The sequence below is a fragment of the Wenzhouxiangella sp. XN201 genome, from assembly GCF_011008905.1.
Classification (GTDB): Bacteria; Pseudomonadota; Gammaproteobacteria; order Xanthomonadales; family Wenzhouxiangellaceae; genus Wenzhouxiangella.
In genome coordinates this window covers 862,110-917,890 of the sequence record NZ_JAAIVI010000017.1, presented here as the reverse complement: position 1 = coordinate 917,890, position 55,781 = coordinate 862,110, and the positions used below count along the sequence as shown (strand labels likewise).

General features: G+C 62.9%; 56 protein-coding genes (2 of these 56 cut by a window edge). 20 read left to right on the top strand and 36 right to left on the bottom strand.

All coding sequences use genetic code 11. The features are described from left to right. A protein-coding gene (locus G4Y73_RS14165; protein ID WP_346426824.1) for a pilin crosses the window boundary here: on the bottom strand, positions 1-409 show its 5' portion. It extends 14 nt beyond the left edge of the window; only the first 409 of its 423 coding nucleotides appear in the window; it begins with the start codon at positions 407-409; its stop codon lies beyond the left edge, outside the window. A 428-nt stretch (positions 410-837) separates the two neighbouring features. On the opposite strand from G4Y73_RS14165, the gene pilB reads away from it, so the two are divergent. The 4 genes from pilB (at position 838) to G4Y73_RS04580 (ending at position 5,513) form a co-directional block, all read left to right on the top strand. Continuing rightward, positions 838-2,559: a type IV-A pilus assembly ATPase PilB gene (pilB, locus tag G4Y73_RS04595; RefSeq protein WP_164229924.1), complete on the top strand. Its 1,722-nt coding sequence runs from the start codon at positions 838-840 to the stop codon at positions 2,557-2,559. 47 nt (positions 2,560-2,606) lie between these two features. After that, positions 2,607-3,146, top strand: a complete 540-nt coding sequence (locus tag G4Y73_RS04590) for an ankyrin repeat domain-containing protein (RefSeq protein ID WP_164229921.1) — start codon at positions 2,607-2,609, stop codon at positions 3,144-3,146. 135 nt (positions 3,147-3,281) lie between these two features. Next, on the top strand, positions 3,282-4,502 hold the full coding sequence (locus G4Y73_RS04585; RefSeq protein ID WP_205596474.1) for a type II secretion system F family protein: 1,221 nt from the start codon (positions 3,282-3,284) through the stop codon (positions 4,500-4,502). Between the two features lie 153 nt (positions 4,503-4,655). Continuing rightward, positions 4,656-5,513, top strand: coding sequence for an A24 family peptidase (locus G4Y73_RS04580; protein ID WP_346426842.1), 858 nt, complete (start codon positions 4,656-4,658; stop codon positions 5,511-5,513). Positions 5,514-5,719: 206 nt separating this feature from the next. On the opposite strand, the gene G4Y73_RS04575 is transcribed toward G4Y73_RS04580, so the two are convergent. The 5 genes from G4Y73_RS04575 to G4Y73_RS04555 all read right to left on the bottom strand — a co-directional run bounded on the left by G4Y73_RS04575 (position 5,720) and on the right by G4Y73_RS04555 (position 9,540). Further along, positions 5,720-6,031 carry a HigA family addiction module antitoxin gene (locus G4Y73_RS04575; protein ID WP_164231202.1) on the bottom strand — a complete coding sequence of 104 codons (312 nt, stop codon included), beginning with the start codon at positions 6,029-6,031 and terminating at the stop codon, positions 5,720-5,722. A 276-nt stretch (positions 6,032-6,307) separates the two neighbouring features. Next, positions 6,308-7,399 carry a redox-regulated ATPase YchF gene (ychF, locus tag G4Y73_RS04570; RefSeq protein WP_164229917.1) on the bottom strand — a complete coding sequence of 364 codons (1,092 nt, stop codon included), beginning with the start codon at positions 7,397-7,399 and terminating at the stop codon, positions 6,308-6,310. 185 nt (positions 7,400-7,584) lie between these two features. Continuing rightward, positions 7,585-8,187 (bottom strand): aminoacyl-tRNA hydrolase, encoded by a 603-nt coding sequence (gene pth / locus G4Y73_RS04565; protein WP_164229915.1) that lies wholly within the window; start codon positions 8,185-8,187, stop codon positions 7,585-7,587. 8 nt (positions 8,188-8,195) lie between these two features. Then, a complete protein-coding gene (locus tag G4Y73_RS04560) occupies positions 8,196-8,984 on the bottom strand; it encodes a 50S ribosomal protein L25/general stress protein Ctc (protein WP_164229913.1) in 789 nt (262 codons plus the stop codon). Positions 8,985-9,174: 190 nt separating this feature from the next. Further along, complete coding sequence (locus G4Y73_RS04555) at positions 9,175-9,540, bottom strand: four helix bundle protein (protein WP_164229910.1); 366 nt, start codon at positions 9,538-9,540, stop codon at positions 9,175-9,177. 243 nt (positions 9,541-9,783) lie between these two features. On the opposite strand from G4Y73_RS04555, the gene G4Y73_RS04550 reads away from it, so the two are divergent. Next, the gene (locus G4Y73_RS04550) at positions 9,784-10,416 is read left to right on the top strand and encodes a Bax inhibitor-1/YccA family protein (protein ID WP_346426841.1); all 633 of its coding nucleotides are present in this window, start codon (positions 9,784-9,786) and stop codon (positions 10,414-10,416) included. 285 nt (positions 10,417-10,701) lie between these two features. On the opposite strand, the gene G4Y73_RS04545 is transcribed toward G4Y73_RS04550, so the two are convergent. From G4Y73_RS04545 to G4Y73_RS04525, 5 genes are all read right to left on the bottom strand, one after another. After that, positions 10,702-11,106: a PIN domain-containing protein gene (locus G4Y73_RS04545; RefSeq protein WP_164229906.1), complete on the bottom strand. Its 405-nt coding sequence runs from the start codon at positions 11,104-11,106 to the stop codon at positions 10,702-10,704. A gap of 2 nt (positions 11,107-11,108) precedes the next feature. Further along, positions 11,109-11,339 (bottom strand): type II toxin-antitoxin system prevent-host-death family antitoxin, encoded by a 231-nt coding sequence (locus G4Y73_RS04540; protein WP_164229904.1) that lies wholly within the window; start codon positions 11,337-11,339, stop codon positions 11,109-11,111. 199 nt (positions 11,340-11,538) lie between these two features. Then, the gene (gene lspA, locus G4Y73_RS04535) at positions 11,539-12,027 is read right to left on the bottom strand and encodes a signal peptidase II (RefSeq protein WP_164229902.1); all 489 of its coding nucleotides are present in this window, start codon (positions 12,025-12,027) and stop codon (positions 11,539-11,541) included. A 13-nt stretch (positions 12,028-12,040) separates the two neighbouring features. Then, positions 12,041-14,800 carry an isoleucine--tRNA ligase gene (ileS, locus tag G4Y73_RS04530; RefSeq protein ID WP_205596547.1) on the bottom strand — a complete coding sequence of 920 codons (2,760 nt, stop codon included), beginning with the start codon at positions 14,798-14,800 and terminating at the stop codon, positions 12,041-12,043. 219 nt (positions 14,801-15,019) lie between these two features. After that, complete coding sequence (locus G4Y73_RS04525; protein ID WP_164229898.1) at positions 15,020-15,940, bottom strand: bifunctional riboflavin kinase/FAD synthetase; 921 nt, start codon at positions 15,938-15,940, stop codon at positions 15,020-15,022. A gap of 125 nt (positions 15,941-16,065) precedes the next feature. On the opposite strand from G4Y73_RS04525, the gene G4Y73_RS04520 reads away from it, so the two are divergent. The 3 genes from G4Y73_RS04520 to G4Y73_RS04510 are packed head-to-tail and all read left to right on the top strand — an operon-like array spanning position 16,066 to position 18,937. Continuing rightward, the gene (locus tag G4Y73_RS04520) at positions 16,066-17,745 is read left to right on the top strand and encodes a carbon starvation protein A (protein WP_164229896.1); all 1,680 of its coding nucleotides are present in this window, start codon (positions 16,066-16,068) and stop codon (positions 17,743-17,745) included. Further along, entirely contained in the window at positions 17,742-17,999 is a 258-nt protein-coding gene (locus G4Y73_RS04515; RefSeq protein WP_164229894.1) for a cory-CC-star protein, read from the top strand. Before G4Y73_RS04520 ends, G4Y73_RS04515 begins: the two co-directional genes overlap by 4 nt. Further along, entirely contained in the window at positions 17,990-18,937 is a 948-nt protein-coding gene (locus tag G4Y73_RS04510; RefSeq protein WP_164229892.1) for an ArsA family ATPase, read from the top strand. The genes G4Y73_RS04515 and G4Y73_RS04510 overlap by 10 nt, the downstream gene beginning before the upstream one ends. On the opposite strand, the gene murJ is transcribed toward G4Y73_RS04510, so the two are convergent. Then, complete coding sequence (gene murJ, locus G4Y73_RS04505) at positions 18,934-20,541, bottom strand: murein biosynthesis integral membrane protein MurJ (RefSeq protein WP_164229890.1); 1,608 nt, start codon at positions 20,539-20,541, stop codon at positions 18,934-18,936. The genes G4Y73_RS04510 and murJ overlap by 4 nt on opposite strands. Before the next feature lie 131 nt (positions 20,542-20,672). On the opposite strand from murJ, the gene rpsT reads away from it, so the two are divergent. Further along, positions 20,673-20,936 (top strand): 30S ribosomal protein S20, encoded by a 264-nt coding sequence (rpsT, locus tag G4Y73_RS04500; RefSeq protein WP_164229888.1) that lies wholly within the window; start codon positions 20,673-20,675, stop codon positions 20,934-20,936. Between the two features lie 80 nt (positions 20,937-21,016). Here the strand turns inward: rpsT and G4Y73_RS04495 are convergent, their stop codons facing one another. Genes G4Y73_RS04495 through G4Y73_RS04485 form a run of 3 tightly spaced genes read right to left on the bottom strand, consistent with a single transcriptional unit; the run spans position 21,017 to position 27,137 of the window. Further along, positions 21,017-21,877: a DUF4434 domain-containing protein gene (locus tag G4Y73_RS04495; RefSeq protein WP_164229886.1), complete on the bottom strand. Its 861-nt coding sequence runs from the start codon at positions 21,875-21,877 to the stop codon at positions 21,017-21,019. After that, positions 21,871-24,942, bottom strand: a complete 3,072-nt coding sequence (locus G4Y73_RS04490; RefSeq protein ID WP_164229884.1) for a tetratricopeptide repeat protein — start codon at positions 24,940-24,942, stop codon at positions 21,871-21,873. Before G4Y73_RS04490 ends, G4Y73_RS04495 begins: the two co-directional genes overlap by 7 nt. Continuing rightward, positions 24,939-27,137 carry a glycosyl transferase family protein gene (locus G4Y73_RS04485; protein WP_164229882.1) on the bottom strand — a complete coding sequence of 733 codons (2,199 nt, stop codon included), beginning with the start codon at positions 27,135-27,137 and terminating at the stop codon, positions 24,939-24,941. The genes G4Y73_RS04490 and G4Y73_RS04485 overlap by 4 nt, the downstream gene beginning before the upstream one ends. On the opposite strand from G4Y73_RS04485, the gene wecB reads away from it, so the two are divergent. Further along, positions 27,113-28,549: a UDP-N-acetylglucosamine 2-epimerase (non-hydrolyzing) gene (wecB, locus tag G4Y73_RS04480; RefSeq protein ID WP_240451129.1), complete on the top strand. Its 1,437-nt coding sequence runs from the start codon at positions 27,113-27,115 to the stop codon at positions 28,547-28,549. The genes G4Y73_RS04485 and wecB overlap by 25 nt on opposite strands. Positions 28,550-28,562: 13 nt before the next feature. On the opposite strand, the gene G4Y73_RS04475 is transcribed toward wecB, so the two are convergent. The 4 genes from G4Y73_RS04475 to rplU form a co-directional block, all read right to left on the bottom strand. Further along, positions 28,563-30,155, bottom strand: a complete 1,593-nt coding sequence (locus G4Y73_RS04475) for a DUF4139 domain-containing protein (RefSeq protein WP_164229880.1) — start codon at positions 30,153-30,155, stop codon at positions 28,563-28,565. Between the two features lie 53 nt (positions 30,156-30,208). Beyond that, on the bottom strand, positions 30,209-31,258 hold the full coding sequence (gene cgtA / locus G4Y73_RS04470) for an Obg family GTPase CgtA (protein WP_164229878.1): 1,050 nt from the start codon (positions 31,256-31,258) through the stop codon (positions 30,209-30,211). A 309-nt stretch (positions 31,259-31,567) separates the two neighbouring features. Continuing rightward, a complete protein-coding gene (gene rpmA, locus G4Y73_RS04465; protein WP_164229876.1) occupies positions 31,568-31,828 on the bottom strand; it encodes a 50S ribosomal protein L27 in 261 nt (86 codons plus the stop codon). A gap of 3 nt (positions 31,829-31,831) precedes the next feature. Further along, positions 31,832-32,143, bottom strand: a complete 312-nt coding sequence (gene rplU / locus G4Y73_RS04460; RefSeq protein WP_164229873.1) for a 50S ribosomal protein L21 — start codon at positions 32,141-32,143, stop codon at positions 31,832-31,834. Between the two features lie 370 nt (positions 32,144-32,513). On the opposite strand from rplU, the gene uvrA reads away from it, so the two are divergent. Both uvrA and G4Y73_RS04450 read left to right on the top strand, forming a co-directional pair. Further along, complete coding sequence (gene uvrA, locus G4Y73_RS04455; RefSeq protein WP_164229871.1) at positions 32,514-35,390, top strand: excinuclease ABC subunit UvrA; 2,877 nt, start codon at positions 32,514-32,516, stop codon at positions 35,388-35,390. Positions 35,391-35,644: 254 nt separating this feature from the next. Continuing rightward, on the top strand, positions 35,645-36,043 hold the full coding sequence (locus G4Y73_RS04450; RefSeq protein WP_164229869.1) for a thioesterase family protein: 399 nt from the start codon (positions 35,645-35,647) through the stop codon (positions 36,041-36,043). Positions 36,044-36,058: 15 nt separating this feature from the next. Here G4Y73_RS04450 and G4Y73_RS04445 read toward each other — a convergent pair whose 3' ends face one another. After that, a complete protein-coding gene (locus G4Y73_RS04445; RefSeq protein ID WP_164229867.1) occupies positions 36,059-36,373 on the bottom strand; it encodes a hypothetical protein in 315 nt (104 codons plus the stop codon). A 76-nt stretch (positions 36,374-36,449) separates the two neighbouring features. Beyond that, a complete protein-coding gene (locus G4Y73_RS04440; RefSeq protein ID WP_164229864.1) occupies positions 36,450-37,205 on the bottom strand; it encodes an enoyl-CoA hydratase/isomerase family protein in 756 nt (251 codons plus the stop codon). A gap of 118 nt (positions 37,206-37,323) precedes the next feature. Here G4Y73_RS04440 and G4Y73_RS04435 point away from each other — a divergent pair, with 118 nt between their 5' ends. Continuing rightward, complete coding sequence (locus tag G4Y73_RS04435) at positions 37,324-37,752, top strand: copper chaperone PCu(A)C (RefSeq protein ID WP_164229860.1); 429 nt, start codon at positions 37,324-37,326, stop codon at positions 37,750-37,752. A gap of 55 nt (positions 37,753-37,807) precedes the next feature. Here the strand turns inward: G4Y73_RS04435 and G4Y73_RS04430 are convergent, their stop codons facing one another. The 3 genes from G4Y73_RS04430 to G4Y73_RS04420 are packed head-to-tail and all read right to left on the bottom strand — an operon-like array spanning position 37,808 to position 39,334. Further along, positions 37,808-38,410 carry a CoA pyrophosphatase gene (locus G4Y73_RS04430; protein WP_164229857.1) on the bottom strand — a complete coding sequence of 201 codons (603 nt, stop codon included), beginning with the start codon at positions 38,408-38,410 and terminating at the stop codon, positions 37,808-37,810. Beyond that, positions 38,400-38,600 (bottom strand): DUF1289 domain-containing protein, encoded by a 201-nt coding sequence (locus G4Y73_RS04425; protein WP_164229854.1) that lies wholly within the window; start codon positions 38,598-38,600, stop codon positions 38,400-38,402. Before G4Y73_RS04425 ends, G4Y73_RS04430 begins: the two co-directional genes overlap by 11 nt. A gap of 5 nt (positions 38,601-38,605) precedes the next feature. Further along, entirely contained in the window at positions 38,606-39,334 is a 729-nt protein-coding gene (locus tag G4Y73_RS04420; RefSeq protein ID WP_164229852.1) for an FKBP-type peptidyl-prolyl cis-trans isomerase, read from the bottom strand. A gap of 317 nt (positions 39,335-39,651) precedes the next feature. On the opposite strand from G4Y73_RS04420, the gene pspA reads away from it, so the two are divergent. From pspA to G4Y73_RS04395, 5 genes are all read left to right on the top strand, one after another. Further along, entirely contained in the window at positions 39,652-40,317 is a 666-nt protein-coding gene (pspA, locus tag G4Y73_RS04415; RefSeq protein ID WP_164229849.1) for a phage shock protein PspA, read from the top strand. Between the two features lie 6 nt (positions 40,318-40,323). Continuing rightward, positions 40,324-40,551, top strand: a complete 228-nt coding sequence (gene pspB, locus G4Y73_RS04410; protein WP_164229846.1) for an envelope stress response membrane protein PspB — start codon at positions 40,324-40,326, stop codon at positions 40,549-40,551. Then, a complete protein-coding gene (gene pspC / locus G4Y73_RS04405; protein WP_164229844.1) occupies positions 40,548-40,943 on the top strand; it encodes an envelope stress response membrane protein PspC in 396 nt (131 codons plus the stop codon). The genes pspB and pspC overlap by 4 nt, the downstream gene beginning before the upstream one ends. 30 nt (positions 40,944-40,973) lie before the next feature. Next, positions 40,974-41,216: a hypothetical protein gene (locus tag G4Y73_RS04400; protein WP_164229841.1), complete on the top strand. Its 243-nt coding sequence runs from the start codon at positions 40,974-40,976 to the stop codon at positions 41,214-41,216. A 233-nt stretch (positions 41,217-41,449) separates the two neighbouring features. Beyond that, positions 41,450-42,232, top strand: coding sequence for an enoyl-CoA hydratase-related protein (locus G4Y73_RS04395; RefSeq protein ID WP_164229838.1), 783 nt, complete (start codon positions 41,450-41,452; stop codon positions 42,230-42,232). A 184-nt stretch (positions 42,233-42,416) separates the two neighbouring features. Here G4Y73_RS04395 and G4Y73_RS04390 read toward each other — a convergent pair whose 3' ends face one another. The 8 genes from G4Y73_RS04390 to ssb all read right to left on the bottom strand — a co-directional run bounded on the left by G4Y73_RS04390 (position 42,417) and on the right by ssb (position 49,201). Continuing rightward, the gene (locus tag G4Y73_RS04390; protein ID WP_164229835.1) at positions 42,417-43,367 is read right to left on the bottom strand and encodes a DUF1684 domain-containing protein; all 951 of its coding nucleotides are present in this window, start codon (positions 43,365-43,367) and stop codon (positions 42,417-42,419) included. Between the two features lie 97 nt (positions 43,368-43,464). Continuing rightward, positions 43,465-44,880: a mannose-1-phosphate guanylyltransferase/mannose-6-phosphate isomerase gene (locus G4Y73_RS04385; RefSeq protein ID WP_164229831.1), complete on the bottom strand. Its 1,416-nt coding sequence runs from the start codon at positions 44,878-44,880 to the stop codon at positions 43,465-43,467. Next, positions 44,874-45,758 (bottom strand): dTDP-4-dehydrorhamnose reductase, encoded by an 885-nt coding sequence (gene rfbD / locus G4Y73_RS04380; RefSeq protein WP_164229828.1) that lies wholly within the window; start codon positions 45,756-45,758, stop codon positions 44,874-44,876. The genes G4Y73_RS04385 and rfbD overlap by 7 nt, the downstream gene beginning before the upstream one ends. Then, complete coding sequence (rfbC, locus tag G4Y73_RS04375) at positions 45,755-46,303, bottom strand: dTDP-4-dehydrorhamnose 3,5-epimerase (RefSeq protein WP_164229825.1); 549 nt, start codon at positions 46,301-46,303, stop codon at positions 45,755-45,757. Before rfbC ends, rfbD begins: the two co-directional genes overlap by 4 nt. Continuing rightward, entirely contained in the window at positions 46,300-47,184 is an 885-nt protein-coding gene (rfbA, locus tag G4Y73_RS04370; protein ID WP_164229822.1) for a glucose-1-phosphate thymidylyltransferase RfbA, read from the bottom strand. Before rfbA ends, rfbC begins: the two co-directional genes overlap by 4 nt. 67 nt (positions 47,185-47,251) lie before the next feature. Further along, positions 47,252-47,434, bottom strand: coding sequence for a GxxExxY protein (locus tag G4Y73_RS04365; RefSeq protein ID WP_240451198.1), 183 nt, complete (start codon positions 47,432-47,434; stop codon positions 47,252-47,254). Positions 47,435-47,489: 55 nt separating this feature from the next. Further along, on the bottom strand, positions 47,490-48,539 hold the full coding sequence (gene rfbB / locus G4Y73_RS04360) for a dTDP-glucose 4,6-dehydratase (protein ID WP_164229815.1): 1,050 nt from the start codon (positions 48,537-48,539) through the stop codon (positions 47,490-47,492). 224 nt (positions 48,540-48,763) lie between these two features. Next, positions 48,764-49,201, bottom strand: coding sequence for a single-stranded DNA-binding protein (gene ssb, locus G4Y73_RS04355; RefSeq protein ID WP_205596473.1), 438 nt, complete (start codon positions 49,199-49,201; stop codon positions 48,764-48,766). 122 nt (positions 49,202-49,323) lie between these two features. Between ssb and G4Y73_RS04350 the strand changes: the two genes are divergently transcribed. Then, positions 49,324-50,322 (top strand): polyprenyl synthetase family protein, encoded by a 999-nt coding sequence (locus G4Y73_RS04350; RefSeq protein ID WP_164229811.1) that lies wholly within the window; start codon positions 49,324-49,326, stop codon positions 50,320-50,322. Here the strand turns inward: G4Y73_RS04350 and murD are convergent, their stop codons facing one another. The 4 genes from murD to G4Y73_RS04330 all read right to left on the bottom strand — a co-directional run bounded on the left by murD (position 50,323) and on the right by G4Y73_RS04330 (position 55,474). After that, positions 50,323-51,657 (bottom strand): UDP-N-acetylmuramoyl-L-alanine--D-glutamate ligase, encoded by a 1,335-nt coding sequence (murD, locus tag G4Y73_RS04345; RefSeq protein WP_164229808.1) that lies wholly within the window; start codon positions 51,655-51,657, stop codon positions 50,323-50,325. After that, positions 51,635-52,987, bottom strand: coding sequence for an endonuclease domain-containing protein (locus G4Y73_RS04340; protein ID WP_164229805.1), 1,353 nt, complete (start codon positions 52,985-52,987; stop codon positions 51,635-51,637). The genes murD and G4Y73_RS04340 overlap by 23 nt, the downstream gene beginning before the upstream one ends. Beyond that, the gene (locus G4Y73_RS04335) at positions 52,974-54,149 is read right to left on the bottom strand and encodes an AI-2E family transporter (protein ID WP_164229803.1); all 1,176 of its coding nucleotides are present in this window, start codon (positions 54,147-54,149) and stop codon (positions 52,974-52,976) included. The genes G4Y73_RS04340 and G4Y73_RS04335 overlap by 14 nt, the downstream gene beginning before the upstream one ends. Before the next feature lie 137 nt (positions 54,150-54,286). Then, positions 54,287-55,474: a hypothetical protein gene (locus G4Y73_RS04330; RefSeq protein WP_164229801.1), complete on the bottom strand. Its 1,188-nt coding sequence runs from the start codon at positions 55,472-55,474 to the stop codon at positions 54,287-54,289. Between the two features lie 140 nt (positions 55,475-55,614). Between G4Y73_RS04330 and thiD the strand changes: the two genes are divergently transcribed. Continuing rightward, positions 55,615-55,781, top strand: the beginning of a protein-coding gene (gene thiD, locus G4Y73_RS04325; protein ID WP_164229799.1) for a bifunctional hydroxymethylpyrimidine kinase/phosphomethylpyrimidine kinase. 640 nt of this gene lie beyond the right edge of the window; the window shows 167 of its 807 coding nt (coding positions 1-167); the start codon lies at positions 55,615-55,617; the stop codon falls past the right edge of the window.

Genomic DNA, 55,781 nt, shown 5'->3' with positions numbered 1-55,781 from the left:
CGGGGATATGCTTGTCTTCACCAGCAGTGGCAGCACAATCCCAATCAATTCGACCCGCGCCCGTTTCAGGCGTAAAAGTGAGCACTGGATCAGTGCTAGCACCGGTGTTCTGCGTCGTCACGGTAATTACGCCAGTAGAGGGCGCAATCGTAGAGCTTGCAACATAGTCAGAGGCAGCGAAGTCCCAGCCATACGAAGCCTGGGCAGTCGCAAAACGACCAAGTGACTGGTAGGTTTCAGCAACGGCCAGCTTGGCGCCCCCAGTCACGCTGACGGCCTCAGAAACCTTGGTGCGAATCGAGTAGTCCTGGTACGCGGGCACGGCAATCGCCATGAGGATCGCGATGATAGCAATCACGATCATCAGTTCGATGAGCGTGAAACCGGATTGTTTGCGCATGGTGTTCATAGAATCACTCCTGAAGTTTTACCTGCAAATACACAAGCCAACCCATCAATTGCAGGTTGGACCTGCTGCACTTTAAAGCCAACTGGCTCCACTGTCTACATGCATAAAGTGTTCCAACCCCGAGTTAACCTCGAATCGGTCCGATTCTCAGTGATTTAGGGGATCAGCGTAGCACTCCTTGGGTTGGGAACTGAACGGAACCACGAGCTAAAGATGTGACTATTTTTGTCACTATCTGACAGAATGAGTCATAGATTCTGTCGGAGAATGCGGTCAAAGTCTGACTCGCATCAAGAAACTCGACGCTGTGAACAATTGGTAACGTCTTCTGACCCAGGCCGCCAGACCCGGGTTATCCCGTCAAAAAGCATTGTAAAATCAGGCCCTGCCAGCTAGGATTTGACCCGGTCTCAAGGAATTTTCGGCCTATGCCCGCCCAACCCGCCTCACTCATGCGCCTGCCCAGCCTCGGTCGTAAACTGGTGGAAGCCGGACTATTGACTGAAGAGAAGGCTTTGGAAGTGGCGGATCAGGCCACGGAGAAAGGCCGCACTTTTACCAGTCACATCGTCCGCGAAAAGGCCGTGGACGCAATGGGATTCGCCCACCTGGCAGCCGAGGACTTCGGCATGCCCCTGGTGGACCTTCCAGCCGTCAACCTCAAACATGCGCCGATGGACGCGGTCAGCGAGGAACTGGTCCGCAAGCACCTGATCCTGCCCATCATGAAACGCGGCAAGCGTCTCTTCGTAGCCGTCGCCGACCCGGGCAACAAGGCGGGCATCGACGAGATCGCTTTTTCCACCGGCCTGTCCGTGGAAGCCATCCTGGCGCCCTACAGCGCCATCGAGCCGGCCATGGACCGGGCACTGGCAGGCTCCACCCAGGCCTTTACCGAACTGACCGAGGACGAAGACGACCTCGACAATCTGAAGTTCGACCAGGGCGAACAGGAGGAAGAAGCTGCCGAAGGCACGGCAGGCGCAGACGACGCACCGGTCGTGCGCTTCGTCAACAAGGTGCTGGTCGACGCCATTCGCAAGGGCGCTTCCGACATCCACTTCGAGCCCTACGAAGAAAACTACCGGGTTCGCTTCCGCGTCGACGGCGTGTTGGTCACGCAGGTGCGACCGCCCAAGCGTATGGCGCCGCGCCTGTCGGCCCGCCTGAAGGTGATGGCCAGTCTGGACATCGCCGAGCGCCGCGTGCCACAGGACGGACGTATCAAGCTAAACCTCACCAAGAGCCAGGCCTACGACTTTCGTGTCTCGACCTGCCCGACCCTGTGGGGTGAGAAGATCGTGCTGCGTATTCTCGACTCCTCCGGCGCCTATCTGGGCCCGGAAAAGCTGGGTTTCGAGAAAAAGCAGCAGGAAGACTACATGGCGGCCATTTCCAAGCCCTATGGCATGGTGCTGGTTACGGGGCCCACCGGCTCGGGCAAGACCGTCACGCTGTATACCGCGCTAGGCATTCTCAACGATGAGGGCCGCAACATTTCCACCGTCGAGGATCCGGTCGAAATTCGAATGAAGGGCATCAACCAAGTCCAGCAGAACGTCAAGCAGGGCCTGACCTTTGCTGCGGCGCTACGATCATTCCTGCGGCAGGATCCCGACATCATCATGGTCGGGGAAATTCGAGACCTGGAAACGGCCGAGATTGCCATCAAGGCGGCCCAGACGGGTCACCTTGTGCTCTCGACCCTGCATACCAACGACGCACCCGCCTCGATCGCGCGCCTGGCCAATATGGGTGTACCTTCCTACAACATTGTCTCGACCGTGCACCTGGTGCTGGCCCAGCGCCTGGCTCGTAACCTGCATACCTGCAAGAAGATTGAGGAAGTGCCCGACGAAGCGCTGCTCAAGATCGGTTTTACCGAGGAAGAAATCGCTGAAGGAATCAAGGTGTTCCAGCCCGGCGATTGCGACCAGTGCACCGCCGGCTACAAGGGACGGAGCGGCGTGTTCCAGGTGATGCCTATTACCGAAGACATGGAACGGATCATTCTTGAAGGCGGTTCGGCCCTGGATCTTGAAAAGCAATCACACAGGGAAGGCATTATCGACCTGCGCCGGGCGGCCCTGAACAAGGTCAAACTGGGCAAGATTGGCCTGGCCGAGATGAACCGGGTGACCAAGGACTGAGGGCCGGGATGGATGGCTGAAAGGGGACGAAATGAGGGAATTTCGTTATGTGGGGCTACGAATACGACGAGCAGAAGAAGCAGCAGCGCAAGAAGACCGCCGTCTCGATGCTGATCGGACTGGTGATGGTCGGGATTGCCGCGTGGTTGGCGTCCGGCTATTTCAGCATCAGCGGACCGGACCGACAGTTGCTTTCCGCAGCACGGAGTGGTGATCTGGGCGAGCTCTATTCGGCACTGGAGAACGGTGCAAACCCCAACGTGATTGGCCCGAACGGCCGAACACCGCTCCACCTGGCCGCCTGGCACGGTCAACGGAGCGCAGCGCGTGCCCTGTTGAGCAGCGGCGCCAATCCAAATCAGACAGATGACGAAACTGGTGAGACCCCTTTGCATACCGCGGTGCGCGCTAACCAGCCAGACATGGTCGTCATCCTGATGAGCGGCGGTGCCCGTAGCAGCGCCCGGATTCTGTTCGAAAGCGCGCCTGATATCGACGGCAATCGGCACCCGCCGGGTGTGACAGCTCGCGATATGGCCGAACGAGCCGGTTTCGACCAGGTTACCCGTATTTTCAAAGGCGGCTGAAGCCCGCTGCGGCAAGGCGTAACGCCGACCGCTTGAATTCCCGGCGGAATCTGCGCAGAATCACCGTATTACAAGCGATTTTTCAGGCCGGGGCTGACCCACCGGGCAACGATCAAAAACCAGGAGCGGCGCCAGATGGCAACCACCCAGGAACAATTACAAACCTTCCGCTGGGAAGGCAAGGATCGACGCGGCAAGCGCTTGAAGGGCGAACGGCTCGGCCGAAACGAGATGATCGTCAAGGCCGAATTGCGCAAGCAGGGCATCATCCCGGGGCGGATCAAGAAAAAGCCTAAGCCATTATTCGGCACCACGGGCAGCCGCATCAAACCGAAAGATATCGCGATCTTCACCCGGCAGCTCGCCACCATGCTGTATTCAGGCATTCCATTGGTGCAGTCTTTCGGCATTATCGGTCAGGCGGCCGAGAATCCCCGATTGAAGAAGCTGATCAATGACATCAAAAATGAGGTGGAGTCCGGCAGTACCCTGGCTGAATCGCTGGCCAAACACCCGCTCTATTTCGATGAACTCTATATCAACCTGGTCGAGGCTGGCGAGTCGGCCGGTGTGCTCGACCAGGTTCTGGATAGCCTGGCGAACTATAAGGAACGCATTGAATCGATCAAGGGCAAAATCAAAAAAGCGATGTTCTATCCTGCGGCGGTTATGGCCGTTGCCATCGGCGTGACTGCGCTTCTGCTGATCATGGTGATCCCGCAGTTCGAGGAGATTTTCCAGAGCTTTGGTGCGGATCTGCCGGCCTTCACGCGAATGGTGGTCAGTATGTCCGAGTTCATGCAGGCCCAGGGATGGATGGCGCTGGTCGCACTAGTGGTCGGAATAGTCGCGATGATTCAGCTGAGGAAACGCAGTCAAAGGTTTGGTCATTTGATCGACCGCTTATCGCTCAAACTTCCCGTCGTGGGCAGCGTTCTCGAAAAGTCGGCCCTTTCAAGATTTGCCAGCACGCTCTCGACGACCTTTGCGGCCGGCGTACCACTGGTCGATGCACTCAAAACGGTTGCCGGGGCTACGGGTAATATCGTCTATGAAGATGCTACGTTGCGAATTCGTGAAGATGTCGCAACTGGCCATTCACTGCAGCTTGCCATGCAGCAGACCGGGCTGTTCCCCCCAATGATGATCCAGATGACGGCGATCGGTGAGGAAGCCGGCTCCCTGGATGCCATGCTTGACAAGGTGGCCAGCTTCTACGAGGAAGAGGTGAACAATACGGTCGATGCGCTCTCCAGCCTGCTCGAGCCGGTGATCATCGTATTCATCGGTGGCGTCGTCGGGGCCATGGTCGTGGCCATGTACCTGCCGATCTTCCAGATGGCGGCGGTGATGTGACGCTGGCTAATGTGAAGTGTTAAGTGTGAAGTATTTAAATCCTTGTCGCCCCGGACTTGATCCGGGGCCTTCTCTCTACTGGTGCCTGTGGATGGAAGGTCCCGGCTCGGGGGCCGGGACGACGGCATTCTTGGTGAGGGAATTGATTTGAGTATTCTGGAGTTTCTTGACGCTTTGCATCCGGCGGCCCTTGTGGCCGCCGTGTTTGTTTTCGGGTTGCTGGTGGGCAGCTTTTTGAATGTCGTGATTCTGCGACTGCCGAAGCGGTTGCTGCACGACTGGCGCTGTCAGTGCCGTGAACTGCTCGACATTGAGGCCGACGAGGCCGCGCCGCCGGGGCTGGTGGTGGAACGTTCGAACTGCCCCAAGTGCGGCCAGGGCATTGCCTGGTACGACAATATTCCGGTCGTAAGCTGGCTGGTGCTGGGGCGCAAGTGCCGGCATTGCGGCGAATCGATTTCCTGGCGCTATCCGTTGGTAGAGCTGGCCACGGCCCTGCTTTCCGCGGTCGTGATTTGGCATTTCGGGCCCACGGCCGAGGGTGCGGCCGCGCTGGTGCTGACTTGGGCACTGATTGCCGCCACCGGCATCGATATCGACCATCAGCTACTGCCCGACCAGATCACCCTGCCCCTGATGTGGCTGGGCCTGGGGTTGAATCTGTGGCTGGGCCTGTTCGCGAGCCTGGAAGACGCCGTGATCGGGGCGCTAGCAGGTTACCTGTCGCTGTGGACGGTGTTCCACCTGTTCCGCTTGCTGACCGGCAAGGAAGGCATGGGCTACGGCGATTTCAAGTTACTCGCCGCCCTGGGCGCCTGGATGGGCTGGCAGGTCCTGCCGCTGGTGATCCTGCTGGGCTCGTTCGTCGGCGCGGTGTTCGGCATTGCCATCATGATCGCCACCCGCCGCGGCAAGGAAATCCCGATCGCCTTCGGCCCCTACCTGGCCCTCGCGGGGTGGATTGCGATGTTGTGGGGGGAGCGGATTATTGATTTTTGGTTGTATCCCTGAGGGTTGGCTGGTTGGCTTGTTAGCTGGTTAAATCCTGTCATCCCGGCCGCTCACTTTTGTCATCCCGGCCGGAGCGCAGCGGAGAGCCGGGATCTCGCACGCTAGGTGCTGACAGTGAGCCCGAGCCGTGCCAGCCGATACGTGCGGGGTCCCGGATATTTGCTGCGCAAATTGCGGGACGACAAAGCGATGGCCAGGAGACTCGCTTATCGCGGTGAATGGCCCTGCTCTTTCCAGGGTGTGATGCGACTCAGTTCATCCGTTAGTCGGGCCTCGGCCACTTCCGTGTCATGCGCCGCCTGGGCGCGCAGCCAGTAGCCGCTGGAAAGTCCGAAAAACCGACAAAGGCGCAAGTCGGTATCTGCAGTAATCGAACGCTTTCCTGCAACAATTTCGCCGATGCGCTGCGCCGGCACCCCGATTTCCTTGGCCAATCGGTACTTGCTCAGCCCCATCGCATCGAGAAACTCCTCTTTGAGGATTTCACCGGGTGTGATTGGTGCGAGTTTGCTGGTCATCCTGTTCACCTCAGTGGTACTGAATCGCTTAACGCGGTATCCATGCGCGAGGCGCTCAGTGTCGCGACAACGGAACGAGCGAATCATGGATTTGCATAGTAACGCTACACGTTATTAACGTCAAGCGTTACTACCGGGTGCCAATGAGGCGAGTATGTCATCCCGGCCTTGAGCCGGGATCTCGCACGCTTGAGGCCGGCAGTGAGCCCGCGCCGTGCCTGCTGATACGTGCGGGATCCCGGATATTTGCTGCGCAAATTCCGGGACGACAGGGGGTCAGACGTTGAAGCGGAAATGCATCACATCGCCCTCCCGGACGATGTATTCCTTGCCTTCCAGGCGGAGTTTGCCGGCGGCCTTGGCGCCGGCTTCGCCGTTGCAGGCGATGTAGTCGTCGTAGGCGGTGACCTCGGCGCGGATGAAGCCTTTTTCGAAGTCGGTGTGGATGCGGCCGGCGGCCTGGGGGGCCGATGAGCCCTTCTTGACCGTCCAGGCGCGCACTTCCTTCGGGCCGGCGGTGAAGAAGGTAAGCAGGTCGAGCAGGAAATAGCCGGTGCGGATCAGGCGGTGCAGGCCGGGTTCGTCCTGGCCCAGGTCGGCCAGGAATTCGGCCTGCTCTTCCGGATCGAGCTCGGCCAGTTCGGCTTCCATGGCCGCGCACAGCACGACCACTTCGGCATCCTCGGTCGCAGCGCGTTCGCGTACGGCGCGGACGTGGTCGTTGTCCTCACTCGAGCTGTCGTCGACGTTGGCCACGTAGAGCACCGGCTTGCGGGTGATGAACTGCCAGGTGCGCAGGGTCTTGCGCTCTTCGTCTTCCATTTCGAAGGTGCGCAGCGGGTTGCCCTCGCCCAGGTGGGCGACGACGCGTTCGAGCAGTCTGGTTTGACGAACCGCTTCCTTGTCGCCGGACTTGGCCTGGCGGCTGACCTTGTCGAGCGCCTTTTCGGCTACGTCCAGGTCGGCCAGGCACAGTTCGGTGTCGATGGTTTCGATGTCGGACAGCGGATCGACGCGGCCGGACACGTGGGTGACGTCGTCATCCTCGAAGCAGCGCACGATGTGGGCGATGGCGTCGGTCTCGCGGATATGGGCCAGGAACTTGTTACCCAGGCCCTCGCCCTTCGAGGCCCCCGCCACCAGGCCGGCGATGTCGACGAACTGCATCATCGTCGGGATGACCTTCTCGGGCTTGACGATGGCCGCCAGCGCGTCCAGGCGCGGGTCCGGTACGGGCACCATGCCGACATTGGGCTCGATCGTGCAGAACGGATAGTTCTCGGCCTGGATGCCGGCCTTGGTCAGGCAGTTGAAGAGGGTCGACTTGCCCACGTTAGGGAGGCCGACGATGCCGCATTTAAATCCCATTGGGGGCTCCGTTGAACAATTCTTGCGCGGAATGGATGGTGGCTTCTTGAATGACGATACTCCGGGACTCGGGACTCGGGACCCGGGACTCGCGATTCAGAGAGTCGAGAGGAATACCCGAGTCCTGTCGAGTCTGGCGCACCACCCATTCTGCGCTTAAGTCACTACCCATGAAGACACCCCCACTACGAGTCCCGAGTCCCGAGTCCCGAGTCCCGGGTGTGCAACCTCTTCATCGCCTCGCCCGGCTCACCCCGCAGGAGATCCGGCAAAGCCTCGACAGCACGCTGTGCGGCTTCCTGGATGGCTTTTTCGTCCTCGGCGTTGGCTCGGCCCAGCACCCAGGGGGTTACGGCGTCCTTGAAGCCCGGGTGGCCGATGCCGATGCGGACGCGCCAGAAGTTCTGGTCGCCCAGGTGGCTGAAAATGCTCCTGAGGCCGTTGTGCCCGCCGTGGCCCCCGCCCTGCCGTAGCTTGACGCTGCCCGGCGGCAGGTCGAGATCGTCGTAGGCGACGACCGTGCGCTCGGCCGGCACGTCGAAATAATCGGCCGCGGCGCGCACCGCCTGGCCGGATTCGTTCATGAAGGTGTCGGGCTTGAGGAACACGCAGTCAGCCCCGGCGAACGGCGTTTTGGCCGCTTCGCCGTGGAGTTTGCGGTTGGGTTTGAGGCCCAGCGGCTGTGCGCGTTCCAGGGCGTCCAGAAACCAGAACCCGGCATTGTGCCGGGTTCTTTCGTACTTGGCGCCCGGGTTGCCCAGGCCGACGATCAGCCAGCGATCGCTCACCGGCGGACTCAGTCCTTCTTGGACTTGTCGTCGTCCTCGGACTTCTCGCCCTCGGCCTTCTCGTCGTCGCCTTCTTCGCCTTCTTCGCCTTCGCCTTCTTCGCCCTCGGCGGCTTCGGCTTCTTCCTCTTCGCCGATGGTTTCGACGTCGGAGGCTTCGGCCATGGCGGCATCGGCTTCGGCGGCCATTTCACCCGTACCCTGACCGGCACGAATGTAGATGGCGGTCACAACGGCGTAGTCGTGCTCTTCGCCTTCGTGGGCCAGCAGCGGAATGATGACGCCTTCGGGCAGCGGAATTTCGCTGAGCATGACGCTCTCGCCCGGCTCGAAATTGGTCAGGTCGACTTCCAGGTACTCGGGCAGGTCTTTGGGCAGCGCTTCGATTTCAACTTCCACCACCTGGTGGGAGATCACCACGCCAGCTGCCTTGCCGGCCGGCGAATGCTCTTCGCCGACGAAGTGAATCGGCACGTGCATGCGGATGGCATGGTCGTCGGAAACGCGCAGGAAATCGGCATGGGTCAGCAGCGGCTTGAACGGATGGCGCTGCAGGTCACGCAGCACAACCTTCTGCTTCTTCTTGCCGACGTTGAGCTCGAGGATGGAGGAGTGGAACGCCTCTGTTTCGGCTTCGTGCAGCAGGAAAGCGTGATCGATGGTAATGCTGGCAGGTTCCCGGTCGCCGCCGTAAACCACGGCGGGCACCCGGCCCGCACGGCGCAGGCGGCGGCTCGCACCTTTCCCTACGTCCGTACGCATCTCTGCCGGAATCTTGGTTTGTTTGGCTTTGGCCATGACAAAATGCTCTCGATTGAGGGTTAAAGAACCGACCGCCCGCGACCAGGCCGCCGGAGCAAGCCCACCATTGTAGCCGGTTTCGAGGCCGCGGAAAAGCCCGACATCGGGTGGCTTTGGTCAACACGTTGGCTGGTTGGCTGGTTGGCTGGTTTGCTTGTTGGCTGGTTCGGCGCTTCTGGAGGTGGTGCTAATTGGTGTTCAGGTAGCGCTGAAATGCGCTGATCTTGCGTGCGGTGCTAATGGCTTGATTTTGCAGGAATTCGAACTGACTGGGTTTGATCTGGCCGGTATCGAGGGCGACATACAGATGGGATTGCACCTCGGCACATGACCCACGGGCAACTCGGAGGAAATGCTTGAATTCATTGGGATTCTTACGCTCGAATCCCTCGGCGATATTGGCCATCACCGAAACCCCCGATCGCTGTAACTGATCTCGCAGACCGAAATCCCGGTTCAGCGCAGTATTGCTGCAGCAACGATAGACGAGCTGCACGAGCACCCGAGCCTCTTTCCATGCCTCAATGTCCTCAAACCGAGAAATCGTCCCCATAGCAAGAGCTTACAGACAACGCTGCCAGAAATTCTAGCAGCCTTGTGCGAGTAATCGCCAACCCGCCCGGCTGCCGAACCAGCCAACAAGCAAACCAGCAAACTAGCCAACCCATGGTGTTGAAACCTTCCTGCTAGAATCACGGTCTGAACAGTCGGTTCAACCCACTTCAATTCAAGGATCAACGCCCAAATGAGCGAGAACCTTCGTGCAACAACCATCAGCGCCGGCCGGTCGGTCGAGATGGACGACAGTGCGCGCCGTGTGCTGCGCAATACCTGGAATCTGCTGGCCCTGACGCTTTTGTTCAGCGCCGGCACCGCGCTGCTTTCGATGGCCAACAACTGGCCCCATCCGGGCATGCTGATCACGCTGGTCGGCTATTTCGGTCTGCTGTTTCTGACCTACGCCTTGCGCAACTCCGCCTGGGGCATTCTCAGCACCTTCGCGCTGACCGGCTTCATGGGTCTGACCCTGGGCCCGATCATCAGCCTCTACCTGACGATGTTCAGCAATGGCAGCGAGATCGTGTTTGCCGCCATGGCCTCGACCGGTGTGGCCTTCATCGGCCTGTCGGGCTTCGCCATGATCACCAAGAAGGACTTCAGCTTCCTCGGGCCGATGCTGTTCGTCGGCATCCTGGTGGCCTTCGTGGCCGGCCTGGCGGCGTACTTCTTCAGCATGCCGGCGCTGAGCCTGGCGGTGAGCGCCATGTTCTCCCTGCTGATGTGCGGGCTGATTCTGTACCAGACCCAGCAGATCGTGCGCGGCGGCGAGACCAACTACATCATGGCCACCGTCACGCTGTTCGTGTCGATCTACAACCTGTTCCTGAGCCTGCTGCACCTGTTCGGCTTTTTCTTCGGCGAGGAATAGACGGCACAGATGCGTTGCGCTTGCGCTCCACGCATCCTACGGGTCAAAACGCAACAATCCGCTTCGAACCCCGGCCCCTGTGCCGGGGTTTTTCGTTTTGTAACGCGCCATGCCGGTGTCGCACCGATCCGGCGCCATCGCTCGTAGGATGCGTGGAGGCCGCCAGGCCGTAACGCATCAACCCGGTGCCGGATGGATTACGGACCCGCGGACCAGACCGGCGCCCGGGCCAACGTAGGATGCGTGGAGGCCGTCAGGCCGTAACGCATCATCCCAGCGCCGGACTCACTCGGCCAGCCAGTTTTCGACTGCCAGGTCGTCAACGCGGCGAAACTCGCGTTCGTTGTCGGTTACCAGCGTGACACCGAGCGCCAGGGCTTGAGCCGCGATCCATAAATCATTGGCACCGATGGGCGTACCGCGGGTTTCCAGTGTGGCTCGCAGCTCGCCGTAACGAATCGCTACGTCGGGAGCCATTTCGATCAATCGGAAGCCTTCGAGCACGCCAAGCAGGCGCTGGCGGTTGGACGTCCTGCGCTGGCTCTTTTCGACGCCGGTGAGCAGTTCGCCCAGTACGATGGGTGAGATAAGGATGTTCGGCGCATCTATCCGCTCCAGGCGTTTTCGGACAGGCTCCCGTCCCTTGATGGCGGCAATGAGAATATTTGTGTCGAGCAGGTACTGCGACACGCTCAGTCATCCCATTCCGGAACCGGTTCAGGAGCACGATCTTCGGGGGCTTCGAGATCGATGGGGCTGTCCCAAAGCGGCGCGAGCACATCAGCAGCCTTGAGCGGCTGCTGCGAGGACAACCGAGCCACGGCCCGGCCTCGGCGCGTAATGACGATTTCCTCGCCGGCCTCGACGGCCTTGAGCAGTTCCGAGAGGTTTGCCTTGGCTTCTGCTACAGGGACTTTGCGCATGGCGGGCTCCAGATGACCAATTGGTCATATTGTATCACCGAGCCAGCGTAGCGTGCGTGGCGGCCGTTAGACCGTCACGCATCATTCCGATGCCGGACCGATGCGTTGCGCTGGCGCTCCACGCATCCTACGGACCGATTCGGTGCCATCACCCGTAGGATGCGTGGAGGCCGGCAGGCCGTAACGCATCATTCAGGCCTTAGGCGTGATGCTGGTGGCGGTTGGGGAAGAGGCTGTCGATGAGTAGCAGGATGACGCCGATGACGATGGCGGAGTCGGCCAGGTTGAAGGCGGGCCAGTGCCAATCGGCGTAGTGGACGTCGATGAAGTCGATGACGTAGCCGAAGCGGATGCGGTCGATCAGGTTGCCGATGGCCCCGCCGATGACCAGCGATAGTGCGGTGGGCAGCAAACGGGCGCGGTGTGGCAGGCGCCACAGCCAGATCAGCAGTACGACGACGATGACCACGGCCACGATCGACAGGAACCAGCGCTGCCAGCCGCTGCCGCCGGCCAGGAAGCTGAAGGCCGCGCCGGTGTTGTGCGCCAGGGTCAGATTGAACCAGGACAACACCTCGTGGGGCCGGTAAAGCTCGAGATACTGGATCGCCAGATGCTTGGTCAGCTGATCGAGCCCAATAATCAATCCGGCCAGCAGCAGCCAAAGCCCGTATCGCGTCGGTCGCATCGGAAGCATGGGCTCAACCCCAACGCCGGGTCTCGCCCGGGCCTTCGATGTTTTCGACGCAGCGGCCGCAGATTTCCGGGTGGTCCGGGTTTTCGCCGACGCTGTCGCGGTGGTGCCAGCAGCGGATGCACTTGGCGTGATCGGTCGGCTTGACCGCCACCTTGAGCGAATCGCCGTCGATCTCGGCGGTTTCCATCGGCTCGGCCACCGGCGCCAGTTGCACGTCCGACGAGATGAAGAAGAAACGCAGTTCATCACCGACGGCATCGAGTTCTTCGGCCAGCTTGCCGGAGGCTTCCAGCGTGATCTCGGCCGCCAGGGACGCGCCGATGGTCTTGTCGCGCCTGAGCTGTTCGAGCCAGGGACCGACCACTTCGCGCACTTTGCGCAGGCGCTGGATGCTCTCGCGTGTGGCCTCGTCACCCGTGTCGAGCCCTTCGTACCAGGTGGCGAGCATGACCGAATCCTCGCGCTCACCCGGCATCTCGGCCCAGATTTCTTCGGCGGTGAAACAGCACACCGGCGCGAGCCAACGCACCAGGGCCTCGAGGATATGGTGCATGGCCGTTTGCGCCGAGCGGCGGGCCGGATGGTCGGCCGGCAGGGTGTAGAGGCGGTCCTTGATGATGTCGAGATAGAACGCGCCCATATCGACGCTGCAGAAGTGGTGCACGCCCTGGTAGATGTTGAGATAGCGGTAATTGCGGTAGGCGTCGGTGACCTCGTTTTGCAGTCTGGCCGCCATGTCGACGGCATAGCGATCGAGCGGCAGCAACTGGTCGAGCGGCAGTGCGTTCTCGTCAGGATCGAAGTCGTGCAGGTTGCCGAGCAGGAAACGCGCGGTATTGCGGATGCGGCGGTAGGCGTCGGCCACGCGCTTGAGGATCTCGTCGGAGACGCTCATCTCCTGGCGATAATCGGCCGCCGCCACCCACAGGCGCAGGATATCGGCGCCAAGCGTCTTCATGACCTGCTGCGGGGCGACCACGTTGCCCTGCGACTTCGACATCTTCTTGCCCTCGGCATCGACGGTGAAGCCGTGGGTGAGCACCTGCTCGTAGGGCGCAATCCCGTGCATGGCCACCGAGGTCAACAGCGAGGAATGGAACCAGCCGCGATGCTGATCGGAGCCTTCCAGGTAGATGTCGGCCGGGCGTTTGAGCTCGGGGCGCTGGTCGAGCACGCAATGGTGACTGACGCCTGAGTCGAACCAGACATCGAGAATATCGGGCACCGGTTCGTACTGCTCGGCATCCACGCCCAGGCGCTCGGCGATGTCGTCGGCGTACCAGGCGTCCACGCCTTCCTTCTCGACGATGGCGGCGAATTTCCCCAGTATCTCGGGCGTATCCGGATGCGGCTGCTGGCTCTCGCGATCGATGAAAAAGCCCAGCGGCACGCCCCAGGTCCGCTGGCGCGAGATGCACCAGTCCGGGCGGGATTCGATCATGCCGCGGATGCGCGCCTGGCCCCAGTCGGGCACCCAGCGCACCTGGTCGATGGCCTTGAGCGCGTCTTCGCGCAGTCCGGCCTGGTCCATGGCGATAAACCACTGCGGCGTGGTGCGGAAAGCGGTCGGCGACTTGTGCCGCCAGCAATGCGGATAGCTGTGAGCGAAGTCCTCGGCAGCGAGCAGCGTGCCGTTGGCGCGCATGTGCTCGACCAGCATGGCGTTGGCCTTCCACACGTGTTCGCCGCCGACCACGGGCGTTTCCTCGACGAATACGCCGCGCCCGTCGATCGGATTGACCACCGGCAGGTCGTATTCGAGCCCGACATCGAAGTCTTCCTGGCCGTGGCCGGGTGCGGTATGGACCGCACCGGTACCGGTTTCGGTGGTGACGTGCTCACCCAGGATGGTCGGCACGTCGTAGTCGCGAAAGGGATGGCGCAGCCGCAGGTGCTCCAGCGCCGCACCCTTGACCGTGCCCAGCACCTCGACTTTTTCGAGACCGATGCGCTCGGCAACGACCTCGCGCAGTTCGCTGGCCACGACCAGGTCGCGCTGCACGCCTTCGCGCTGACCGCGCACCAGGTCGTAATCCAGTTCGGCATGCAGGCAGACCGCCTGGTTGGCCGGAATGGTCCAGGGCGTGGTCGTCCAGATGACGATGCCGGCATCATCGGCCAGCCCGCTTACACCGAACAGTTTGCCCAAGGCTTCGGCATCGACGGCCGGGAATAGCACGTCGACCGCGGTGGAGGTCTTGTCCTGGTATTCGATCTCGGCCTCGGCCAGGGCCGAGGAACAGTCGAAGCACCAGTGCACCGGCTTGACGCCGCGCTTGAGATGGCCGCGCTCGACGATCTTTGAGAGCGCACGCAGCATGTCGGCTTCGTACTTGAAGTCCTTGGTGGCGTAGGGGTTGTCCCAGTCACCCAGACCGCCCAGACGCTTGAAGTCGGTGCGCTGATTGTCGATCTGTTTCTCGGCGTATTCGCGGCACTTCTGCCGGAAAGTGGCCGCATCGACCTTCTGCCCGACCTTGCCGACCTTCTTCTCGACCTGCAGCTCGATCGGCAGGCCGTGGCAATCCCAGCCCGGCACGTAGGGCGCGCGGTAGCCGGCCATCAAGGCCGAGCGCACCACGAAGTCCTTGAGGATCTTGTTGACCGCATGCCCGATGTGGATGTCGCCGTTGGCGTACGGCGGACCGTCGTGCAGCACGAAGGTCTCGCGCCCGGCGGTGGCTTCCTGGATGCGCTCGTAAAGCCCGTCGGCATACCACTGCTCGAGCATGCCGGGCTCGCGCTGGGCCAGCGAGGCCTTCATCGGGAAGGACGTCTTGGGGAGATTGATGGTGTCTTTGTAGTCCACGGGGTCTCAGGATTCAGGATTCAGGGAATTTTCAAGGACCAAATTCCAATTTACAAACAAATCTCAATGTTCAATTTTCAATGATCGAAACCCGCTTCGGCCGACCGGAGGAGTTTTGGTCATTGATTTATTCGGTCCTTGGTCCTTGTTTGCAAATTGAGATTTGGTACTTGGTCATTTGTTTTTGAGTATGTCCTTAGCCTTCTCCGCATCCTTCTTCATCTGCTCGGTCATCGCGTCGAGGTCATCGAAGTGTTCCTCGTTGCGGATGAACGCGACGAACGCGACTTCGAGGTGCTGGCCGTACAGCTCGCCATCGTAATCGAAGAGGTGGACCTCGAGCAGCCATTCATCGCCGCCGATGGTCGGGCGTCGGCCGATGCTGGCCACGCCGGGATGTGACACCAGGCCGGCGCCTGAGACGCGTACGGCCAGGATACCGCTCAGCGCCGGTGGCAGCGGCGGGCGGAGATTGACCGTGGGAAATCCCAGGTCGCGGCCCAGGGCGCGGCCACGCAGCACGCGGCCGGACAGCACGTAGGGCCGTCCCAGCAGGCGCTCGACGGTGTCCAGGTCGCCTCCGGAAAGCGCTGTTCGAACGCGCGTTGAAGAGATGCGCTCGCCGCTTTCTTCGACGGCGTCCACCCGCACGACGGAAAACCCATAGCGGCGGCCCAGCTTTTCGAGCATGGCCACGTCGCCGGCCGCGCGCGAACCGAAACGGAAATCGGCGCCGACGACCACCCGTTCGGCCCGGGCACCGCTGACCAGCACGTCGCGCACGAATCGTTCCGGGCTCAGGCGCGCAAATTCCTGGTTGAAGCGCAGCATGAACAGCCAGTCGATGCCCTGCTCGCCGACCAGGCGAATGCGGTCGCGAACGCCCAGCAGGCGCGGCTGCGGCTCATCCGGACTGAAAAAGGTCGCGGGCAAGGGTTCGAAACACATCAGCGCCGGGGCCAACTTGCCGGCCCCTTCGCGTGCGGCCGCGATCAGCGCCTGGTGGCCGAGATGCAGACCATCGAAATTGCCCACCGCCACGGAGGTGGCGGGCAGTTTGTCGCGGTCGGGATTGAGGTATCGGACGAGTCGCATGGCGAGCGACGAATTCTACCGGGTTTCGGCCACCGTGGCACGGTCACTAATTTAGTAATCATTGACAGCCGTCGCCCGGTGGCCAATCCTTGGGCACGTTTCAATCAGCGCTTTACTGGCATGCCATGAACGCAATTGCCCTGCTACTCATCGGACTGGGCGTTTTCGCCCTGGGCTACCTGGTCTATTCACGCTGGATCGCCGAGCGCATTTACCGCCTTGACGACGACCGCCCGACCCCGGCGCATTCCATGCGCGACGACATCGACTACGTACCCACCAATCGTTTCGTGTTGTGGGGTCATCACTTCACCTCGGTGGCCGGGGCCGCGCCAATTGTGGGACCTGCCATCGCGGTGATCTGGGGCTGGGGCCCGGCTTTTGTCTGGGTGGTGCTGGGGACCGTCCTGATTGCCGGCGTCCACGACTTCGGCGCGATCTGGGCCAGCATTCGCAACCGCGGCCAGTCGGTCGGGGCACTCACCGGCGCCCTGGTGAGCGGCCGCGCGCGGGCCCTTTTCATGATCGTGATCTTCCTGCTGCTGCTGATGGTCAATGCCGTATTCGCGGTGGTCATCGCGCGGCTGTTCGTCGAGTATCCGCAAAGCGTGGTGCCGGCGTGGAGTGCCATCGCCGTGGCCCTGGTGCTCGGCCAGCTCATCCGCCGCGGCCATATCGGGCTGGCCTGGCTGTCGATCGCCGGGGTGATCGTGCTGTATTTCACCATCTGGCTTGGCCAGTACATGCCCGTGGCGCTACCGGAGACGGCGCTGGGGCTGGGCCAGAACGCCCAGTGGATCCTCGTTTTGTTCGCCTACGCGGCGGTCGCCTCGCTGCTGCCGGTCTGGGTGCTGCTGCAGCCGCGCGATTACATCAACGGCTTGCAGCTTTTCATCGGACTGGGCCTGCTGTTCGCCGCCGTGGTGCTGGCCAATCCGGACCTGGTCGCGCCGATGATCAACACCGGCCTGCCCGACGATATCCCGCCGATGATTCCGCTGCTGTTCGTCACCATCGCCTGTGGTGCCATTTCGGGCTTTCACGGCCTGGTGGCTTCGGGCACGACCTCCAAGCAGCTCGACCGCGAGTCCGACGCGCGTTTTGTCGGCTATTTCGGTGCCGTTGGTGAGGGTTGCCTGGCGCTGGCCGCCATCCTGGCCTGCACCGCCGGCTTCGCCACGCTGGGTGAGTGGAACGAACTGTATTCGAGCTTCGGGGCTGGCGGGCTGGCGGCCTTCGTCGAGGGCGGGGCCAATCTGATGAACGCCGGCTACGGCCTGCCCATCGCCGTGGGCACCACGCTGCTGGCGGTCATGGCCGTGCTGTTCGCGGCCACCACGATGGACACCGGCATCCGCCTGCAACGCTACATCGTCCAGGAATGGGGCCAGATCTACGGTATCCGGGCGCTCGTCCGGAAGGGACCCTCGACCGCGCTGGCGGTCGGCTGCTGTGTCGGCCTGGCCTTCGGCGCCGGCGGCACCGAAGGGTCCGGCGGCCTGGTCATCTGGCCGCTGTTCGGCACCACCAACCAGTTGCTGGCCGCCCTGACCCTCCTGGTTGTCGGGCTGCTCGTCGTGCGCCAGGGACGCCCGCCCTGGCCCCTGCTGGTGCCGATGCTCGGCCTGATCGCAATGACCGTTGCCGCCCTGCTCTACCAGCTGGTCGATTTCTACCGTGCAGGCCAATGGTTCCTGCTGGGCATGGATGCATTGATCCTGGTCGCGGCAATTTTCGTGGCCCTGGAAACGGCCGCCGCCCTGACCCGCAGCCGCCGGGGAGACAACAGCCGGGAGCCGACATGAAGCGGCTAATGAATCGACTCGATGCCTTGCTCGAGGCGCTCTATCACACCCGCCACCGGCGCGAGCTGGCCCGCATCCGGCGCGATCGCCACGATCTGCTGATGCTACTGGTCCACGCCGATGCGCTGGGCATCGATCACCCGGCCGCAGGACTGCTGCTGGAATTGCGCCCGCTGCTGGCCGACGACTTCCACGACTGGCACCGCCGTATGGGCCTGTCCCACTCACCGCTGGACTGCCCGCGTTGCTGCTGAGCGAGCGTGAGATCACTCTGGTGGCCGGTAAGGGCGGTGTCGGCAAGACCACCGTGGCCGCGGCGCTGGCGGTGGCATCCGCGCGGGCCGGAAACCGCACCCTGGTGGTCTCCACCGACCCGGCACATTCGCTCGGCGATGTGCTCCAGGCCCGGCTCGACCATGAAGCGACCCCCATCGAAGCCGGACTGGACGCAATCGAAGTCGATGCCGAGCGGCTGGCGGCCGATCGTGTGGACCAGGTGGCCCGCGCCCTGCGCGATTACGCCCACCCCGATACCTGGCCCGACATCGACCGTCACATGGCGCTCTCGCGCAACGCGCCGGGCACCGTCGACGCCGCTCTGACCGACTGGCTGGCCGATCTACTCGAGGACCTTGGCCACAGCTATGCCCGAATCGTGCTCGACACCGCGCCCGGCGGCCATACCCTGCGCCTGCTGCAACTGCCCCAATCCCTCGGACGCTGGGCCGATGATCTGCTCGACCAACAGCAGCGACACGACAAGCTGAGGGTCGAGCAAGGTCATCCCGAAAGTGTTCCCGAACACAGCCGCCAGATTGCCAAGCGCCTGCAGCGTCGTCAGGAGAAGCTGTTACAGCTGGGCCGCATCCTGACCGACGCCGAACGCTGCGGCGCATTGCTGGTCTGTTCGCCCGAACGCCTGCCGGTTCTTGAAACCCTGCGGCTGGCCGAACAGTTACGCCAGACCGGGATCGGACTAACCGGATGCATCGTCAACGGCGTGTTTCCCGACGACGACCACGACTTCATCGCCCGACGCCTCGAACAGCAGCGACGCTGGGTCGACGAACTGGCGACGCGGGCCCCGGAACTGGCGCTGCACGAACTCGAGCTGCTTGCCCAACCACCGGTCGGACCCGACGAACTGGCCCGACTGCTCGCTGAACTCCGACCCTACCCAGTGCAGCTCTAGCGCGAGTCCGCCTCGCGTGGCCGCATGACATGACGTGGTCGCAGGCCGCTCGCCAGCAGCACCAGCGCATACACCGCGGCGGCGACGGCAATGACGGTCGCAAATTCCAGGACGCGCCAGCCGGTGGCCGCCTGCAGCCACGTCGCTGTGTCGTCGAGCATCAGCCAGACACCAACCGCCATGGCGACACTGGCCGCCATGACCTGGCCGATATGCAACCAGGGCAGACGCGGCGCCAGGTCGCGTTTTCGAAGGCCCCGCCACAGCAGCGAAGCGTTGATCCAGCCCGACGTGCTCGAGGCCAGGGCCAGTCCGGCGTGGGCACCCGGATGCGCCGCCAGGGTGGCCCACAGCCCCGCGCCGAAATCACCACCGGCCAGGTGCCAGACGAAAGCCAGCACGAAGACCACGTTCAGAAACATGTTGGCAACCAGCGCAATGATGGCCACCTTGACCGGCGTTTTCGTGTCCTGGCGCGAGAAATAGGCGGGCGCCAGGATCTTGACCCCGATAAATGCCGGCAGGCCCAGGGAGTAGGCCAGCAGGGCCAGTGCCGCCATGACCGCATCGCGATCGGTAAATGCGCCATGGTGGAACAGCGTGATGACCAGCGGCTCGGCGACCACGGCCAGGCCGACCGCGGCCGGCACGGCGATCACGAAGCCGAGGGTGACGGCCCAGTCCAGGGTGGCACGGAAGGCCTCACGGCTCTCGCGGGCGTGCAGTGAGGAGAGTGTGGGCAGAATGACCACTGACAAGGCCACGCCGAACATGCCGAGCGGAAACTCCATCAGGCGATCGCCGTAGTACAGCCAGGACAGCGAACCGGAAAACAGCAGCGAGGCGAAGATCACGTCGAACAGCAGGCTGACCTGGGCCACCGAGGAGCCGAACAGGGTCGGCACCATCAGTTTCATGATGCGCCGCACGCCGGCATGGGCGAAATCGGGTTTCGGCATGGGCAACACGCCGAGACGGGCCAGCGCCGGTATTTGCACGGCCAGCTGCAGAACGCCGGCGACCAGCACGCCCCAGGCCAACGCCTCGATGGGCGGCTCGAATTGCGCGCTGAAAGCCACGGCCGCGGCAATCAGCGAAATGTTGAGCAACGCCGGGGTCAGCGCCGGCAGGGCAAAGCGGCCCAGGGTGTTGAGAATGCCGCCGGAAAGCGCCGTCAGGGCGATGAACAGCAGGTAGGGAAACGTGATCCGCAGCATGTCGGCGGCGAGTTGGAACTGCTCCGGGTCGTCGCGAAATCCCGGCGCGAACAGCGTGACCACCCAGGGCGCGGCGAACATACCGATGGCGGTAATCACCAGCAACACGGCCATCAGGCTGCCGGCGGTGGCGTCGATCAGCGACTTGAGCTCCTCGCGGCTGCGCGTTTCGCGATACTCGTTGAGCACCGGCACGAAGGCGAGCGAAAACGAGCCCTCGGCGAACAGCCGGCGCAGGAAATTGGGGATCTTGAAGGCGAAGACGAAGGCATCCATCGCCGGCCCCGCCCCGAACCAGCGCGCGAAGACCACATCGCGCACGAAACCGAGGATGCGCGAAATGAAGGTCATGGCGCCGAAAGTGAAGGTGTTCCGGAGCAAGCTCATCGGACAGGGACCAGGGACCAGGGACCGGGGACCAGCAAGGTCGGCGCTGGTGGATGTTGACTATCGAGGCGCATCGCCCGATAATAGCCGGCTTGATTAAACACTGATCGTATTTTCCAGGAGATTCCAACGTGGCCAATAGCGTATCCGCCCGCAAGCGTGCCCGCCAGGCTGAGAAGCATCGGCAGCATAACGCCTCGCAGCGCTCGCACGTGCGCACCCGGATCAAGCAGGTGCTTCGCGCCATCGAATCGGGCGACAAGGCCGCGGCCGAAGAAGCCTACAAGGCAGCCGTGCCGGCCATCGACCGCGCCGTGTCCAAGGGCATCATGCACGCCAACAAGGCCGCCCGCCACAAGTCGCGGCTGAACCAGCACGTCCGCGATCTGGGCTAAACCTCGCCCGGTACAAGCTGAATATGAAAAAGCCGCGCCACCGAGCGCGGCTTTTTCGTTGGCGAAGCGGTTTCTTCCACTCAGAGCGGAAGCGCATTCCCGGCTGCGATGTAGCGCAGCGAAAAGAGCAGTGTCTCATGACAATCTGCCACATTCACGGCCGCTTCCGGAGCCCCAGGCCTGGCGGAGAACGATTCTTCGGGTGCGCTGGTCTGTTCAAAGGCCTCCCGAATGATCCCGATCCGGCAGTCGAGCAACTCGAGATACAGGGCGCGTTCGCGACTGGTGAGCCGCTTGACCCCGGCGCCGTCCTGGACCCACAGCGTGACGCCTGCCTCTTCGGCGAGCGCTTCCAGCCACCCGGCATAGTCCCGGGGCAACTGGAAACCGGTGAAGTAGCTGCTTACGGCCAGCGGACCATCGAGAGCCCCGGCAAGGAGCGCCACCTGGCGCGTCAGCAGGGCGCGCCTGTCCGCGTCGTGCAGACCCCGATCGGGCAGCTCCAGCGGCAAATACCAGCCGGCAAACTCCTTCCTCACGACCAGGTGGCGCCAGTTGTGGGCCGTGTCGAGGTTGCGCTGCAGCATGAGATTGAGCCGGTCGCCCCACGCGGACTCGTCTGCAAGCAGGCTGTCCAACCAGGCATCGTTCCAATACAAGCCGATGTGGGTTTCCAGTCCGGCTTCCATGGCCGAGTCGATGACTTGTGCCAACCATCCCGTCGAGCCGCCAAAGTCTTCGTCGTTGAATCGGGTCCACTGCACGACCAGCCCATCGTGCCCCTGCCGCTTCAGGTCTTCCCAGATCGCACTCCACTGGGCTGGCCCAAGGCCTGAATCGCGCGACTGCGGCTGATAGAACACGGTAGCGCCCCACGCGGGTGCAGCCAGCATGACCAGCAATGCGACCATCGGAATTGTTCGCTTCAAACGTTTCACCATGCACTCTCCAGGCGCAGGAAAACGCCGTTTCGATCGGCAATATTGGTTTCGACCGCGTGCTGGAACTCCAGGCGCAGACTGTGAACGCGCTTGTGGGCGTCGTAGCGACTCTCCCCGGACCATTTTCGGAGGCCGATTCCCGCTCCGACACGCACATCGTGACCGCTACGAACCAACCGGGACTCGGCCAGCAGATACGGATACCAGCTGGTTGCCCGCCAGTCGTCAACAGCAAAGTGCCAGGCATGGTCGAATCTGGCCGACACGAGATACGCATCGCTTCGGGCCCACCAGGCGCCCTCGACATAGAATCGTCTCTCCTGCCAGGATGGGGTCTCCGGACGCCAGTCACGCCGGTATTTTCCGTCGCTCAGCCACTCCGAAGCCGCGTGCACCAGAATCTCCCCAGTGCCATTCTCGGGCTCGAGCCAATCGACTCCGACAACGGTCTTACCGAGCGGCAGGTGCCAGGTCATGCCCAGGGTCACGGCGCGATCGGAAAACGGATCATCGGAACCGCCCTGCCCGATCAACCGGGCGCGGGCGTGAATGCTGCCCAGGCCGGAATCGGCTCCGAGCTGGCGATCAACGATCAGGTTGGCGTAGTTTCTCGGCGGATCCTCCGCGAGGAAGAATTCGCCGGGAACACTGTCCGTTGCCGCCCAAGCGCTGAACTCGACCCGCCAGCGCCGTCCCAGCACTTCGTGGCTGCGCCGAACCAGATATGAGCGCTTGCGCGTCTCCTGGGGGTCAAGGTCGGGCGGCGGCAATTCGGGGCGCAGCCGATCGATGGCCTGACGAAACGCTGCCCGGGCCGGCTCGCCTTGCTTCAGCCGGGCATGAACGTATCCGAGTTGCTCGTGCAGTTCGAACCGCCAGGGTTCGTGGCGCAGCGCCTGCTCGAACACCGCCACGGACTGCCTGGAGTCCAAGCGTTCCAGGGCATAGGCATGTTCGGAGAGATATTTCGCATTGTCCGGATCCCTTTCAACTGCGCGACCCAGCGCATTCGCTGCGGCTTCAAAATCTCCCATTTCGTGATGAAGCACCCCGATCTGGAACGTGGCTTCGGCCGAGTGCCAACGTTCCTCCACGATTGTCCACCACTGCAAGGCCTGCTTGAACTGACCCAGGCCCTGGGCAATTCTGGCGCGCATCGACCACCACTGGCGGTCATCCTTCTGGTCACCGAGTTGCGCATGCGCTTCGGCAGCGGTCGAATACCGGCCTGCCTCGAGCGCCGCTTCCACCTTCAGCCGGTATTGCTCCGGAGCCAGCCTCCCATCGGATTCGAGCCGTTCCAGGACGTCCAGCGCTTCCTCCGGTCTGCCGGATTCAAACAGGGAAACGGCCAATGGACCGCGTGCTCGAGCAATGCCCAGGCGATCGGCCTGACCAAAGTGATGCACGGCAAGTCCCGGCGCTTCCTGCTGCAGGCAGAACCCAAGCAGCTGGTGAACCTTACCGGCCCGCGGACCCGAGGGAACTAGATCCAGGTCACGGACATCCGCGCAGCGACCGGTGGAATGCAAGGTATTGGCGCCATCGATTCGCAGATCCGGATCGCTGGTATTCGCAACAACCCGAACGGCAGCTGCTGCCCCTGGATCGACTTCCGGCAGGGGATACAAGGTAAGCAAACGCCGGGACAGTTGTCGGCCCAGTTCATCGTCGCCAAACGGCGCCGACTCGACCAACAGGCGGGCAGCCTTCTTGCGTTCGTCAGCAAGCAGGTAGAAGTAGCTCGCGCGTTCGAGATCCTTCCGGGATCCTGTCGACTGATACCGGTTCCGGACAATTTCTGCGGCTTGCTCGTAATGCTCTTGACGCTCCAGCGCAGCCAGCAGGTATTCCCGGGCGACCGGATGCTGAGAGTCGTGAAACAGCCTGATCAGTTCCTCATCTTCTCCACGGCGCTGCAAGAGCACCGCGACCGCCTCGATCCTTCTTCCCTCCGGCCCGGACTGATCAAACCGCTGATCAATCAGAAGGTCCACTGCCTCGAGCTCGACGGCCAGATCAAGCCAGACCTCGGCTGGCCTGGGTTTGCAATCTCCCAGCCATTCATGAGCTTTCTCAGCCAGCCCGGCCTCGATCAACTGCGCGACTGCGCGGAGGCACTCCCCGCGCGTGCGAATCAGTTCCGCAGCCCGCTCCAATTCACCCAGTTCAGCGTAGACCTGTTCCAGCTGACTGGCTTCATCCGCGCGCAATCCATAATTGACCTCCAGCGCCTCCAGTAGCCGGCGAGCCACTTCCCATTCGGACTGGCCGATGGCATTCTGGATCGCCATCCTGATCAGTTCGGGATACTGGGCCGATTGCTCTTCCAGCAGCCATTGTTCCATCTCCCGCCATTCACCCTGGGCGATCCAGGCGGAAACGGCCCGGACCCGGTCTTCACTCGCCCAGCTCCGATACGCCTTGAGCTGCTGCAGGGCATCGATGACATGGGCCCATTCGCCGGCCGACTCTGCCATGACGACGCGTCGCTCGATTGCATGAATGCAACCGTTGCCCGGACAGGGAACGCGGCTGAGTCGGGTCAACTTGCCTTCGAGATCCAGATCTTCTCCGTCGGAAAAGGCATAGCCGTCGATCAGCGCCCGGGCATCACTGGTCGAGGCGGATGCCAGCCATGCCAACCAGCGCTCGACCGACGGCGGATCTTCGCCGTCCGCAAGCCATTCGAGTCTCGCCTGTTGCTTGAGTGCTTGCAGTCCATCGTCCTCCGGAGCGGATTCGAGCAATTCATCGGCCGCCGCGGGACGGTCTGCGGCCAACAAGGCCTCGGCCAGTGCCCGGATGATCGGCACATGGCCTTGTGCCCGCTCCAGTGCCGCACGCCAGTGTTCGATTGCAACTTCCAGTTCGCCCTCGGCGACTGCGCGCTGCGCTCGTTCCACGTATGGATAGGCACGATGTCGCGCCAGTTCGCCCAGACCATCGAGAACTCTTGGATACTCCGTCGACTCCTCGCTGGACTGGCGCGCCTGAACCGGCTCGGGAATCGGCGTCAATGAACAGACCAGAACAGAGCACAGGACCAGGGAACAGACTTTCATGGTTGTTCCTCCGACTGCAGGACTGACAAGTCCACGTCCGCCTCCGCCAGCAATTGCCGCATCGTCGGCTGGAAATGGCTCTGAACCGCCAGGCCCTCCTCGAGTGCTTGTTCGCTCAAGTATCCTTTCTGAACCAGATATTGACCAAGGGGCAGATCGGAATCCTCGAATTCCAGCAGCGCCTGGTACAACGCCCCCGACTGGATAGTGTGAGTGCCCAGCAGGATGTCGCCCAACAGAACCTGCCGGTGCACGTAATCTTCCCAGACCCTTTCCGCGCTGCTGCGGCTCAACTGTCCCTTCTCCACGGCCTTTTCAAGTAAGGAGAACGGGGCTTCCTGCGGTTTGTCACTGCAGTACATTCGCAGAGCGGTTGTAACCGTGCCCTGAGGCACAATCACGAAACGTACCGGCGAGCCGACGCGACGCTGCAGCCCCTGCAACTGAACAGGTAACAGGGCAGTCTCACGGGCCACGACCAGAGTCCCGTCCGTTTCACGCCTCAGCGGAAAGACGCCGTATTTTCGGGCGACCCCTTTCGCCAGAAGCTCGCGTTGCTCGGGCGTGACGTTGCGCGGATCGAATGGCTCGTTCTCAACGCCCGCCTGTTCGGCAAGCAACAGCGCCAGGTCATCCGGAGAAATCAGTTCCAGCCGCAACAGAGTCTGCCCTAGCCGCTCGACCGGGCGACGTTCCGTCAAGGCATGATTGAGCTCGGCCTCGGCAAGCATTCCTCGGGCCACTGCCGCTTCTCCCAAAGCACCCGTATGAACGGTCTTCTCAAGTTCAGGAAATTCGTGAAGGGTCTTGTCCCAGTCCATTCCCCTGCGCTGCTTTGCTGTCAGGAACAGCCAGGATGCCCGGCACGTGGCTGCGAAATTGATCACGTTACTCCAGAGCATCCGTGGGCCTGACATCAGGCCCTGAACAAGGCCGTACTGCGTGGTTACAAAATATATGCGGTGCAATAAACGATTGAGAAGAAGGAACCCATTGAGCCACAAGAGCACGACCAGGACCTGATCGTCTGCAAACATGCTCAGGAATCTGTAGGGATCATTACTTACAAGCTCATACGCCCATAATATTGCGACATTGAACAGAAGAAAGGTCGCCAGAAAGGAGACCGGGTGCGCTAGCAGGCCGCGGCGGTCGCGCCACAGAAAGTAGTTCAGCCAGAACGAGCCGCCCCAGCGAAGACTGCTCGAACCCTGGAACACAATGCCGGTTATCCAGCGGGACTTCTGGCGAACAGCTGCCATGAAGCGATCCGGGAAATACTCCCGGACCGCCACCACCGTTGCTTCCAGTTCATCATCTCGATCTCGACGTGAGCTGGGAAAGCGAACGAAGACCTCCTTCATCCCCTTGCGGGCCAGACGAATAGCGATGTCATAGTCTTCGGTCAGCGATTGCGTATCGAAAGGAAGGGCATCCTGTTCGCGCATCAGACTCAACAGGGCACGTCGACTGAAGCACGTTCCGACACCGGCACTGGGAACCTGTCCAGCCAGCGCCTCCCTGATCACGACATCCTTGGCGTGCTGTTCTGCGAATTCATCGATGTAGTGCCCACCGGTAAACTGATGAAGCGAGCGCGGCAACGGGTAGACTGGAATCTGGATGAGATCCTTCTGATCCAGAAGGTGGTTGAAAACCCGCAACTCCATCGGCGGAATGACATCTTCGGCATCGTGGAGCACGAACCCTTCAAAGCGGATACCAAGTTCATCTTCGAGCTCGAAGATTCTGGCGACCACGTTGTTGAGACAATCAGCCTTGCTGGTCGGACCGGGACGCGCACATATGACCTTGTGCACCGTCGGATGGCGATGCGCAAGTTTTTCGACCACCGCCTGGGTTTCGGAGTCGTTCGGATAGGTGCCGACCACGATATGGTAGTTCTCGTAGTTGATCGATCGCCCGGCAGCGTCGATCATCTCACCGATGACTTCGGCCTCTTGCCACGCAGGGATCATGAGTGCAATGGGTTTCTGTGGCGCGTCCAGCAGGGACCCCGTGCCAGCACGCTGAAAACGTCGATATACGGTGAGACTTCTCCAGATCCGGCGGCCCCAGTAAACCAGGTCGATGAACAGGTCATCCAGGCTCAGAATCGCGAGAAGGATGGCGGTCAATATGGTTATGTACTTGAGGGCAAACAGATACGTTGCCACCAGGTCAACCCATTGCATCTTTCGCGTACCCCTTTGTTACCGGCATCGACGGCCTGTCAGCCTGCATCCCGGGTGGAAGCTGGTGCGGTTACATACGGGCTCCTGAAAGCCCAAAAAGAGAACCCCTTCTCGACTTTGTGATGTGCATCACATGGAACGATTCTAGACGGGAAAACAACGTTTGTCCACGTCGGACGCCCTCGACACAAGCCGCGCCTGTCTTGACTCCCAACCGGCTTGCGGGCATCGTCTCGGGCTTCGGACGAGACATTCTCAGGTGCCGCCGGGCCATGCCCCAACTTCGTATTGCAATCATCATCGGGACGCGCCCGGAAGCCATCAAACTGGCTCCGGTCATTCATGAGCTGGAAAAGCACCGCGACTGCAGGGCAATCGTCCTGTTGACCGGCCAACACCGTGAAATGGTGGAACAGGTGATGCAGCATTTCGGGCTCACGCCCGACCAGGACCTCGCCATCATGCAACGCGACCAGAGCCTGACCGATATCGCCAGTCGCAGCATTGACGGGCTGAGTCAGGCTCTCGAGTCGGCAAAACCGGATCTCGTCGTGGTTCAGGGAGATACCACGACCGCATTCGCCGGAGCACTGACTGCTTTCTACATGCACATCCCCGTGGCTCACGTGGAGGCCGGGCTGCGCACCAACACAGCGCAGGATCCGTTTCCGGAGGAAATGAATCGCCGACTGATTTCGCAATTGGCCACAATCAACTTTGCCCCCACGGACGAGGCCGTCGTCAACCTGAAGTCCAGCGGCATAGAAGGGCGGATCATCAAAACCGGCAACACCGTGGTCGATGCACTGTTCCAGACCGCTGCGACCAGGCCGGAATGTCCCGTGGAGGGTCTCGACTGGGACGTGGGGCGCGTCATTCTCGCCACGGTGCACCGCCGGGAGAATTGGGGCGCGAGAATTGATTCCATCCTGCGCGCCTTCTCGATTTTGCTCGATCGGTATCCCGATCTTCGTATCGTATTGCCGCTTCACCGCAATCTTCGGGTCCGGCAACCGATCGAGAAAGCGCTGGGCCAACATCCCCGCGCCTTTCTGGTCGAGCCTCTCTCCTATCCAGGTCTGATCGGCGCCATCCAGCGCTGCCACCTGTTGCTGACCGACTCCGGGGGCCTGCAAGAAGAGGCGCCCAGCCTAGGCAAGCCTGTCCTGGTCCTGAGGGAAACCACCGAGCGACCCGAAGCGATCAAAGCCGGAACCGCCAGACTTGTAGGCACCGACACCGGACAGATCGTCGAAATGACGGCTTCCTTACTCGACGACGATGACGCCTACCAGTCCATGGCCAGGGTGAACAACCCGTTCGGTGACGGGCGGGCAGCGGAACGCATTGTCAGTCATATCAGGCTGTTTTTCGGCGCGAACCTGGACGCACCGGATCCAGCAACCAACTAACTTTAATGACCTTTTACCAGCCCTGAACGCCTTCGAGATCCTCCGGGAAGGTCAGGCGATAGCCGATGGTCAGGACTTCCTCATCGCCGGGGGCGAGTTCGCGCTCCCAGGCGAGTACGCCGGGCTTGTCGTCGACATCGCGTTCGTCCGGCGGTGTGGTGGCATCCGTCAGGCTCACTTCGATGCGCTCGTCGCGCGAGACCGGCATCTGGTCGAGTACGGTCAAATCGATCGCCCGGGCGTGGCCGCTGGTGACGCTGATGCGGTAGCTGCGCGTCAGAACGGTGGACTTGCGAATCATGCCTTCGGTGGCGCGTTCGTCCTCGAGCAATTCGTGTTCGACCGTGATGCGGTCGTCCACGCCGAAACTGGAAGCCAGTTCGCCGCCGGGTGCGACACCGCCGAAGCGCACCTGTCCGACCAGGGTATCGTCCTGGTAGAGCGTGGCCATGCCAGGCGGCAGCGGCGCTTCGCCGTCGAATTCGCCCTCGGCGTAAAGCCAGGCGGTCGGCTGCCGGCGCGGCACGGTGCGTGCACTCAGGCTCACATCCAGGGCGTGGTCGGCCAGGTTGAAACGGTGGGGCTGGTTATCGGTGGCGACGTCGACCCGGCCAGCGACCTGCCAGGCCTGGGTGTATTCGCTGCCAATCAGATCTGCCGTGTCCCAGGCGGCTTCGGGTGGTGGTGCGGCGGCCGACTCCGCCATGGCCATGTCCATCTGCTGGCCGGCCGCACGCGCGCGCTCCAGGCGTTCTTCCTTGGGTGGTTCGAAGACATCGACCCACCAGGGCTGAAGCTCCGGCAGGCGGCCGCCGGCGGAAGGCCGTGCCAGGGACAGGCTCAATTCGGCATCAGACCAGTCCTCGCCCGTGCGCTGGCGGACTTCGGCAAACTGCACGATTTCCAGGTTACCGGCATCGGTATCGAGGCGCCATTCGTAGATCGGGCGCCAGGCTGCACCCGACACGGTGTATTCAATCGTGACGCGGGCCGCGCCGCTGGCAGCACTGGCGTAGTCGAGATGGAGCGACTGCGTGTCCTGCTGGTTTTGACCGAGGTCGCTGAGTTCGCGCTCGAGGCGCTCGATTTCGCTCTGCAGCTCGCGCCGATCGAGGTGGAGCTGGCGGCGCGCCGTCAGTACTTCCTCGGCGCCAGAACCAATCGTCTGGAGTGCGTTCTCCCAGCCATCGATGGCCGGCCGCCCTTCGCCCTGCCCGGCGCCGCCTGCCAGGGACTGCAGCAGGGTCACCTGCATTTCGCGGGCACGAATGGCGTCGTCGATGGCATCGCGCCCGTCGCGCAGTTCCTGCAGGCGATCCTCGAGTTCGCGGGCACGCTCGCTGACCCGCTCGCTACCGCGCACGGTCTCGAGCCGATAGCCGCCCAGGCGCAGGCCCTCGGGCCCACTGGCCGAAATGCGCAGGCTGTCGCGCGAAAGGCCCAGGGGCAGGCCGTCCTGAACAATTTCGCCGGAGCCGGCATCGACGCGCGCGTCGATCACGCGGGTAACGGTGGCGCGGTCGGGAAAGACGGTGACCGACTCGATCGTGGCCGAGGCCGGGATCAGCCAGCCCAGGGAAATGAGCACCAGTACAATTCTGGTCATTGTTCTTCTCCGGTGACGTGACAGGGGGTTTGACGAACCTCAGGGGCCGGGGTTCAGTCCTCTGAAGCGACGGCCCCGCTTTCGGCCTCCTCTCGTCCCCGCTCCTCGAGATAGTTCATCACGTCGCCGGTCAGCCTGTCCAGCCCCTTGTGCGCGACCGAAGAGACCGCGTACCACGGCGCCTGCCAGTCAAGTGCGTCGATGATCTCGGTCGACACCTCGGCTGCAAGTTCATCGTCGAGCTGGTCGATCTTGGTCAGCACCAGCCAGCGCTCGCGCTCGGCCAGTTCAGCATCGAACCGGGCCAGCTCGCGCTCGAGCGCGCGGACTTGGTCGGCCGGCTCACTGCCGTCGACCGGCGCGATTTCGACCAGGTGCAGCAACAGGCCCGTGCGCTGCAGGTGCTTGAGGAACTGGATCCCCAGCCCCGCCCCTTCGGCCGCGCCCTCGATCAGGCCGGGAATATCGGCAATGACGAAACTGCGGCCGGGTTCGAGGCTGACCACGCCGAGATTCGGGTGCATGGTGGTGAACGGATAATCCGCCACCTTGGGCCGGGCGGCGGAGACCGCGCTGATCAGGGTCGACTTGCCGGCGTTGGGGAATCCGAGCAGGCCGACGTCGGCCAGCACCTTCAACTCGAGATGCAGATCGCGCTCTTCACCGGGCGTGCCCGGGGAGGACTGGCGCGGTGTGCGGTTGGTCGACGACTTGAAGTGGATATTGCCGCGGCCACCGTGACCGCCGCGCGCGACCAGCAGGCGCTGGCCATGCTCGAGCACCTCGCCGATCAGCTCGTCGGTTTCGGCAGCGCGAACGATACTGCCCAGCGGCACGCGCACGACCACATCGTCGGCTGACTTGCCGGTACGCTGCCGCCCCGCTCCGGGCTGACCGTTTTTCGCCTTGAAATGCCGCGCATGGCGAAAATCCGCCAGGGTATTCAGCCCGGAATCACCCTCCAGCCAGACATCCCCGCCGTCCCCGCCGTCACCCCCATCGGGGCCGCCCTTGGGAATGTACTTCTCGCGCCGAAAACTGACACAGCCGTGCCCGCCGTTACCGGCCGTGACGCGAATGGATGCTTCGTCGACAAATTTCATGCTGGCAGTCTACTCGTTCAAGCGGGGTGCGGCAGATAAGGGAAAATTCAAAACCTTTAAAACGCAAAGCAGCGAAGCAGCAAAGAACGCAAAGTGAATTAATCAGAGATAGAAAAGCTGAGGCGGCAGCGGCCTGGGCTCCATACACATTCTGAATTATATTTATTTGTTTTTCTTCGCGTTCTTTGCTGCTTCGCTGCTTTGCGTTCCAAAGATTTTAAGGAACCAGGCACCACATACGAAAAAGCCCCGCACAAAGGCGGGGCCGTCTCGGCATCCGGTTTGGGACGGAATGCTAAGTCTTTTCGCTTACTCGGCCGGCTCGACCGTCACGAACTTGCGCAGCGGCTTGCCGCGTTGCACGAACTTGACCTTGCCGTCGGCCAGAGCGAACAGGGTGTGGTCGCGGCCCACGCCGACGTTGGCACCGGCATGGAAGCGGGTGCCGCGCTGACGCACCAGGATGTTGCCGGCCGCAACGGCTTCGCCACCGTAGCGCTTTACACCCAGGTATTTCGGATTGGAGTCGCGGCCGTTACGAGTGGAGCCGCCTGCCTTTTTATGAGCCATTGCTTAGCCCTCGATTCCGGTGATCTTGATGTCGGTGTAGTACTGGCGGTGACCCATCTGCTTCATGTGGTGCTTGCGCCGCTTGAATTTGATGATGCGGATCTTGTCGCCGCGACCGTGGTCGACCACCTCGGCGGTGACCTTGCCGCCCTCAACGTTCGGGGTACCGACACGCACATCGTCGCCTTCGCCGACCATCAGGACCTGGTCGATCTCGACCGTAGCGCCCTTCTCGGCGTCCAGTTTTTCGACGCGCAGAACGTCGCCTTCAGAGGCCCGGTACTGCTTGCCGCCGGTGGAAAATACCGCGTACATGGATGACTCTCCGCAAGAACTCGCCAGTAAAGAGCGGGAATTCTACCGGACCGGTAAGCGCCAGTCAACGCAAACCCGCCCCTCACTGCCTGTCGTCGAGACCGGGTTCTTGAAACCGCAGATTTCGCAGATTGACACAGATTATTTGAACAAGCGAATTTTCGGCGGCATTACGCCAAGCGTCCATGGTTACCGGCTGTGCAGTCTCGAAGGCAGGGCAAACTCCAGAAAAATCTGCGCTAATCTGCGAAATCTGCGGTTCCATACATGCTCCCGCCAGACTCCACCCCCGAAATCGAGGTTTGCTTTGCGCCGATCACAGTAGGCGCGATATATTAGCAGGCTTGTCTTTCATTTCCGGCAGTGAGCAATGAAGTCGATCAGCGTCCGCGGCGCGCGCACCCACAACCTGGCCAATGTCGATATCGAACTGCCCCGCGACCGGCTGATCGTGTTTACCGGGCTGTCGGGCTCGGGCAAGTCCTCGCTCGCCTTCGACACCATCTATGCCGAGGGCCAGCGGCGCTACGTCGAGTCGCTGTCGGCCTACGCCCGGCAGTTCCTGTCGATGATGGAAAAACCCGACGTCGACCACATCGAAGGTTTGTCGCCGGCCATCTCGATCGAGCAGAAGGCAGCCAGCCACAACCCGCGCTCGACCGTGGGCACGGTCACCGAGATCCACGACTACCTGCGCCTGATGTACGCCCGCGTGGGCACGCCGCGCTGCCCCGACCACGCCGAGGAGCTCGACGCCCAGACCGTCTCGGAGATGGTCGACACGGTGCTCAACTTGCCCGAGGGCACGAAGCTGATGCTGCTCGCACCGATTGTGCGCAACCGCAAGGGCGAACACGTGCAGGTGCTGCAGGAATTGCGCGCCCAGGGCTTCGTGCGCGCCCGCGTCAACGGCCGGGTGATCGACCTCGACGACGATCTGCCCAGCCTCGAACTCAGGAGAAAACATACCATCGAGGCGGTGGTCGATCGCTTCCGCGTGCGTGAGGATCAGGCTCAGCGCCTGGCTGAAAGCTTCGAGACCGCGCTGGCCCTGGCCGACAACCTGGCGATGATCGCGCCGATGCCGGGCCCGGACTCCGACTCGGCGGATGCCGACGACGAATTCGAAGAGATGCTTTTCTCGGCCCGCTATGCCTGCCCGGTGTGCGATTACAGCCTGCCGGAACTCGAGCCGCGCATGTTCTCCTTCAACAACCCCAACGGCGCCTGCGAGACCTGCGACGGCCTGGGCGTGAAACAGTATTTCGACCCCGAGCGGGTGGTGGCCAACCGCGAACTGTCGCTGGCCGGCGGCGCGATCCGCGGCTGGGACCGACGCAATGCCTACTACTTCCAGTTGATCCAGTCGCTGGCCAAGCATTACGGCTTCGACATCGAAACCCCCTTCGGCGAATTGCCCGAAAAGCTGCGGCAGGTCATCCTGTTCGGCAGCGGCACGGAAAAGATCGCCTTCCGCTACCTGTCCGAACGCGGCACGCAGACGCGCAAGCATCCGTTCGTGGGCATCATCCCCAACCTGGAGAAGCGCTACCGCGAGACCGACTCGCGCATCGTGCGCGAAGAACTGTCGCGCTACATCTCCACGCGTGCCTGCCCGGAGTGTCACGGCCAGCGCCTGGGCCGGGCCGCGCGGCATGTCTTCATTGCCGACCAGTCGCTACCGGAAATTTCGAGCTGGTCGGTGGAACGGTGTCTGGAATTCTTCGAGCGGGTGGAACTCGGCGGCTGGCGCGGCGAGATCGCCGGACGGATCCTGAAAGAGGTGCGCGAGCGATTGCAGTTCCTGGTCAACGTCGGGCTGGACTACCTGACCCTGGATCGCCAGGCCGATACGCTCTCCGGCGGCGAGGCCCAGCGCATCCGCCTGGCCAGCCAGATCGGCGCCGGCCTGGTGGGCGTGATGTACGTGCTCGACGAGCCGTCCATCGGACTGCACCAGCGCGACAACGCCCGGTTGCTCGAAACCCTGTTCCGCCTGCGCGATCTGGGCAACACGGTGATCGTGGTCGAGCATGACGAAGAAGCGATCCGCTCGGCCGACCACGTGGTCGATCTCGGCCCCGGACCGGGCGTGCACGGCGGACGGATCGTCTACAACGGCACGCCCGAAGGCCTGGTCGACTGCGAGGAATCGCTCACCGGCGACTACCTGTCCGGTCGCCGGGAAATCGCGGTGCCCAAGAAACGCCACAAGCCCGACCGCAAGCGCCTGTTCCGGATCGAGGGCGCAACCGGCAACAATCTCAAATCGGTGGATCTGGAACTGCCCGCCAGCCTGTTCGTGTGCGTGACCGGCGTATCGGGCTCGGGCAAGTCGACGCTGATCAACGACACGCTCTACAAGTTGCTGGCACGCGAACTCAACAGCGCTTCAGAAACGCCGTCACCGCACACCGGCCATTCCGGGCTGGAACTGTTCGACAAGGTGGTCGACATCGACCAGAGCCCGATCGGCCGCACGCCGCGCTCCAACCCGGCCACCTACACCGGCATGTTCACGCCCATCCGTGAGCTGTTTGCCGGCACCCAGGAAGCCCGCGCCCGCGGCTACAAGCCGGGCCGCTTCTCGTTCAACGTCAAGGGCGGGCGTTGCGAGGCCTGCCAGGGCGACGGCGTGATCCGCGTCGAAATGCACTTCCTGCCCGACATCTTCGTGCCCTGCGACGTCTGCGGCGGCAAGCGCTACAACCGCGAGACCCTGTCGGTAACCTACAAGGGCAAGAGCATCCACGAGGTGCTCAAGATGACGGTCGAGGACGCGCTCGAGTTCTTCCAGCCGGTGCCGGCGGTGGCGCGCAAGCTCCAGACCCTGATGGATGTGGGCTTGAGCTACATCCAGCTCGGTCAGAGCGCGACCACCCTGTCGGGCGGCGAGGCCCAGCGCATCAAGCTGGCGCGCGAGTTGTCCAAGCGCGATACCGGCAACACGCTCTACATCCTCGACGAACCCACCACGGGATTGCACTTTCACGACATCAAGCACCTGCTGGAGGTACTGCACCGCCTGCGCGACGAAGGCAACACGGTGGTCGTGATCGAGCACAACCTGGACGTGATCAAGACCGCCGACTGGATCGTCGATCTCGGCCCCGAGGGCGGCGAGCGCGGCGGACAGATCATCGCCACCGGCACCCCCGAGGAAATCGCCCGCACGGAGGGGTCTTGGACGGGGGAGTATTTGGCGGATGTGTTGGGGATCAAACGCAAGCGGAAGAAGTCGGCTTGAAGCCGTTGTTGGCTAGTTCGCTGGTTAGCTGGTTGGCTGGTTCGGCTCCCCCTGGATTTGCGGGGCGGCTACGCCGCGAGATTGCTGGAGGAGACTGGCCTACGATGCGTCTCCCGAACCTTCGCGGCCCAGCCGCCCACCAATAGTCCCAGTTGCCGAACCAGCCAACCAGCAAACAAGCGAACCAGCCAACAGAGTCCCACGCCGCCAGCCCCGGCGCTACAATTTGCCGCATCACCAACCGGAAGCCCCCAATGTCCGAATTCAAAATCAGACTCCCCACCCGCTGGGGCGACATGGATTCCTTCGGCCACGTCAGTAACGTGGTCTACCTGCGGTTCCTCGAGGACTGTCGGGCGCAGTGGATGGAATCGGTGCCCAGTCGCTGGCAGGAGGGCGAGACCGGGCCGGTGGTGGCGAACATCAACATCAATTTCCGGCGGCCGATGTACTGGCCCGAGAACATCGAGGTCACGCTCAAGCCCCTGTCACCGGGTCGCTCCTCGATCAAGCTCGAACACGAAATTCGTTCCATCCCGAAGGACGGCGGCAATGCGACAGTCTATGCCGACGCCAGCTGCACCCTGGTGTGGATCGACAAGAAGAAGGGCGAGCCGGTGCCCCTGCCCGGCTGCATTCGGGAATTGGGTTAGGGACCCCGAAGAACGCTAGCTGAACTCGACGCCAAACTTGACGACGTCTTCGTCGATCTCTTCCATCCAGCGGATTTCGGCGGCCTGAAGGCCCAGCTTGGCGACCTGCACCACGCAGCGGGCACCTTTTTCGACCGTATTGATCGGACCGCGTGCCAGCGCGATGACGCGCAGGCCGCCGTGCGATTCCTCGCACACCAGGCCGGCGGTTTCCGGCTCGAACACTTCTTCGCTGGGGACCGTGCTGGAAAACTGGAACAGGACGATTTCGGTTTCATCCGGCGGGTAGCGCAGATAGCGCCGGCGATCATCGGACTGGGCCTGACTCATCACGCACCTCCCGGGCGGCTCGGCCCGGACTGAACAGGTCAGTCCAGCATAGCCCTCCCGCGCCGCGCCGGCAATGTCACTTTTCGCGCAGCCGGGCCACCAGGGCCTTGAGCGTAGCCTGGGTCTGTTCGTCGAACCAGCCCTGGACGAAGCTGTCGATATCGAGCGGCTCGTCGGTCTCGAACAGGCCGATCAGATCGGCCCGGCAGAGCTTGCGGGTAGCCAGCATGGAGTGTGCGGGAAGCTTGAGCAGGCCGCGGCACCATGCAACGGCGCGTGCGACCACCTGGTCAGGTGGGGCGAGCTCGTCGACCAGACCCAGCTCGAACGCCTCTGCGGCGGGAATCATGTCGCCGGCCACGAGGTGACGTTCGGCCGGATAGGTGCCGATCAGGCGCACCAGGGCCTGGTGAATGGCAGGCGGCACCACCAGGCCGACCTGGACCTCGTTGAGCCCAAGCTGGAAGTCGCCTTCGGCCTGGACGCGGTAGTCGGCAAACAGCGCGATCACGGTGCCGCCGGCCGGGCTGTGTCCGGTCAGCGCCGCGACCACCGGTACCGGGCTCTGGGCCACGCGCTGGAGCAGACCGAAGAAAGCCTGCCAGAACTCGCGCATGCCCGACTCATCGAGCGTGAGCAGCTCAGGCACGTCCAGCCCGGCCGAAAACAGACCTTCACGGCCGGAAATGACAATCGCGCCGGCGCCATCGTCGATCGCCTGCACGATCGCCTCGTCGAGGGCGGCAACCAGGGCCGGGTTGAGGGCGTTGACCGGCGGCCGATTGAGTTCGAGCTCGACCACCCCGTCGGGGTGCTGGCGGTGTTCGATCATGGCGGAATCGCTCGCGTGGGGGTCCAGATGCCGAGTGTACCGTTACGGAGCCGGGTGTGGGGCGGCACCCCGGGCGAATATGAGATAATGCTTATCCACCTGAGCCGGATCGCAATCCATGCCGACACGACTGCCCACGCTGCTGGCCTGCCTGCTTTTCGCCACCGGCCTGAGTGCCGGAGATACGACCGACTTGAGCTTCAGTGAAGCCTGGTCGCCGGAGGCCCCGCCCGGCCGCACCATGGCCGGCTTCGTCACGATCAGAAACTCCGGCGACCGCGACATCGAACTGGTCGCCGGTAACAGTCCGCAATTCGCCCGCGTCGAGTTCCACACGATGAGCATGAACGAGGGCATGATGCGCATGCGCCGGCTCGAAACGCTCATCGTGCCAGCTGGCGAGACCGTCGAACTGGCGCCGCGCGGCCTGCACCTGATGCTGTTCGAACCACGCCAGCGCCTGACGGCCGGAGACACCATCGAAATCGAACTGATCGATGCCGGAGGCGAGCGCCACGCCTACTCCGCCGAAGTCAGGCAACGTTGAATGGGGAGCCTCTGAAAAACCCTGCACGGGGGCAATCTTGCAGCTGCGGGCGCACTCAGGAGAGTTTTTGGCAAAGCTGGTGCAGGATGGCGGCGGTCGCGCCCCAGATCAGCCAGCGCGGATGGGGCATGGAGACCAGGTCGTGGGCATGGCCGTCGCGCACGACGCGATGATGACGGTACTGCCCGGGATCGAGGGCCACCGACAGTGGCAGGGTGAAGATCTCGTCGACCTCGTCGGGGCAGGCACGCAGGCGAGAGTCGCTGTCGATGCTCGCCACGACCGGCACGATGCGGTAACCGGTGATGGTGTCGTAACAGTCGAGCAGGCCGTGCACTGCGACCAAGTCGGGACCAACGCCGATTTCCTCGTGAGTCTCACGCAGTGCGGTGCCTAATGGAAAGGCCTCAGCCGAGGCGCGACCGCCGCCGGGCAAAGCGACCTGGCCGGCATGCAGGGACAGCTTGCGGCTGCGCACGGTCAGGACAATGGCCGGCTCCGGCCAGTGCACGATCGGAACCAGCACTGCAGCCGGCCGCGGCTGCCAGCGATCGTGGGCAGGACGAAATCCGCCTACAGGCAGGGACTCGTGGGGAGTGTCGGGCGAATGAAGCTGCGCTGCCAGCCATTCCGGCGGCAGCGCATTTTCAGGCTTCATCAAACAGGCGCCGGGCCCGTTCCGGCAGCTCGCGCATGATCGCGCTGCGTTCGTCGTCGGAGTAGGCCAGCCAGGCGGCGATTTCCGCCGCCGACCGGAAACAGCCGACGCAGAGCCCGGCGGGACCCAGCGTGCAGGTCCCGATGCAGGGTGATTCGATGTTCGGAATCGACCCGGCCGGCTCACTCATGGGGCTTACTGACCAGCGGGCGGCTGAGCCTGACTCTCGTCGAAGTCTTCCGGCTGACCGAGCTGCACCAGCTTGATGTCGAAGCGCAGGGCCTCATTGGGGCCAATGATCGGCGGATCGCCGCGCACACCGAAGGCCAGCTCCGGCGGCAGGAAGACCTGCCATTCGGCGCCTTCCTTCATCAGCGGCAGCACTTCCTGCCAGCCCTCGATGACCGAGTTGACCTGGAAGACGGCCGGCACGCCGCGGGCAAAGGAGCTATCGAATTCCCGGCCGTTGACCTTGGAGCCGCGATAGTGGACGGTGACCCAGTCATCCAGGCTCGGCCGACCGCCGCTACCTTCCTCGATGACGCGGTACTGCACACCGCTGGGCAGCGCAACAATGCCGTTCTTGCTTCGATTCTCGGCCAGGAACTCCTCAGCCTTGGCCTGGTTTTCCTCGGCCATCGCCTCGAAGGCTTCCATTCGCTCCTGGCGAAGCTTCTCCTGCAAGGCCGTCATGCGCTCACGCATCTCGTTCACTTCGACGCGAGGTTCCTGCTCGTTGTAGGCATCGCGCACCGCCTGGAAAATGGCTTCCAGATCAATGTCGATGTCATAGCTGTTGAGCTCGGCGCCGAACTCGTAGCCGATCGAGTAGCCCAGCTTGCCGGGCTCGCTTTCGAGGTCCTGAGCCAGGGCCGGCAGGGCCAGTGTCGCGGCCAGTGCCGCGACGACGAAACGCTTTTGCATGTTGCCTCCGATAATGGAAAGTCGTTATTGCGGGTCAAGTCGAAAGGGCGACATTGTACCCGACCACCCGGGCGCTGACTACGCTGGCTCCGGGCCGCCGGACGTCGCAACACCCGACTCGTTCGCCTTCATTGACACCGCCATCCTGGAGCGGTTCCCTGCGCCAAATAGATGGTATTTTTCACCTATTATCCGGCATTATTTACCCAATCCGCCAACCCGAGAAATGCAGGTTGTTGATTTTATTGTGGGAATCCACCTGGCACGGCGCTTGCTACTTGAGGGCAGGTCCAATCATTAACGCACAGGAGACAACAATGGGCATCTTTTCCCGCATGGGCGACATCATCAATGCCAATCTCAACTCGGCCCTGGAAAAAGCTGAAGACCCCGAGAAGATGATCCGCCTGATGATTCAGGAAATGGAAGACACTCTCGTCGAGATCCGCTCGGCCACGGCCAAGTGCATTGCCGAGAAGAAGGAGCGCATGCGCTTGCTCAAGCGCCTGCAGCAGCAGCAGATCGAGTGGGAGCGCAAGGCCGAACTAGCACTGGAGAAGGACCGCGAGGACCTGGCCCGCGCAGCCCTGGCCGAAAAAACCGCACTCGCCGACCGTATCGGCTATCTCACCGAAGAACTCGAGCAGTACGAGGAGCAGCTGGCCAAGTACGACGAGAACATCGGCAAGCTGCAGGCCAAGCTCACCGATGCACGCAACCGCCAGCGCGCCCTGGTCATGCGTCACCGCTCGGCCAACCATCAGCTCAAGGCCAAGAAGCACGTCCACAACGGCAAGATCGACGAGATGCTCTACCGCTTCGACGCCGCTGAGGAACGCATCGAACGGATCGAGTCCGAGGCCGAAGCACTGGACATGGGCCGAAAAGGCCGGTCGCTGAACTCGGAGTTCGAACAGCTCGAGCGCGATGAACGGGTCGAGGAGGCCCTGACCGAACTCAAGTCGCGCCGCAACAAGGAGTAAGTAACGATGAGTGACATCGTCTTCGTACCCCTGATCATCTTCATGGTGATCGTGGCGCCCATCTGGCTGATCCTGCACTACGCCACACGCAATTCAGCCAACCGAAGCCTCAACAGCAAGGACGAAGCCCTGCTCGAAGACCTGCACGACACGGCACGCAAGATGGAGGAGCGCATCCACACCCTGGAGCGCATCCTCGACGACGATAGCCCGAACTGGAGAAGCCGCACATGAACCGCCACTACGAGGAATACGAACAACCCAGTCGCAATCGCCTGTACCGCAACAAGGAGCGCGGCATTCTGGGCGGCGTCTGTGCCGGCATCGCCGACTGGACCGGATTCAACCTGACGGCACTGCGTGTTATCACCGTGCTGCTGGCCATTCCCTTTACGCCGGTGATGGTGATCGGCTACATCGTGCTGTGGATCCTGGTGCCGAAACGCCCGATCAACCTCTACCGCGACAAGCGTGACGAGGCCTTCTGGCAGGAAGTTCGGCGCGGGCCGAAGGACGGCGTGAGCCGCCTCAACCAGCGCTTCCGTGAGCTTGACAAGCGCCTGCAGCGCATGGAGGCCTGGCTGACATCCAGCGAATACCGCATCGATCGCGAATTGCGCGACTAGGCGGACGAGGCCACGCTCGAAGGATCTCCCATGCACTTCCTCCTGAGCCTGATCGCCCTGCTGTTACTGATTCCGGCCGCCCTGGCCGGAATCGGCAGCGGCCTCGTCGAAGCCCTGGCCAACCTCGACTGCCTGTCCACCGCCCTGCCCCACGCCAGCGCCTTGCTGGCGGAGATGGCGCCGATGGCGCCGGGAATCCTTCTGCTGCTCGCCGGAATGGCAACGCTGGGGTTGGCGGGGTGGTTGATCATGCGGGTAGTAAGTGCAGGCTAACGTGATCGTCTGACCCAATCATTTTTTACAAAACGCCGGTGTTCGGTTGGCTGGTTGGCTGGTTGGCTGGTTCGGCAATAGTTTCCGATACCGGCAACCCTTTCGCGGCAAAGCCGCCCCGCAATGCAACCAGTCGCCGAACCAGCAAACTAGCAAACAAGCCAACCAGCTAACAAAGGCACACGCCGCCAGCCCCGACGCTACAATAAGCACTTCCCCAACCGGAAGCCCCCATGCCCTACGAGAACCTCCTTGTCGCCGACCGCGACGCGGTACGGACGATCACCGTCAACCGCCCCGACAAGCTCAATGCGCTCAACCGGCAGACCCTGCTGGAACTCCAGCAGGCCATGATCGAAGCGCACGGTGACGAAGCCGTTCGGGTCATCGTCATTACCGGCAGCGGTGAGAAAGCCTTCGTTGCCGGTGCCGACATCGGCGAAATTCGCCAGCAGAGCGCGATCGAGGCGCGCGCGTTTTCGGCCATGGGGCAGAACCTGATGGCCCTGATCCAGAACTTCGACAAGCCGGTCATCGCCGCGGTCAACGGCTTTGCCCTGGGCGGCGGCATGGAGCTGGCTCTGGGCTGCCATCTCCGAATCGCTTCGAACAATGCCCGGCTCGGCCTGCCCGAAATCAAGCTCGGCATCATGCCCGGCTTCGGCGGCACCCAGCGCCTGCTGCGTCTGGCCGGCACAACCCGTGCGCTCGAGATGGCCCTGACCGGCGAACCGATCACGGCCGAACGCGCCGAAGCGCTGGGTATCGTCAATCGTGTGGTCGAACCGGATGCGCTGGCGGCCAGCGTGAAGGAACTGGCCGATCAACTGGCCCAGGCAGCGCCCGAAGCCGTGCGCGGCATCCTGCAGGCCATCAACCAGGGCGCCGATACCGACATGAACACGGCCCTGGCCCTGGAAACCGCGCGCTTCGCGCTGTGCTGCGCCACCGAGGACATGCAGGAAGGCACCAGCGCCTTTCTCGAAAAACGCAAACCCGAATTTAGAGGGCGTTGAGGCGTTTCTTTACTCCTCACGCAGAGCCGCAGAGTCGCTGAGTGCGCAGAGTAAAGAAGAGATTCAAAAAAGCCGGGGAATGAGCAGAGAGATGCAGTGCGATGATCATCACCGCCCTTTTTCTTTCTTTCTTTCTTTTTCTCTGCGTACTCTGCGGCTCCGCGGCTCTGCGTGAGCCCAACAGCTACTGGAGATAGCCAGACTCTCCCGCATAGTCTTTCTCGCCCGCGGTGATTCGCACGTCGAGGCGGTTCTCCGGTGGCGGCAGCGGGCAGGTGGAGTACTCCGTGAAGGTGCACGGCGGGTTGTAGGCGCGGTTGAAATCGAGCACGGTGCGGTCATTCTCGTCGGGCATGGGCGCGTAAAGCATGCGACCCGCGCCGTAGGTTTCGCGGCCAGTGGTGCGATCGGCGAGGATGAAGAACAGTTCTTCGTCGTCCTCATCAGCCACCGCCTCAAGCCGGTAGGTTTCGCCTTCGTGCTCGAACACCGCGGCGCCCAGATTAGGCTCCTGGAGGACGTCACCGAGCACGCTGCCGATCGCTATGGTGGTGCCCGGCGGGTGGTACTCGAAGCGCGCCTCCACCCGCCAGTCCGGGTTGAAGGGGAAATAGTCCAGGCCCTTGAATTCGGTCAGCGTTTCGGCGCGCGGCCAACGCGTACGCACCGCCAGGCGGCCATTGCGCTCGATGATCTGGAAACGTACGTCCTCGGCTTGCACCCAGACCGGCTCGTCGCGGCCAGGCTGGACCAACAGACCCGGGACGCCGGGGCGACCATCGACGCTGACCGCATCGCTGGACGGCTCGAAGCGGGCGCGCGTTCCGTCGATGACCAGCACACCCCAGTCTTCCGGACCGGCCGGCATGACGAGATCCGAAGCATCGTCGGTGCCGATCTGCCAGCGACCATCGCCGACGAAATCGAGCCCGACCAGGCTGAGCCATCCGTAAGCTTCGGTCAGGCGATCGTAGCGACGCTGCCGCCAGTCCATCGTCTCGGCCCGCCACTGCTGCTCGGCGGACGCCGACGCTTCACTTGCCGGCCGCTCGGAATCGATTGCGCAACCTGCGAGCAGCAAGCTGCCCGCCAGCATGGTGAGCGCGCCGGAAACCACTCTGTCAAACCTGTTCATCGGCATGAAAGCAGCACCTCATACATTTCGATCATTTGAATTTTGGTCATTTGAATTTGTTTGGTACTTGGTGCTTGGAATTTCGAATTTGAAGTTTTCAGGTTCGTCCGTAGACGTCTTCCAACCGCTCGATATCGTCCTCGCCGAAATACGTTCCGGTCTGCACTTCGATGATATGCACATCATCACTGCCGGGGTTCTCCAGGCGATGAAGATTGCCGACCGGGATCTCCACGGTTTCGTTGGCGCCGTAGATCCGCTCGTCATCGCCGACACGCACCTTCGCCTGGCCGGAGACCACCGTCCAGTGCTCACTGCGGTGCTGATGGCGCTGCAGCGACAGTACACCACCGGGCCTGACCACAAGGCGCTTGACCTTGCAGTCCTCGGCGTCCTCCAGCACGGTGAAACTGCCCCAGGGACGATGTACGGTCTTGTGAAACACCGCCAGCTCGTCCTGGTTGCGGGTCAATTCCTCGACCACTGCCTTGACCTCCTGGGCACGGTCGCGGCTGGCTACCAGCACGGCATCACCGGTATCGACGATGACCAGGTTGTCCACGCCCACTGCCGCTACCAGCCGCTTGTCGCCCTGCACGAAGGTGTTGCGCGCATCGATCAGAACCGCTTCGCCCTGAACGCGGTTGCCCAGCGCGTCGGTTTCGTAGAGATCGCTGATCGCCTGCCAGGACCCGATATCACTCCAGCCGCAATCCACCGGCACGACGGCCCGGCGCTCGGCCTTTTCCATGACCGCAAAGTCGATCGACTCGGCGCGCACATCGGCGAAGCGCGCGGCATCGAGCTCGATCGGCGCGCTATTCGGGTCGGTTTCGGACCAGGTGTTGCGCACCTGCTCCAGGATGTCGCCGGCGTGGGCCGCCAGCGCAGCCAGGATGGCATCGGCGCGGAAACAGAACATCCCGGCATTCCACAGGAACTCACCGGACTCGTAGTAGCGTCGTGCGGTGTCCTCGTCGGGCTTTTCAACGAAGGCACGAATCTCGCGCCCGTCCATACCGATTTCATCGCCCAGGCGGATATAACCGTAACCGGTTTCGGCATGCGTTGGCGTCACGCCCAGGCAGGTCAACCACCCTTCGGCAGCCAGCGCCTCGGCATGGGCGACCGCCTCGGCAAATGCCGCCTGATCGCGAATCAGGTGATCGGCCGGCATGACCAGCAGGCGCACCTCGGGGCCGTAATGATGCTCCGCCCAGAGCGCGGCTGCGGCAATCGCCGGCGCGGTGTTGCGGCCCTCGGGCTCGAGCAGGAAGCGGTAGTCGGCTTGATCGTCGACCGCTTGATATTCATCGCGGGTCAGAAAATAGTAATCGCGCCCCGTGACCGTCAACGTGACCGGCTGATCGGCCACGGCCAGTGCCCGCCGGATGGTGCTGGCGGCCAGGGTCTGGCCGTCAGCCAGGCGCATGAACGGCTTGGGATGCGCCTTGCGCGATACCGGCCACAGCCGGGTACCGGCGCCGCCGGACATGATTACGGGTATCAGCATTGGGCTTCGCTCCATTGCTCCAGGCACTCGGCCAGCGCCGCATCCCAGTCGGGCAGGCGCTTGCCGGTGAAGTGTTCAAAGCGGCCGCCGTCGAGCACCGACCAGGCCGGACGGCGGGCCTTCTGCGGCCACTGGTCGCTGCCGATCGGCTCGACCTCGACTGCACGCTCGATAATGCCACGCTCAGCGGCCATCTGCACGGCGAGGCACGCCAACTGGTGCCAGCTGACCGCGCCCTGCCCGGTCACATGCATCAGCTGTGGTCGCTCGATCTGGTCGGCCTGGCCGAGCAGCGCTTTGGTGGCACGCGCCAGGGTGCCGGCCCAGGTCGGTGATCCGGTCTGGTCGGCTACGACCTTCAGGTCCTGGCCCTCGCCAGCGCGCTTGAGAATGGCCGAGACGAAATTTCCCGGCAGGGCGCTGTAGACCCAGGCGGTGCGCAACACCAGGGCCCGACAAGCGCTGGCGGCAATCGCCTGCTCGCCGGCGAGCTTGCTGCGGCCATAAGCCGATTCCGGCGCCACCGGATCGTCTTCGCGCCAGGGCCGCCCTGGCTGGCCGCTGAACACATAGTCGGTCGAGTAATGCACCAGCAGGGCCTCGTGGCGACGGCACCATTCGGCCAGCGCGGCCGGCAGATCGTGGTTGAGGCGAAACGCCTGATCCTCGTGATCCTCGGCGTCATCCACCGCCGTCCAGGCGGCGGCATTGACGATGACTTCCGGCTGAATTCGATCAAGAAGCCGGGACGCGGTTTCGATGTCGGAAAGGTCCAGCGCATGATCGGCCTGGCTGCGCGCGCAGGTCGCCATGCCGGCGATCTCGGCGCGCAGGTGCCGGCCGAGCTGGCCGTTGGCACCGAGCAACAGGGTGGTCACGACGGCAGGCGGTCGCGTTCGATCGCGGCCAGGTGCGGTGCGGCCCGGTCCTTGTCCGAAAGCCCGGCCGGCTCAAGCGGCCATTCGACACCGATCTCGGGATCGTTCCAGGCAATCGAGGCATCGAATTCGCCGCGGTAGGGCCGCGTGCACAGATAGTTGAAAGTGGCCGTCTCACTCAGTACCTGGAAACCATGGGCGAAACCTTCAGGGATCCAGAGCTGTTGATGGCTTTCGGCATCCAGCTCAATCGCCGTCCAGCGTCCGAAGCTGGCGGACTCGGGACGGATATCGACGGCCACGTCGAACACGTGCCCGCTGGAAACCCAGACCAGCTTGCCCTGCGGCTCGGGCCACTGGTAGTGCAGGCCGCGCAGCACGCCGCGGCCGGAATGCGAACAGTTCGCCTGCACGAAATCCGCTCCGATACCGTGCTCGCGATAACGCTCGGCCCGCCAGGTTTCGAGGAACCAGCCGCGCTCATCACCGAATACACGCGGCTCGATCAGTTTCACGCCCGGCAGGTCGGTGTCGCTGACCTTCATGACGGATCGCTCGTGCGCGCGATCATGCGCAGGTAGTCGCCGTAGCCGCTTTTGGTCAGGGGCTCGGCCAGGGCCAGGAGCTCCTCGGTGGTGATCCATTCCTGGCGAAAGGCGATCTCTTCCGGACAGGCCACGCGCAGACCCTGGCGCGACTCCAGGGTTTCGATGTAGCTGGCCGCCTGCTGCAGCGATGCGTGCGTACCGGTATCGAGCCAGGCGTAGCCGCGGCCCATGCGCTCGACTGTCAGCTCGCCGGTCTCGAGGTAGCAGCGATTGAGATCAGTGATCTCCAGCTCGCCGCGTTCTGAGGGTTCGAGCCCGGCGGCGAAATCGCAGGCGCGCTCATCGTAGAAATACAGGCCGGTGACGGCGTAATTCGACTTCGGCCGCTCGGGCTTTTCCTCCAGCGACAACACCCGGCCCGCGGCATCGATTTCGGCCACGCCATAGCGCTCCGGATCGCTGACCCAGTAGCCGAATACCGTCGCTCCGCGTTCGCGCTCATGGGCGCGTCGCAGCAGTTCGCGCAAGCCACCGCCGTGGAAGATATTGTCGCCCAGGATCAGGCAGGAGGGATGCCCGTCGACGAAATCGCGGCCGATGATGAAGGCATCTGCCAGCCCGCGCGGCTCATCCTGCACCGCATAGCTCAGCTCGATACCCCACTGGCTGCCGTCCCCGAGCAGGCGCTTGAACAGGGCCTGTTCGTGCGGCGTGGTAATCATCAGTATCTCGCGAATACCCGCCTGCATCATGGTCGACAGCGGATAGTAGACCATCGGCTTGTCGTAGACCGGCAGCAGTTGCTTGCTGATGACCTGCGTCAGGGGATAGAGCCGAGTGCCGGAGCCGCCGGCCAGGATGATGCCTTTTCTGTTCATTCAGTCATTGTCCTGAAAATCTAAAACCTATTTGTCCACAGATGAACACAGATGAAAAACAAAAATATTAATTAACAAGGCGTTTGACCTGTATCCGTGGCTTTCCGAAATTGACAAGCAAACCGGCATCAAGTCCGGTTGCCCTCAAGTAGTTCAACAATTGGGACTGATGCTCGCCTGACAAGTCCTTCACCGCCTTGATCTCGACAATCAGTTGATCTTCCACCAGAAAGTCAGGCTCCACAGACATAAGGTCTTTTTCAAATCTGTGTCCATCTGTGTTCATCTGTGGACAATTATTCTTTTCAATCTTTCAACCGCGACACGCCCAACCGCTCTGAGCGGTAGCGGCCGTCGCGGATGCGTTGCCACCAGTCGCGGTTTTCGAGGTACCAGTCGACGGTCCGGGCCAGGCCTTCGGTGAAGTCGACCGAGGGTTCCCAGCCGAGTTCGTCGCGGATGCGGGTCGCATCGATGGCGTAGCGGCGGTCGTGGCCGGGGCGATCAGTGACGTACTCGATCAGCTCACGCCGGGGTCGCTTGCCGGGTACGCGCTCGTCGAGCAGGTCGCAGAGCAGGTGTACGACATCGAGATTGGCCATCTCGGCATTACCGCCGATGTTGTAGACGCGGCCGGCCTTGCCGGCTTCGAGCACGCGCTCGATGGCCCGACAGTGGTCGGTGACGAACAGCCAGTCGCGGCGCTGCTGGCCGTCGCCGTAGACCGGCAGTTTTTCGCCTTCGAGGGCATTGATCAACATCAGCGGAATCAGCTTTTCGGGAAACTGGAACGGGCCGTAGTTGTTGGAGCAGTTGGTGATCATCACCGGCAGGCCGTAGGTGCGCTGCCAGGCTCGCGCCAAGTGGTCGGCCGCCGCCTTGGAAGCGGCATACGGAGAATTGGGCGCGTACCGATGCGTCTCGGTAAAACCGGGCTCATCCGGGCCGAGCGTGCCATAGACCTCGTCGGTGGAGACATGCACGAAACGAAAGTCACTCGCCCCGCCCTGCCAGTAATTCAGCGCGGCATCAAGCAGGGTCTGGGTGCCGACAACGTTGGTGCGGATGAAAGCGCCCGGGTCATCGATCGAGCGGTCGACGTGGCTTTCGGCGGCGAAATGCACGATCGCCTCGGGCCGGTGCTCGTCGAGCAGGCGCCGCAGCAGTTGCCCGTCGCAGATATCGCCCTCGACCAACAGGTGCCGATCGTCCGGCAGGCCGGCCAGGGACTCGCGATTGCCGGCGTAGGTCAGCAGGTCGAGATTGACCACCCGCGTGTCGGCTTTGCCCAGCATGTGGTGGACGAAATTGGCGCCGATGAATCCAGCCCCGCCGGTAACAAGAATCGTGCTCATTGGTTTACGGCTCGAATGATGAATGGAACCACGGCTCGAATCATGAATGGAACCACGGAAGACACGGAAATCACGGAAGAAATTCGGGCATCACTCCGTCTCCGGGCACGCTCTATGGCCAGGTTGATTGCGCTCGAATTATGTCGGAATAGATTCCGTTCGAGTCTTCCGTGCTTTCCGTGCCTTCCGTGGTTCCCGGATTCGCGATTAACCCAAGACGCGAATCAGAACGGAATATCGTCTTCCAGGCCGCCACTGTTGTCGCTGGGCGGGCCGCTGTCGTTGCCCGACGGGCTATTGTTGTCATACGGCGCGCTGCCGCCACCGCGGCTGTCGAGCATCTGCATTTCGTTGGCGACAATCTCCGTCGTCCAGCGGTCCTGGCCGTCATCGCCCTGCCACTTGCGGGTCTGGATGCGGCCTTCGATGTAGACCTTGGAACCCTTGCGCAGGTACTCGCCGGCGATCTCGCCGAGCTTGCCGAACATCACGACGCGGTGCCACTCGGTGCGCTCCTGCTGTTCGCCGGTCTGCTTGTCGCGCCAGGCTTCGGACGTGGCAATACGGATGTTGGTCACTGCATTGCCGCCGGCGGTATGCCGGGTTTCGGGATCGGCGCCAAGATTGCCGATCAGAATCGCCTTGTTGATACCTCGGGCCATGATGCGGGCCTCTCCTTGCATTGACTGGAAGAATGCGCAGAAGTCTAGCATAGCGCCGCCGGCTGGCCGCCGGGAGAATCCCCCGACACGGTGAAGGAAATCGACCCGTATAATTGTCGGCCATGAACGATTCCACCGCGCATGCGCTGCCGACCGGCCTCGACGAAATCCTGGAACTGACCCGGGCCGATCGTGAGGCGGTCGATCGCCTGATCGTCGACCGGCTGTCCTCGGACGTCGTGCTGGTCAATCAGATCAGCAGTCATATCATCAGCGGCGGCGGCAAACGCATGCGCCCCCTGGTGCACCTGTTGTGTGCCCGGGCCGCCGGCTATGCGGGTGACGATCACGTCAAGCTGGCCGCCATCATCGAGTTCATCCACACCTCGACCCTGCTTCACGACGACGTGGTCGACGAGTCCTCACGCCGACGCGGCCAGGTCACCGCTCACCGCCTGTGGGGCAATGCCGCTTCGGTGCTCGTCGGCGACTTCCTCTACTCGCGCAGTTTCCAGCTGATGGTCGAACTGGACCGCATGGCGATCATGAACATCCTCGCCGACACCACCAATACCATCGCCGAAGGCGAGGTGTTGCAGCTGATGCAGATGGGTAACCCGGACCTGAGCGTCGACGAGTATTTCCAGGTGATCTCCGACAAGACCGCCTGCCTGTTCGCGGCCAGCGCCCGGCTCGGCGGCCTGCTCGGTGGTCTCGACGAGAGTGGCTGCGATCGCCTGGCCGAGTTCGGCCTGTATCTGGGCCAGGCCTTCCAGATCACCGACGATGTGCTCGACTACCGCGATGCCGGCGACGACATCGGCAAGAATGCGGGCGACGACCTGGCCGAGGGCAAGGTGACCCTGCCCCTGATCCTGGCGCTGGAACACGGCGACGACAGCGAACGCGAACTGATTCGCGGGATCATCGAATCGGGTGGAAGCGAACGCCTGGACGAGGTTCGGGCCATCCTGGACCGGACCGATGCACTGGACGAGGCCATGGCACAGGCACGGGGCCTGGCCGCGCGCGCCGACGAGGCCCTGAAGGCCCTGCCCGACTCCCCGGAACGACGGGCCCTGGCCTGGCTGGCCGCCTATGCGGTCGAACGCCGGCTCTGATCACGCCCCGCCGGAGCGCGCCCTCACCGCCGCGGTGAACTGCCGCCCCCGATCCTCGAAATCCTTGTAATGCGGGAAGCTCGGTGCACCCGGCGAGAGCAGCACCACGTCGCCGCGACGGGCCAGCCCGGCGGCGGCCGTGACAGCTTCCTGCATCGAATCGGCTGACCGAATCTCCAGTTCCGGCAAGGCCTGTCGAAAAGCCATACCAATCCCCGGGCCATTGTCCGGCAGCGTAATCAGCGCCCGCAGGGGTTGTTCCCGGCAGCGTTCGATCACGGTCTGCCAGTCGGGACGCCGGTCCAGGCCACCGACGATCAGCACGGCGGCGGCGGGCTCGAGCGCCTCGAGCGCCGCCAACGTGGCATACGGGCTGGTCGAGATCGAATCGTTGATCCAGCGAATGCCGTCGACCTCGCCGATCGGCTGCAGGCGGTGCGGCAGGGCATGAAAGTCTGCCAGCCCGCCGATCAGCTCGTCTGCCGAATGACCGAGCCGGCGCGCGGCCTCGAGTGCCAGCGCCGCGTTGTCGAGATTGTGCCGGCCGATGATCGGCATGGCTTCGCGCCGGCAAAGCACACGATCACCCAGCCTGAGCAGATCCTGGTCACGGTGGATGCAGGGTGGCCGGTTGGCCAGTACGCGACCCGCAAGATGTTCTGTCGCCGCGACCAGGCGCTCGTCGGTCGCGTTGATCAGCAACGGTTCGCCATCGAGGCAGTCGGCCAGGCGCAGCTTGCAGGCCACGTAGTCGGCCTCGCTCCCGTGCCAGTCCAGGTGCTCGGGAAACAGCCGTGTGATCAGGCCCATCGACAAGCGTCCCTGCAGGTCAGCCAACTGATAGCTCGACAGTTCGACCACCGCCACCTCGGCGGCCGTTTCGAGGTGATCGAGCAGCGGTACGCCGATGTTGCCGCCCAGCAGCACTTCGCTTCCGGCATGGCGCAGCAGATGCGCCAGCAGGGCCGAAGTCGTACTCTTGCCCTTGGACCCGGTCACGCCCACGACCGTCATGTCCGCGCCCCGTTCGGCCAGCCAGATCGAGGCCGGGTTGACGATCTCCACACCCGACCGTCTGGCGGCAAGCAGCGCCGGATGCCGGAGCGGAATGCCGGGCGAGCGAATCAGCACATCGAAGGCTTGCAGCTGCTCGTCGAACGGGCCGTGGATGAGCGGCAGGTCGGTACCGGCCTCGCCGGACTCGACCAGCACGGTCAGGTCCGGATCACCGAGCCGTGAACGAAACGCCCGGATCGCGCTCTGGCCGTCACGGCCAAAGCCCAGCACGCCAATGCGGCCTCGTCCCAGGCGTTCAATCGTCGGCGCGGAGCGCATCGGGAATCCTGTGATCGTGACCCGGCCGGCAAAGCTGTTCGACCGAGGGTATGTTCAGTGCATCAAGTTCGGGCGCCAGGCGCGCCACCACGCAGCATGACTTCCACTGCGGATCGACCGCCAGCTCGGCCAGGGCCGCCCTCGCCTCGTCGGCTTCACCGACGCACTCGAAGGGCTTGGCGCCGTCGAGGGCCAACAGCGCGCGGAACCCGTCGAGCTGCGTTTCATCATCGAGCAGGTTACGGCCGAAGATGTCGGCCAGGGCATGCGGCGACATGAACGGCGCCAGGGCCAGAAAGACGAAGTGGCATTTCGGGCAGTGCCCACACCAGCGATCCGTACGCGGTCCGTCGAGATGAAAATTGCGGTTGCACGAGGAAAAGACGCGGTGGTAGCGCTCGAGACCGGCGAACTCGCGACAGACGGCCAGCTCGCGATCGCGGCGCAGCAGCGAAAACACCGCCAGGTCGGGCGTTATGCAGCGCTCGAGCCAGTCGCCGAACAGGGTCTCGAAGGCCAGGGACTTGGAAAACTGGTGATTGACCGCACGCCCCGATTGTTCGATGAGCGTCGCCTCGTCGGCCGAGCGCTCGTTGGCGAAGACGATGCGCTTGAACCCGGCCACAAGCGCAAACACGGTCAGGACCGCCGCATTGATGGCCGTAATGGGCACATGGCCGTTGAAGGCGCCGCAGTGGTTGAGTTCGGCCAGGACCGGGTCGACGCTGCGACGAATCATCAGGTGCCGGCTGCCGGCGGCCTCGGCCACCTGCCCGATCAGCGCCGCCTGGCCGACCTGGACCGTCACGGGCAAATCGCCCAGGGCACGCAGGCGCTCGAGCGCCACCAGGGAGTCCTTGCCGCCGCCCATGGGCAGCAGCGTTCGCTCGGGCAAGGGGCAAGGAACCGCAGCCGGTGCGTTGGGCTCATCGGGGCCCGGCTGGAACAGCGGCCATGCGAACGGATCGAGGCCATTGTGCCAGGCGAATTCCGCCAATCCCTCACGGTAAACGCGGGTGAGCCAGTCGGCTTGCCAGGCCTCGGGGCGGCGGCCGGCAAACTCGATACGATCGGGGCAGCCGGCCTTCCAGTAGCTGACGCCGGCAATCCAGTGCAGCAGGTCCAGGGCTGGCGCCAGCGCGGCTTCGCAAGCCGCTGCTTGCCCTTCGACCGGCAGGCTGAAGCGCTCGACAAGCGCAATCCCGTCGAGCTCGTAGTCGAGTCGGATGGTTCCGGAAACGGGGTCCAGATGGCGGTCGACGAAACGAAAGACGCGACTGTCCTCGCGCCGCCATTTCCCGACCCGCCCAGCCGGCTCAGTCTTCGGCATGGTCCGCTTCCGCTTCGAGCTCATCCAGGTCGAAGCGCGGCCAGGCTCGCAGCACCGCGTTGACCAGGGTCGCCAGCGGAATGGCGAAGAAGATGCCCCAGAAGCCCCAGATGCCGCCAAAGACCAGCACGGCGGTGATGATCGCGACCGGGTGAAGATTGACGACTTCTGAAAACAGGATGGGCACCAGCACATTGCCGTCGAGCGCCTGGATGATGGCGTAGGCGATCAGGACGTACCAGAACGGTGCAGTCGGCCCGAATGCCACCAGCGCCACCAGGGCAACCGGCACGGTCACCACAGCGGCGCCGATGTAGGGAATGATCACCGAGAACCCCACGAGCATCGACAGCAGCATCACGAAGGGCAAGTTCAACAGCGTGAACACTGCGTAGGTGACGACCCAGACGATCAGGATCTCGAGTACCTTGCCGCGCACGTAATTGCCGATCTGGGCGTCGACTTCCTGCCAGACACTGGTCACCAGCGCCCGGTCGCGCGGCATGTATTGGCTGACCCAGGCGATCAGCTGATGCTTGTCCTTGAGGAAGAAAAACACCAACACCGGCATCAGCACCAGAAAGATGAGCAGGTTGACCGCACTCATCACACCGGAAAAAGACACCAGGTTGGCGCCGTAGTTGACCAACTCGGTGCCGAGATTATCGAGCAGGCTGGAAAGCTGATCCTGTGAGATCAGCGCCGTCTCACGCTCGACTTCCTCGGCCACCAACTCCGCGCCATCGGCCGGAACCTGCGCGCTCTCGGACTCTCCCCCGGCCGGGGCCACGAACTGTGGATAGCGTTCGGGCAATGTCGCCACCCATTCCTGGGCCAGTGCAACATAGCTCGGCAGGTCGCGCACGATCGCGGCGATCTGTCGGGTGAGCATCGGCACGAGCCCGAACAGGAGGTAGACGAGCGCCGCCATGAACGCCGTAAACGTACCGATCACGCTGATCAGGCGCGGCAGGCCCAGGCGCTCGAACCGCTGGACACCGCCTTCGAGTAGGTAGGCGATAACGAGGCTGGCCAGCACCGGCGCCAGCATTCGTCCGAACAGGACAACAGCGAGCACGCCGAGCAGCAGGAACAGGGCGAGGATCACCACCTGCGGATCGGAAAAATGCCGTCTGAACCACTCGTTGACGCGCGCGATCATGGATAAATTATACGGGCTTGGGCGCCTCTGGATTCAGAAGCCCCGCCCGGTGGCCTCCCCCGCAAGAAGGTCACCGGGCGCCGTATCGGTCAGGAGTGTTGTAGCAGCGGGGATAAATCGATTGTTTCGCCGGGCAGTCAGAAAGCAAGGCTGAACATGGCCTGGACCTCGAGTTCCTGATCCAGTTTGTCGGACACTACGCCCAGGAGATTGCCGCCAAAGGCGAACTCGGGCGGCGCATAGGCTGCGTTGAAATGCAGTCGGCTGCTGCTTCCCACGCTCTTCGACACACCCGCCAACAGCGCATTGCTGGCCAGTTCGGGATCGAGCGCGGAGGCCAGGGTCGATGCGGTCGGCTTGGGCTGGGTGCGCGTGCGATAGTCGAAGAACAGTTCGACATCATCGGCGGCCTGCCAGCGCCAGCCCATGCTGTAGACGGTCAGGTCGTTCCAGGCAAAGTGCGGACTGTTGCGGTCGCCGAGCAGCGCCGTGAAGCGTGCCGGCAACGAGCGGCTCGGGAAGGCGCCGATATCGCTGTAGAAGATCTGCGAGACACCCAGATTCAGCCAGGAACGGCTGGTGGTGTGAAACTCCAGGCCGACCTGGGCACGCGGCGGAATGTCGAGTTCTGCACTGGCGCCGTGAATACCGCGCATGCTGGCGAACTCGTCCATGTTGATGCGCGACTGAAAGGCCGCCTCAAGCCGCACACCCGCAGTCAGTTCGCTGCTGAGCGCGAAACGCAGGCCGGTGCCATGCGACACCTCGGTACGCCCCCGATCGAACCAGAGGTACGGATCGGAGACATTCACCAGCCGGTCAGCGGTATCCAGGTTCATGTCGGCCACGCCGTAACGCTGGCTGGCAAGCACCGCACTGACGGTCAGGGCACTGTTGTCCGAGACGCGATGCGTCAGCCCCGGCATGACCAGCGACTGCTCGAATCGACGGGTATCGCGCAGGACCCGCCCAAGCGAGTCATCGAGCAGCAGGCCGACACGAGACTGTCGGAAAGACAGCGACAGTGGCACCGAGTCGCGCGAGCGGATCAACGGCAGGGCAAAATCCGGCAGGATATCGGCATCGTCGAATTGCAGCCAGCTCACGCGCGGCAGTTCGCGTGGCACCAGCCGTTCCAGCTCCGGCGTCATCTCCTGCAGCAGGTATTGCTCCCAGGGTCCGAGCTCGAATCCGGCCATATACCAGGCCAGCCCCGCGTACGGCGTCATGTGCAGCGAGCCCGGCAGGTGAGTCCTGGCCTGGGCAGGCTGCCCGACGCAGAAAGCGAGGGCAATGATGGCAGAGGCAACGAGGCGTCGAGTCACGATTCCGGCACGCTGGCAATGGATTCGGGGCAAGTGTACCCCCTCCCATGACAAAAATACAACGCCCGGGCCACTCAAGTGGTCGAACGGCGCCAAAGCCCTGTTATAGTTGGCCCTTCAGAGATCCTGCACTGTTGCACATGAACAACAACTCTCCCTTCTGCGCGCTCACCATCGCCGGTTCGGACTCCTGCGGGGGCGCCGGAATTCAGGCCGATCTCAAGACCTTCAGCGCCTGGCAGGTCGAGGGCGCGAGCGTGCTCACGGCCGTGACCGCTCAGAACACCCTGGGTGTAGACGCCGTGGA

Excerpts from the sequence above, each read along its gene's own strand:
- pilB (WP_164229924.1), top strand. The coding sequence starts at position 838 with ATGCCCGCCCAACCCGCCTCACTCATGCGCCTGCCCAGCCTCGGTCGT.
- G4Y73_RS04590 (WP_164229921.1), top strand. The coding sequence starts at position 2,607 with ATGTGGGGCTACGAATACGACGAGCAGAAGAAGCAGCAGCGCAAGAAG.
- G4Y73_RS04585 (WP_205596474.1), top strand. The coding sequence starts at position 3,282 with ATGGCAACCACCCAGGAACAATTACAAACCTTCCGCTGGGAAGGCAAG.
- G4Y73_RS04575 (WP_164231202.1), bottom strand. The coding sequence starts at position 6,031 with ATGACCAGCAAACTCGCACCAATCACACCCGGTGAAATCCTCAAAGAG.
- ychF (WP_164229917.1), bottom strand. The coding sequence starts at position 7,399 with ATGGGATTTAAATGCGGCATCGTCGGCCTCCCTAACGTGGGCAAGTCG.
- G4Y73_RS04560 (WP_164229913.1), bottom strand. The coding sequence starts at position 8,984 with ATGGCCAAAGCCAAACAAACCAAGATTCCGGCAGAGATGCGTACGGAC.
- G4Y73_RS04555 (WP_164229910.1), bottom strand. The coding sequence starts at position 9,540 with ATGGGGACGATTTCTCGGTTTGAGGACATTGAGGCATGGAAAGAGGCT.
- G4Y73_RS04550 (WP_346426841.1), top strand. The coding sequence starts at position 9,784 with ATGGACGACAGTGCGCGCCGTGTGCTGCGCAATACCTGGAATCTGCTG.
- G4Y73_RS04540 (WP_164229904.1), bottom strand. The coding sequence starts at position 11,339 with ATGCGCAAAGTCCCTGTAGCAGAAGCCAAGGCAAACCTCTCGGAACTG.
- lspA (WP_164229902.1), bottom strand. The coding sequence starts at position 12,027 with ATGCGACCGACGCGATACGGGCTTTGGCTGCTGCTGGCCGGATTGATT.
- ileS (WP_205596547.1), bottom strand. The coding sequence starts at position 14,800 with ATGAAGGCCTCGCTGGCCCAGCGCGAGCCCGGCATGCTCGAGCAGTGG.
- G4Y73_RS04525 (WP_164229898.1), bottom strand. The coding sequence starts at position 15,940 with ATGCGACTCGTCCGATACCTCAATCCCGACCGCGACAAACTGCCCGCC.
- G4Y73_RS04520 (WP_164229896.1), top strand. The coding sequence starts at position 16,066 with ATGAACGCAATTGCCCTGCTACTCATCGGACTGGGCGTTTTCGCCCTG.
- G4Y73_RS04515 (WP_164229894.1), top strand. The coding sequence starts at position 17,742 with ATGAAGCGGCTAATGAATCGACTCGATGCCTTGCTCGAGGCGCTCTAT.
- murJ (WP_164229890.1), bottom strand. The coding sequence starts at position 20,541 with ATGAGCTTGCTCCGGAACACCTTCACTTTCGGCGCCATGACCTTCATT.
- G4Y73_RS04495 (WP_164229886.1), bottom strand. The coding sequence starts at position 21,877 with ATGGTGAAACGTTTGAAGCGAACAATTCCGATGGTCGCATTGCTGGTC.
- G4Y73_RS04490 (WP_164229884.1), bottom strand. The coding sequence starts at position 24,942 with ATGAAAGTCTGTTCCCTGGTCCTGTGCTCTGTTCTGGTCTGTTCATTG.
- G4Y73_RS04485 (WP_164229882.1), bottom strand. The coding sequence starts at position 27,137 with ATGCAATGGGTTGACCTGGTGGCAACGTATCTGTTTGCCCTCAAGTAC.
- G4Y73_RS04475 (WP_164229880.1), bottom strand. The coding sequence starts at position 30,155 with ATGACCAGAATTGTACTGGTGCTCATTTCCCTGGGCTGGCTGATCCCG.
- cgtA (WP_164229878.1), bottom strand. The coding sequence starts at position 31,258 with ATGAAATTTGTCGACGAAGCATCCATTCGCGTCACGGCCGGTAACGGC.
- rpmA (WP_164229876.1), bottom strand. The coding sequence starts at position 31,828 with ATGGCTCATAAAAAGGCAGGCGGCTCCACTCGTAACGGCCGCGACTCC.
- rplU (WP_164229873.1), bottom strand. The coding sequence starts at position 32,143 with ATGTACGCGGTATTTTCCACCGGCGGCAAGCAGTACCGGGCCTCTGAA.
- uvrA (WP_164229871.1), top strand. The coding sequence starts at position 32,514 with ATGAAGTCGATCAGCGTCCGCGGCGCGCGCACCCACAACCTGGCCAAT.
- G4Y73_RS04450 (WP_164229869.1), top strand. The coding sequence starts at position 35,645 with ATGTCCGAATTCAAAATCAGACTCCCCACCCGCTGGGGCGACATGGAT.
- G4Y73_RS04445 (WP_164229867.1), bottom strand. The coding sequence starts at position 36,373 with ATGAGTCAGGCCCAGTCCGATGATCGCCGGCGCTATCTGCGCTACCCG.
- G4Y73_RS04440 (WP_164229864.1), bottom strand. The coding sequence starts at position 37,205 with ATGATCGAACACCGCCAGCACCCCGACGGGGTGGTCGAGCTCGAACTC.
- G4Y73_RS04435 (WP_164229860.1), top strand. The coding sequence starts at position 37,324 with ATGCCGACACGACTGCCCACGCTGCTGGCCTGCCTGCTTTTCGCCACC.
- G4Y73_RS04430 (WP_164229857.1), bottom strand. The coding sequence starts at position 38,410 with ATGAAGCCTGAAAATGCGCTGCCGCCGGAATGGCTGGCAGCGCAGCTT.
- G4Y73_RS04425 (WP_164229854.1), bottom strand. The coding sequence starts at position 38,600 with ATGAGTGAGCCGGCCGGGTCGATTCCGAACATCGAATCACCCTGCATC.
- G4Y73_RS04420 (WP_164229852.1), bottom strand. The coding sequence starts at position 39,334 with ATGCAAAAGCGTTTCGTCGTCGCGGCACTGGCCGCGACACTGGCCCTG.
- pspA (WP_164229849.1), top strand. The coding sequence starts at position 39,652 with ATGGGCATCTTTTCCCGCATGGGCGACATCATCAATGCCAATCTCAAC.
- pspB (WP_164229846.1), top strand. The coding sequence starts at position 40,324 with ATGAGTGACATCGTCTTCGTACCCCTGATCATCTTCATGGTGATCGTG.
- pspC (WP_164229844.1), top strand. The coding sequence starts at position 40,548 with ATGAACCGCCACTACGAGGAATACGAACAACCCAGTCGCAATCGCCTG.
- G4Y73_RS04400 (WP_164229841.1), top strand. The coding sequence starts at position 40,974 with ATGCACTTCCTCCTGAGCCTGATCGCCCTGCTGTTACTGATTCCGGCC.
- G4Y73_RS04395 (WP_164229838.1), top strand. The coding sequence starts at position 41,450 with ATGCCCTACGAGAACCTCCTTGTCGCCGACCGCGACGCGGTACGGACG.
- G4Y73_RS04390 (WP_164229835.1), bottom strand. The coding sequence starts at position 43,367 with ATGAACAGGTTTGACAGAGTGGTTTCCGGCGCGCTCACCATGCTGGCG.
- G4Y73_RS04385 (WP_164229831.1), bottom strand. The coding sequence starts at position 44,880 with ATGCTGATACCCGTAATCATGTCCGGCGGCGCCGGTACCCGGCTGTGG.
- rfbC (WP_164229825.1), bottom strand. The coding sequence starts at position 46,303 with ATGAAGGTCAGCGACACCGACCTGCCGGGCGTGAAACTGATCGAGCCG.
- rfbA (WP_164229822.1), bottom strand. The coding sequence starts at position 47,184 with ATGAACAGAAAAGGCATCATCCTGGCCGGCGGCTCCGGCACTCGGCTC.
- G4Y73_RS04365 (WP_240451198.1), bottom strand. The coding sequence starts at position 47,434 with ATGTCTGTGGAGCCTGACTTTCTGGTGGAAGATCAACTGATTGTCGAG.
- rfbB (WP_164229815.1), bottom strand. The coding sequence starts at position 48,539 with ATGAGCACGATTCTTGTTACCGGCGGGGCTGGATTCATCGGCGCCAAT.
- ssb (WP_205596473.1), bottom strand. The coding sequence starts at position 49,201 with ATGGCCCGAGGTATCAACAAGGCGATTCTGATCGGCAATCTTGGCGCC.
- G4Y73_RS04350 (WP_164229811.1), top strand. The coding sequence starts at position 49,324 with ATGAACGATTCCACCGCGCATGCGCTGCCGACCGGCCTCGACGAAATC.
- murD (WP_164229808.1), bottom strand. The coding sequence starts at position 51,657 with ATGCGCTCCGCGCCGACGATTGAACGCCTGGGACGAGGCCGCATTGGC.
- G4Y73_RS04340 (WP_164229805.1), bottom strand. The coding sequence starts at position 52,987 with ATGCCGAAGACTGAGCCGGCTGGGCGGGTCGGGAAATGGCGGCGCGAG.
- G4Y73_RS04335 (WP_164229803.1), bottom strand. The coding sequence starts at position 54,149 with ATGATCGCGCGCGTCAACGAGTGGTTCAGACGGCATTTTTCCGATCCG.